Genomic DNA, 54,326 nt, shown 5'->3' on the forward strand with positions numbered 1-54,326 from the left:
GAGAGTCCGAGGGGCTCGTGGACGCCCGTGGTGGGATTCCACAGTTCGGGATCGACGTGCGCTTCGGGAAGCTGCTCGACCTCGACGCCGAAGGCAGACGAGAGGTTGGCCTCCGTCTGCGCGAGGGCGTCGTGCGTGCGGGTGAGCTCGTCACGCGCCTGGGTGACGGCGCTGTAGTCATCGATGGTGAGGAGGGAGGCGATGGAGTCCACGGGAACCTTGCCGTGGTGCCCATCGAGAATCGATGCCACCGCCGCGAGGTCATCGAGTCGCACAAGGTTGAGCGCATCAGCGAGTTCACGGCTGAACTCCGAAATAGACGACAGCCGGTCAAGTGAGGTCTTCGCACGCGAGAGACGAACCTCCAGCGAAGTTCGATCCGTGGCGTCTCGCCACAGGAAGGATGAGCCTTCCTTCACCGGCCGCCAGGACCGAGACAACTTGCTCAGCAGTCCCGGAAGCTTGACGAGCTGCTCGAATGAAAGCTGCCGCGGGGGCGTGCTGGGAGACGGCGCAATGGGAGCACGAGAAAGAAGTGCGAGCTGCCCGATGACGTCGTGCAGCGACCGCCGGAACGGTTCGCGCGGTCTGTTCATCGCGGCTGCGTACTTGTTGAGTTGCGTGCGCTGTTCCTGTGCGTTGTCCAGCGTCACGCCATCCAAGCCCGCGCCCGGCTGGGCAACCGTGTTGAGCGCCGTGACCAACTGTGTGGCGACCTCGCGCCGGCTCGCTTTGTGGGAGTGAAGCTCGAGCAGGTAGGTGCCGAGGCCGACGTCGGTGAGTCGGTTGCGGACGACGTCGAGTGCCGCCATCTTCTCGGACACGAACAGGACGGTTTTGCCGGCGTGGAGGAGCGCGCCGATCATGTTCGCGATTGTCTGCGACTTTCCCGTGCCGGGCGGTCCGTCCATCACGAAGCTCTTGCCCGCGACTGCGGCGTGCACGGCTGAGCGCTGCGAAGAGTCAGCATCGAGGACGAGCGGAGTGGACTCCGGTGGTGCCACTCGGTCGATCTCGGCGGGGTCTGTGGCATCGAAGTGGAATGCGTCAGTCTGCTTGCGGGGGTCACTCGTTGCCAGCGCGCGGACGATTGGGTGGTCGAGGATCGCGGCTTCGTTGTCGAGCAGGTCCTTGTACATCGCCTCTTTGGAGAAGGAGAACGTCGAGATGTGGACCTCGGTTGACATCTCCCACTTCTTGGACGACAGGCTCGCCTCGAGCGCGTCGCGGATGCGACCGAGCACTGCCGTGATCGTGAACTCGACCCCATCGTCCAGCACCGGGAGCTCAACATTGAAGTCTCGCAGCCGAAGCGCAAGCGCCGGGTTGATGACGGCCTCTTCCTCAGATGACGCGATCCTTGGGGTGCCCTTCGGCCCGTCAGCAATCAGCGTGACAGGAACCAGCACAAGCGGACTCGTCATCGCCGTGCCATCAACGTCTTCCCAACGCAAGATTCCGAACGCGACGTAGAGAACGGACAGACCCTTGTCGATGTACTCCGTGTTCGCCCTGCGCATCAGGTTCCGAAGCACGCTCCCGACATCCTTGTGAGGACGGGCGACCCGGATCGAGTTGGCCGGCAGCACCGCGGGCACATCTGCAAAGGCTTCGTCTTCGTCAATGTCCGATGAATCGTCTTCGCCGAAGACGCGTACCGAGCGCGATGCCTCGATCATGGCGAGTATCGAGTCGGAATCGGGCTCGTCGAACCTTAGTGACGATGTGCGGGGAGCATTGAACTTGATGAGCCGATTCGCGCGCGTCAAGCCCACAAGCCCCTCGCGCCAAACCTTCAGCGAAGCTTGGATCTCGTCACCCTCGACGCTCATGCGGCAGCCCCCAGTCGCTCGCCCAGCCTCACGAATGGGCGAGGTCCCGATCCACGGCTCTGGCCCAAGCGTCGGCTTTATCTTGCGGTCACCCTATCGGCACCCAACGACATGAATGCGAAGGCGGCCGGCGAGCAAGCCGGATCAGATGTCACCAGTCAGTGCGGCAGACCCGGTATCCAGTGCTGTTGGAATTTGCTCACAATGAGGTTCGTTCGCTGCGACCAAGCGCGCTCGACGCGCCGTCGCTCCGCGCCCGGTTGGTCAGCCACGATTTGTTCGCATGCGGCACGGACCACACTGTCGGGCAGGTCTTCCTCCGGTACGCCTAGCGCGAAGTAGCGGTCGAAGTAGTCGCTGTTTGCGAGCCGAACCGCCGCGACATCCTTCGATGCTGTCGCATGAGGTGGTGTGCCCTGGGCTTGATGGACGCGAAATAGCCACGGGGGTACCGGGGTTGCGCGCACTACCCACTACACGCCCGGCTGCATCTCGCGCGGGAGCATCCACCACTCGACGAACTTCCTGGCACGGCCGTCGGACGCAAACCACACCTCCCACAGGTTGGTGTAATCCGCGTGGCCCGGGTAGCTCACGGTTCCCTTGATGATGCCGAGCTCGTCATTCTCGATGAGCACCGCGAGGTCGTGAACCGGCTCCGTGGGTTCGGGCTCGCGCCAGGACTCGATCATTGCGTCAATGCCGCGCACCGGCTCGGCGTCGTTGGGACGGAACCAGTATTCGGCGTCGTCGGTGAAGATCGCGCGGATATCCCCCTCCGCCTTGGTCTCCCACGCCCGCACATATGCCTCAAGCCACTCACTCGTTTGTGTCATGGCTCGTGTCTACGCCTCCGTGTCGCGCCTCGCCACCGCAGGCGCGGCGCTAGCGTGAGCGCAGGAGCGCCACGCACCGGGGCCGGCGCCCGCAATCGGGGGGACAGATGTATGAGAAGCGCTCGCTCACGGGTTCGGCAGACACCGTCGCCCGCCACCTCGACGAGGCCATCACACGGGGAAGCGTGTCCGCGACCATCGAGAACGCCGACGAGATCCGCCTGGGCGACTCCCGGCTCATCCTGCGCACCTATGAGCGCTACTCGATGACCGGAGGCAATCGCCTCACCCTGTCGGTCAGCATCCTCGCCGTGGGCAACCGCATGGAGGTGGCGTTGACCACGTCTGGTGGGAGCCAGGCGGTGTTCTGGAAGGTCAACACCTTCGGCGAGGAGGCGTTCATGACGCACGGGCTGCGCGCGGTTGAGGTTTTCGCCGACGAGCAGTGAGCGCCGGCGCCGTGCGCACCACAATTCCGCGGCCCGGCACCCCCACGCGGCCGCGCCCCCGCTCACCGGGGCACCGCGCGCCAAGAATTGTGGTGCGGACGACGGCACGCACGGGTGGACACGACCGCCCGACATAGGATGACTCGTCCCGCCTCACCCCAGGCCCGCCCCGAGGAGCCCGCATGCCCACGTTCACGATCGACGGCGTCAACATGTCGTTCCCGATCGTGCTCATCGCGATCGGCGCGGTCGTGACGGCCATCGCCTTCGCGCGCGGAGGCCGGGGCCGGCGCGTGGCGCTCTGGGGTGGGCTGGTCCTCAGCCTCGCGCTGATCGGCATGCTCACCCTCGCCTCCCTGGTGGGCGACGACTTCGACGGCGCACAGGGCGTCAACCTGGTTCCCTTCCAGGAGATCGAGCGGGGCTGGGGCAACCGCGGCTCCACGGCGTGGACCAACCTCGTGGGCAACGTGCTGCTGTTCATTCCGTTCGGAGCGGCCGTCGCGGGCATCACCTACGGCGGCCCGCTGCGCCGCGTGCTCTTCGGCACCGTGCTGGGCGGGCTGCTGTCGACCGGCATCGAGCTCACCCAGTACTGGGGCGGACGCGTGGCCGATATCGACGACATCATCCTCAACACCGCCGGCGCCTTCCTGGGGGCGCTCCTCGCGGCGACGATCGCCGGAATCGCCACCGTGGGCTCACGCAAGGGACCGGCGTAGTCTGAACGGATGACCGCCGCCTCGCAGGACACCACGCCGGACTCCTCCGGCTGGACCGACCCGCGCGAGCAGATCGAGTTCAGCGTCCTCATGGCTAACGGCCGCCTCGCCCCGCGGTCCTTCGCGAACGAGGAGGAGGCGCGCGCCTGGGCCCGGCCCGAGGACGGCGACGAGGTGGTCTCGTTCAACTACGTGTGCGCCTGCGACCGCTGACGCAGCACGCAGCACGCAGCACAGAGGCGCGCAGCACCAAGGGGTGAGCGCAGAGGCGTCAGCGCGCCTCGATCTCCTTGCCGCGCGCGTTCCACTTGGAGCGCAGCACCCAGAAGGCGATGGTGCCGACGAACAGCACGATGCCGATGAAGGCGAGCCACAGCGCAGCCTTGATGAGGAAGCCGAGGATGCCGAGCAGCACCGCGGCCACGAGCAGGGCAATCAGCAGATAGCGCATGGCCCGATCCTAGGCGCCCAGCTGCGCGGCGAGCCCGGCGCGGTCGATCTGAATCCAGTACTCGACGATGAACCCGTCCTCAACGCGATACACGGCAGACGCCACCTCGGTCACCGGCCGACCCGTCGGCTCGCGCCCGTCGGAGGCGTCCTGATCGGTCCCCACCTGCGTCCACCTGGCGTACACGCGGGCCCCGTCCGCGAGCAGCTCGTCGAGGCGGAACGAGAACCGGCCGTACGCGTCGAGCATCTCGCCCACGTGCGCGGCGTAGTTCGCGGGAGATCGCTCGACCGTCACGGGGGCCTCGGACACCACCTGGTGCGCGAGCACCACGGGCGCCATGAAGTCGACCGCCCGCTCGGGGAAGTCGCCCGAGCGCACCTCGAGGAGGAACCGTCTCACCAGGTCTTTGACATCGCTCACCCGACGAAGTCTGGCACGCGCGCCCATACTGGAAGACGCATCGGCCCTGCGAAGCCCCAAGGAGATCACCATGGCCCACGGCGACATCACCCACATCGATATCCCCGTCTCCGACATGGACCGCGCCAAGCACTTCTACAACCTGCTGTTCGGCTGGCAGATCGCCGCGCCGCCGGGCTTCGAGGACTACCCGATGTGGCAGGCGCCCAACAAGATCAGCGGCGGCGGCCTGGCGCCACGCAGCGAGGACTTCAGCCAGCCGCGCAGCTACGTCGAGGTCGACTCGATCGATGCCACCGTTTCCCTCGCCAAGAGCCAGGGCGCGACGGTGCTGATGGAGAAGTCGCCGATCACCGACACCAGCTGGTGGGCCGTGATCGAGGACTTCGACGGCAACGTGATCGGCCTGTACGAGGGCATCACCGAGGTCGAGGGAGAGCCGGTCCAGTAACGACCTGGCGCCACCTCTGCACCCGCTCTCAGCAAGTTCTCAGCATCGCGCGGTGTGATGGTCACATGAACATCACGCGACCGCTTCGTATGACGGCCGTCATCGCCGCCCTCGGTATCGTCGCGATTCTCACGGCCAGCACCGACGCGCCGGCCACCGAACTTGACGACGCCGCCCTTCCTTCCGGCGTCGCCACTACCGCCGTGCACCGCACGGACACCGCCGCGGTCGTGACCTCCGCAGCCGTGTCGGTCACGACGGACCTCGCATCGGCCACGTCTGCCTCTGAGGAGGCCGATGCTCCGGGCACCCCCACGGTGCCCACCGCCGGCAGCCAGGCGCGCCACTGCGCCGCCGCGTACCTCCCCGACCCCCTCCAGGTGAGGACGCAGGCGAACGTGCGAGAGCGCGAGGCCGCCTAGCCGCCGGCCCCAGCGACGGCCGGACCCGGATGGTACGGGCCCGGCCGTCGCGCTAGGGCACCGCGCCTAGGGTGCGGTCGTCGTCCCCGGCACCCCCGTATCCCGCAGGTGCGCAAAGTGGATCCCACGCACGTGCTCGTCGACCCACGAGCGGCCATCGTCGCTCATGTGCCACAACTGCATGGCGCAATCCCTGTCCGTGCACAGCAGGCTGGTGAGAGGAAATCCTCCTGCCACCGAACGGTCGTGCCACACTCCAAAGACGGCGTCGCCCTCGCGCACTCCCAGTCGTTCACCCTGGGGCCAGAAGAACGTCACCCCCCACGGTCCGGCGACGAGCGGCTGCCGTGCGACATTCACCACCGCTCGAAGCTCGGCCCTCCACCGGACCGCCCCTGGCCGAGGATCCCCGATCAGGTGAGTGCCGAGGGGGTCTGCCCCGGTGAGTTGTGGTGTAGTCGTCGTGGTCATCGAAGACCCCTTTCATCCGTCGTTCCCTCCACGTGTGTCGCGAGGGCGGATCTTCCTCCGGGGGCACCGCGACGGGACGCGGTTGCCAGGCGGCCTGCCGGAGGGCTTGCGGCCGCGCTTCTCGATCCACGTCTCACGCTAGCTGTCCCGGGTGACATCGGCCCACACGGACGCGGATACGCTGGCCCTACCGCGACCGCCAGGAGGCCTCATGCCCGACTCCCCCGCGCCCGCGGTCGCGACGACGGGACCGGCCAGGGCAACCCGCCGCGCCTGGATCGCCATGGCGATCGCCGCGCTCGTCTACTTCATGGCCGTGGTGCACCGCACGTCGTTCGGCATCGCCGGCATCGAGGCCTCGGAGCGGTTCGGCATCGAGGCCACCGCGCTGTCCGTCCTCGCGATGATCCAGATCGCCGTCTACGCGTCGATGCAGCTGCCTGCCGGCGCGCTGATCGACCGCCTCGGCTCCCGCACCGTCCTCGTGGTGGGCTCGCTCATCATGGCCGCTGGGCAGGTACTGCTCGCCTTCGCGCCCGGCCTCGGGTGGGCCGTCGCAGCGCGCGTCCTCATCGGCGCGGGAGACGCGCCCATCTTCATCGCCGGCAACCAGATTGCCGCACGCTTCTTCCCGCCGCGCCAGGTGCCGATCATCGTGCAGGGGCTGGGGCTCATCGGCCAGCTGGGCCAGGTCGCCTCGGCCATCCCCGTCGCCGTCCTCCTGCACCAGCAGGGCTGGTCCACCGCCTTCGCCACCCTCGCCGCGCTCGGCGTCGCTGCAGCGAGCGCGGCCTTCTTCGGCATCCGCCGCCCCCGGGTGACCGATGCCGCGGCGGCCGATTCCCCCGTCTCCCCCGAGCCTCGGGTCACCCTGCGCGAGGCGATCCGGCCCGCGGGAGTGCGGCTGGGTTTCTGGACCCACTGGCTGGGCCTCATCGGACCCAACACTGTCGCGCTGCTGTGGGGCGTGCCGTTCCTGGTCCAGGGCCAGGGGCTTGAGCCCACCACCGCATCGGCCCTCCTCACCGTCATGGTGGTCGCGAACATCGTCGCCGGGCCCGTGCTCGGCGTGCTGACGGGGCGTCACCCGCTGCGGCGCTCGTGGTTGGTCCTCGCCATCGCCGTGGTCGCCGCGCTGACGTGGGCGAGCGTCCTCCTCCCCACGACGCCGCGGCCGATGTGGCAGCTCGTGCTGTGGATGGCCGTCACCGGGGCGTGCGGCCCGGCCTCTCTCATCGGCCTCGACTTTGCGCGCACCCACGGGGTGCGAGGGAGGGCCGCATCCGCCGTGGGTTTCGCGAACATCGGCGGCTTCGCGGCGACCGTGGTGTCTGTGCTGCTGGTGGGCGCCACGCTGCAGCTCGTGTCGCCTGCCGGGGCGAGCGAGTACACGCTCGGCGAGTACCGCATTGCGCTCACCACGCTGGTGCTGCCGTGGGCGCTGGGGATCGTTGCCGTCGTCCATGCGCGGCGCCGCACCCGCCGCGAGATGGCCGCCGCCGGCGTCATCGTGCCGCCGTTGCGCGACGTGCTCGCGCGGCGTCGAGCCGTGCGCCGCGGCTAGCGAGGGCACGCGCTGACCCTGTCCACGCATCGGGCGTAGGTTGGAAGCCATGAGCATCCCCACCCGCACCCTCAACGACGGCCACGCCATCCCCTCGCTCGGGTTCGGCACCTACCCGATGAAGGACCAGGAGTGCGTCGACGGCGTGCGCTCCGCGCTTGAGACCGGCTACCGGCTCATCGACTCCGCCGTGAACTACGGCAACGAGGTCGCGGTGGGCCGCGGCATCCGCGAGTTCCTCGACGCCAGCGGCACCCCGCGCGAGGACGTGACCGTCCAGACCAAGCTGCCGGGACGCCACCACGACTTCGACGCCGCCGTCGCGTCCATCCAGGAGTCCTACGACCGCCTGCAGGTGGGCACCATCGACGTGGTCCTCATCCACTGGCCCAACCCCATCACCGGCAAGTACCGCCAGGCCTGGAAGGGACTCATCGAGGCCCGCGAGCGCGGCCTGGTGCGCTCCATCGGGGTGTCGAACTTCACCGCGCAGCACCTCGCGCACATCGTGGACGAGACGGGCGTCACCCCGGTGATCAACCAGATCGAGCTCCACCCGTACTTCAACCAGGAGGACATGCGCGCGGTGCATTCCGAGCGTGGAATCCTCACCCAGTCGTGGAGCCCGCTGGGCAAGCGTCAGGCGCCGTACGCGGAGCCCGCGGTGGCAGATGCAGCCGCCGCCCACGGCGTCACGCCCGCCCAGGTGATCCTGCGCTGGCAGGTGCAGCTGGGGAACGTTCCCCTCCCCAAGTCCGCGACCCCGTCGCGCCAGGCGGAGAACCTCGACGTGTTCGGCTTCGAGCTGACGAGCGACGAGATGACCGCGATCTCCTCCCTCACGAAGGCGGACGGCCGCCTGTTCGGCGGCGACCCCGACACCCACGAGGAGATGTAGCGGCTACCCGAAGGTGAACGAGTAGGCCTCGACCCCGCTCGAGAGCTCGACGTCGAGGACGTGCTGGCCGTCGCCCACGCCCTCGGCGACGGCGTACGACCGCGGAGTGCCGTCGACCTCGATCTCGCGGGTGTCCCCGCCGTCGAGTGTCACGGTGACGGTGCCCTCGCCGGCGAGCACCATCCGCACCTGCGTCGCGTGGAAGTCGAGCCGGAGCGACGCGGGACCGGCTCCTGACGGCGTCGCGTACTGGGTCTCGAGCCGCCAGTCGCCGTCGAGCGCGAAGGAGTCCGCGGGCTGCTCGTCGGGGAAGGCGTAGGTGCCGTCCCCCGGCGCGTAGCGGTCCGTGCCGGCGTAGTTGACGTCCTTCGACGTGCCCAGGAAGGTCTCTCGCGTGGTCGAGCCGACCTCGGGGGTGGCGTCGTCGACATCGGTCTCGCCGGGGAGGTCGACGTCGGGGTTCGCGTCCACCAGCAACTCCCGGATCATCTTCTCCGTCGCCTCGTAGTTGCCCTCGCCAAACGAGATGTGGCGCACGGTGCCGTCGGCGTCGATCAGGTAGTGCGCCGGCCAGTAGCGGTTGCGGTAGTTGGTCCAGGTCGCCAGGTCGTTGTCCAGGGCCACCGGATACGTGATGCCGAAGTCCTCGGCTCCGGCGCGAACGTTTCCCTCGTCCTTCTCGAACGAATACTCGGGCGAGTGGATGCCGATGACGTTGAGCCCCAGGTCGCCGTAGGTGTCGTCCCACGCCACCGAGTGAGGGATGGAGCGCTGACAGTTGATGCACGAGTAGGCCCAGAAGTCGATGAGGACCACCTCGCCGCGCAGGTCCTCGAGGGCGATCGGCTGCTCGTCGGGGGTGTTGAACCACGCCTCGATCCCCTTGATGGAGGGCGCGGTGCCGCAGCTCTCAAGCTCCTCGGCCCCGTTGGTGCACTTGTCGAGGTCCTTGTTCTCCTCGTTGACCAGGCCGCCGAGCGCCAGCGCGTCCTGGGCTGCCTCGTTGTCGGTCAGCCCCTCCTGGATCCCCGCCGTGTAGTCGGGAAGGGCACGCTGCAGAGCGGCGGGGAGGTTGAAGGCGAGCCCCACCGCCAGCAGGATCATCGCGACGCCGGCGGCGATCCTGAGGCCCCGCTCGCGCCTGCGGAACGCCTTGACCCGCTCCGTGAGGCCGCGCCCCGCGAGGGCGAAGGCGAGCAGCGGCACGGCGACGCCGACGGCGAACGAGACGGTCAGCAGGACGGTGCCCGCGCCGATGTTGCCGGTGGAGCCCGCGACGATGATCGCCGCGAGCACGGGTCCGGCGCACGGCACGAACACCGCGCCGAGAGCGAGACCCACCCCGAACCCGTTGCGCTGGTGGTCGACGCGGCGGCGGGGAAGGAAGTCGAAGGGCCGCTCCAGCAGGTGCGCGAACCGCGGCACGATGAGCGAGACACCGATGGCCACCAGCACCACCATCGCCACCCATCGGATGATGTCCTGCGGCAGGTTCAGCGCCCCCAGCACGAGCGATCCCACCAGGGTCACGAGCGTGAAGCTCGTGACGAGCCCGGCGATCACGAGGTAGGGCCGCCACCGCGACACCTCGGGCGCCGCGGGCGCGGCGGTGGCCACGGTCGCCGTTCCGGCGGCCGATGCCGTGGCCGGCCGGGCAGCCGACGCGGCGCCTCCCATGGTGCCGAGCGCGTCGTAGCGGGGAATCCGTGCCGACTGCGCCCCGCCGGTCAGGAAGATGACCGGAAGGACGGGCAGGATGCACGGCGAGATGCCGGTGATGAGGCCGCCCAGCAGCCCGATGATGACGAGTTCCATGAGGGGCATTCGCCGCCGAACGCTCGGCGGATGGGGCGGCCCTACCCGGCGCCCCGCCTCCGTGCGACTCTCACGGGCTCAGAAAAAACTTTCGCGACTTTCCCATCCGGTCGGCCGCGCGCCCCGAATGCCTCGTGACGCCGTCACCACGGCGGGCGCCCTCGTCGAGGGCGCTCACACCAGGGCATTTCCGTGCCCGGAGACTGGAGGAATCATGCTCAACGGCACCAAGAAGTACTCCGCAGGACTCGCCCTCGCCGTCGCGGGGGTCTTCACTCTCGCCGCCTGCAGCACCGACGCAGACGAGGAGGCGATGGAGTCCACCACCCCCGCCATGTCGCAGGAGGCGATGCCGGAGGAGTCCATGTCGGACGACGCGATGACCGACGACTCGATGGACGACGAGGCCATGGAGGTCGACCCTGCCGCCAACCTGGTGGGTCCCGGCTGCGCGGCCTACGCCGAGGAGGTCCCCGACGGGGCCGGCTCCATTCAGGGAATGTCCCAGGACCCGGTGGCCGTCGCCGCCTCGAATAACCCCATGCTCACCACGCTCGTGTCCGCGGTGAGCGGCGAGCTCAACCCCGACGTCGACCTCGTGGACACCCTCAACGGCGACGAGTTCACGGTGTTCGCTCCCGTCGACGACGCCTTCGCGGCCATCGACCAGGAGACTATCGACACCCTGTCCACGGACGCCGACCTGCTGACCCAGATCCTCACCTACCACGTGGTTCCCGGGCAGATCGAGCCCGCGGACATCGCCGGCACCCACACCACCGTCGAGGGCACCGACCTCGAGGTGACGGGTGAGGGCGACGAGCTGATGGTCGACGGCGCCAACGTCATCTGCGGCGGCGTGCAGACCGCCAACGCGACCGTCTACCTCATCGACGGCGTGCTGATGCCGTAACGCTCAGCCACAGACGGGCGGCCGTCGGGGCGGGGAATCCCGCGTCGGCGGCCGTCGTCGCGTCCGGGCCAGGGCGCCGGCGACAGGGGTCAGCCCTCCTCGGACTCCCGCATCATCTGCCACATCCGCACGATCATGTCCTCGTCGATCTCGGCAGGCTCGTCCGGCTGGTCGGCGCGGTGCTCGCCGTGCACCTCACGGTGCAGGTCCTCCATGCGGCGGTCCAGCTGCTCGGCGATCATGGCGGCGTCCGACAGGCTCTCGGCGAGGTGGTCGGGCACGTCGCCATCGAACTTGTAGTGAATCTTGTGCTCGAGCGAGGCCCAGAAATCCATGGCGATGGTGCGGATCTGAATCTCGACCACCACTGGCACCGCGCCGGTCGACAGGAACACGGGGACCTCGACGATCGCGTGGATTGACTTGTAGCCGTTGGGCTTGGGCTCCTTGATGTAGTCCTTGACCTTGATGACCCGCACGTCGTCCTGGCTGACCAGCGCCTTGAGCACACGGTAGGTGTCCTCGATGAAGCTGCAGGTAATGCGCACCCCCGCGATGTCGGTGACGTGCTCACGGATCGCGTCCACGCTGGGTGCGACGTTGCGTCGCACCATCTTGCGCACCAGACTCTCGGGCGACTTCACGCGGCTCGTGACGTGCTCGATGGGGTTGTACCTGCGCAGATGAAGGAACTCCTCGCGAAGGATCGTCACCTTGGTGAGGACCTCGTCCACGCCGAACTGGTGCTCCATCAGAAGCCGCGACAGGTCGGCGCGGGTGCGCCGAGCGAACTCCATGACCTCGGGATCCGGCTGCGCCGCGCTCGCCCTCCTGTCGCGCCTGCGGGCAGGCGGATGGGGCGCGCGGTCGTCGGTCAGGGGAAGGTCATCGTGGGACACACGTGAGGAACGGTTGCCGTGGCGCCGTGGTTCCGTCACGGCGGCCGATGCCGGGGTTGACTTTACCTAGAACTGCTATGCATCATGGCGCTAGGTAAAGATCACGTCGAGGAGACGACATGGACATCCCCAAGGACCTGGTGGCCGCGAGCGCGGCCCCCATGGTGCTCAGCATCCTCGCGGAGGGCGATTCGTACGGGTACGCCATCCTTGGCCGCGTGCGCGACCTCTCCGCCGGCGAGCTCGACTGGACCGAGGGCCTCCTCTATCCGCTCCTGCACCGACTCGAGCGTCAGGGCCACATCGAGGCCACCTGGGGGACGTCCGAGACCGGCCGACGCCGCAAGTACTACGCGCTGACCGGGGACGGGAGGGCGGCGCTCGCCACCCACGTGAGCCAGTGGCGCACGGTTGCCGCGGCCCTCGAGAACGCGTGGGGCCGCATGGACTTCGGCGGGCAGGTGAGCCTCGCATGAGCGACACCCTGGAGACCCAGATCGACCTGTGGCGCGTCCACCTGGAGCGGCGAGCGGGCGTCGCCGCCGACGACGTGGACGAGCTCGAGGATCACCTGCGCGGCCACATCGAGACGCTATCCGCTGCCGGCCTCACCGACGACGAGGCTTTCCTGGTGGCGGTCAAGCGCCTGGGGAGCCAGCAGGAGATCGCCCGCGAGTTCGCGCGCGAGAACTCCAAGCGCCTGTGGAAGCAGCTGGTCCTGGGCGACGAGACCGCCGCCCGCCCGGGTGCGCGCGAGAGCGTCTGGGCCGCCATCGTCTTCGGCGTCGTCGGCGGGCTGATCGTCCGCCTCCCCGTGTGGCTGGCGCCGGACACGGTGGACACCTCGTACTTCCTCCACCTGGGCCCGCTACTGTTCACCGCGGTCGTGGGCTACCTGCTGTGGAGGCACCGCCCCTCCACCGCGGTGACGGTGGCGTCGCTCGCGCTCGTCGCGGCGAGCGCGGCGCTCGCGCATCTGTATCCGCTCGACGTCGATGGCGACGCGTTCGTCACCACCGCGCTTCACCTGCCCATCCTCGCGTGGCTCGCCGTCATGCTCGCCTATACGGGCGACCGCTGGCGCGACACCGACGGCCGCATGGACGCGGTGCGCTTTACCGGCGAGTACGCGATCTACCTGGTGCTCCTCGGTCTCGGCGGCGGGGTCCTGATGGGCATCGTGGGCCTGGCATGCGGCGCCGCGGGACTCGACCCCGAGGCGTTCCTCGTCGAGTGGATGCTGCCGCTGGGCGCCGGCGGCGCGGCGGTGATCGCCGCGTGGCTGGTGGAGGCCAAGCAGTCCGTCATCGAGAACATGGCGCCGGTGCTCGCGAAGGTCTTCACGCCGCTGTTCGCCCTCGCGTTCGCGATCCTTCTCGTCGTGGTGCTCGCCTCGGGTGAGATCGCGGGGATCGAGCGCGAGCTGCTGCTGGTGTGCAACGCGATCCTCGTCATCGCCATCGGCCTGGTGCTGTACAGCCTCACCGCACGCGGGGCCGATGCCACCCCCACCTGGTTCGACCGGCTGCAGCTCGCGCTCGTGGCCGGCGCCCTGGCGCTCGACGCGCTCGCGCTGGTCAACGTCGCCATCCGCATCGGCGACGGAGGCTGGACCCTCAACCGCGTGGTGATCCTGGGGCTGAACCTGCTGTTGCTTGCCAACCTTGCCGTCACGGCCTGGCTGCTCGTGCGGATCAACCGCGCGGCGCCCGGGTCGGCACACCGGCTGGAACGCTGGCAGACGGGGCTGCTCCCCGCCTACGGGGCGTGGGCGCTCGTGGTGGTCGCGGTGCTTCCCGCGGTGTTCGGGACGGCCTGAGGCTCAGGCGTCCTGCTCGGCCTCCATCTGGGCCACGAACTCGCGCTTGGACGACTGCCAGCCGTCCTCGTTCATGCCGGTGCGCCAGTACCCGGAGATCGACACGTTCTCGCGGGGCACGCCCAGCACGTTGAAGAGGTGGTGGCGCAGCGGCTTGATCATGTCGGCGTTGCCGTGCACGAAGGCCTCGACGTCACCCTGGGGCAGGGTCGCCGTCTCGACCGCGTAGGTGAGCGCCTCGCCGTAGCCCATGCCGTGCTCGTCGCGGTGGATCCAGTGCACGGCGACGTCGTCGGTGAGGGTGAGGGACTGACGGTCGGCGGCCGTGCCCACCTCGAGGAACACCTCGGCGCGCGCGCCGGCGGGAAGCACATCGAGCGCGGCGGCGACCGCGGGAAGCGCGGATTCGTCTCCCACCAGCAGGTGGATGTCGGCACCCGCGCGGGGCGCCCAGCCGCCGCCGGGGCCCATGAAAGAGATCTCCTCGCCCGGCTGCACCCGCGCTGCCCAGGGACCCGCGAGTCCCTCGTCGCCGTGGATGACGAAGTCGAGCGCCATCTCACCCGCCTCGGCGTCGAACCAGCGGACCGTGTACGTGCGCGTCACGTCGCCGAACTTGATCTTGATGTAGTGGTCCGTGAGTGCCAGGGGGCCGATGTCCTTGAGCGCCTCCGAGCCGACGATGACACGCACCATCGACGGGCTGAGTCGCTCGGTGCGGAGCACGGTCGCGGTGCGGACGGGGCGCGGGGGACGGTTCTGAGGCTTCATCGCTCGTCAGTATATGCACACGCAGTGTTGCGTAAATACCCTCGGCCGATGCGGGAGCCGACTACTCGCCGAGGGTCGCCATCGCCACGATCACCAGGGCGCCTCCCACCAACGGCGGGAGGGACATCAGCGCGGCGAAGCGCGCTCCCCCCGGGCCGTCCGCCACCAGCCTTGCCGCCGCGAGCCCGACCACTCCGACGAGCGCGAACACCATGCCCCCAATCCACAGAGCGCCCATATAAATAGCGGGAGGCGCGGGCTGCGACGCGAGGAACCACGCGAAGGCGAAGGCCGGCACATGCGCCAGAGGCGCGGCCGCGAGCCGCCAGCGGTACGCATGGAGCCCCTCGCGCCACCCGCCTTTCCCGGCACTCGCGAACGCCACCGCGGCCGCGCCGGCGTAGAGCACAGCACTCGCGACCACGATGCCGGCGACGAGCGCCGCGAGCGCCTGATCACTCAACGGTGCTCACCCGGCGCCACGAGCGTCTCGACCCGCACGGCGAGCGTCGCGTCGCGCGGGCCCAGGTCCGCGAGCGCCTCGACGCTCACGTGATGGGCGTTGGGGCCCATCGCGAGCACGTCGCGCGCCGCCTCCGCGGTGAGCGCCAGGGGCGCGACCACGTCCTCGCGCGCCACCCGCTCCCAGGCGGGGAACTGGGCGGCAAGGCGTTCCGACTTTCCCTCGTGCACGTGCACGCCGTCGACCGCCTCGACCAGCTCGGACAAGTGTTCGGGAAGGGGCGTCACCACCACGAGCACCCCGCCGGGGGCCACGATGCGGGAGATCTCGGACGGCACTCGCGGGCCGAACACCGACAGCACCACGTCCACGGCGCCGTCAACGATCGGCAGGGGCCGCAGCGCGTCGCCCCCGATCGCCACGCAGCGCTCGTGCGCCCGCGCGGCGCGCTTCAGCGCCGGAGTGGACAGGTCGAGGCACACCCCGTCCCAGCCGGGCAGGGCGTCGAGCGCGGCCGCGGCGTAGTAGCCAGTGCCGCCGGCGAGGTCGAGGAACAGGCCGTCGTCGGCGGCGACGGCACTCACGGCGGCCGCCGCGGCATCGGCCACCGGGGCGTACCAACCCGCGGACTGAAGCCGCTCGCGGGCGGCGACCATGTCGACGGTGTCGGCGTTGAGCGAGCGCCCGTGCCCCGCGCGCAGCGTGACGTACCCCTGGCGCGCGCGGTCGAACGTGTGGCCCGCGCCGCAGCGCAGGCCCGATGCCACCTGGGCGACCGAGGCGGCGCACACGGGGCAGCGCAGGGCGGCGAGGGTGCGGGCGGGCCAGTCCATGCGCACGAGCCTAGGTGCGACCGGCCCCCAGCAGGGCATCGGCCGTCGCCGCCCACTCCGCGAGCAGGTCGAACCCGTCCGGGTCGCGCAGGTAATGCAGCTGGAGCCCGTCCATCGCGGCGAACACGCGCCGCGCGAGCCCCGCCGCATCGGGCCCGGGGAGCATCGCGGCGAGTCCGTGCGTGAGGCGGTCCGCGCGCTCGCGGAAGTACAGGTGGCCCGGGTGAGCGGGGTCAAGCGCGTCGGCCTCGACCGCGGCGAACAACAGCGCCGCGCGAGGCCGGGCGACGATGTTCGCGACCGTCGCGTCCAGCAGCGCGCGCACGTGCGCGGGCCCCGCACCCCCCCAGTCCAGGCCTGCGTCGTCGCGCTCGTCGCGGCGCTGGACCAGCGCCACCAGCAGCGTGGGCATGTCGGGGAAGTAATGGAGCAGGCCCGGGGTCGACATCTCGCAGCGGCGCGCGAGCTCCGCCATGGTGAGCCCGCGGTGCCCCTCGGCGTCGGTGATCGCCATCGCGGTGTCGAGGATGCGCGCACGGCGCTCCTCGGGCGCGAGTCTCGTCGCCATCACCGCCCCTTTCCTCTCCCGGCAGAACCTTGCTAGCATCTTATCTAAGTCGCTTAGATAACGCGCGGGCATCGTCGCCCACGCGCCAGGACGCGCTAGGAGATCCCATGACCGACCTCGCCCCCGGTGTCACGCAGCAGGCGCTCGACATCGCCTCCCGCCTCACGCGCGCCGAGAAGGTCCGCCTCACGTCCGGCAGCGACTTCTGGCACTCCGAGCCGCTGGAGCGCGAGGGAGTCACCGCCTTCATGCTCACCGACGGCCCCCACGGCCTGCGCAAGCAGACCGGCGAGACCGACCACGTGGGCCTCAACTCGTCGGTGCCCGCCACGTGCTTCCCCACCGCATCGGCCCTGGGCGCCACCTGGGACACCGAACTCCTCGAGGAGGTGGGCCACGCGCTGGGCCGCGAGTGCCGCGCCGAAGAGGTGGGCGTCCTGCTAGGCCCCGGCCTCAACATCAAGCGCCACCCCGGCGGCGGCCGCTCCTTCGAGTACTTCTCCGAGGACCCGCTCGTGTCGGGCAAGGCGGCCGCGGCGCTCGTGCGCGGCATCCAGGCCGAGGGCGTGGGCGCGTGCCTCAAGCACTTCGCGGCTAACAACCAGGAGTCCAACCGCATGCGCGTCGACACCATCGTCGACGAGCGCACGCTGCGCGAGATCTACCTCACGGGCTTCGAGATCGCCGTGACCGAGGCACAGCCGTGGACGGTCATGTGCGCCTACAACCTGGTGAACGGCGTGCACGCGGGCGAGCACCGCGAGCTGCTAACCACCATCCTGCGCGACGAGTGGGGCTTCGACGGCCTGGTCATGACCGACTGGATCGCCACCCACGATCGCGCCGCGGGCATCCACGCCGGGCTCGACCTCGAGATGCCGTCGAGCCACGGCGCCTGGGACAAGGCGGTGGACGATGCGGTGGATGCCGGCACCCTGTCCGGCACCGACCTCGACGTGGCCTGCGCCCGCGTCATCACCCTGGCGCTCAAGGTCGCGGCCGAGCGCGCCTCGTGCACCGCTGTGGACGTCGAGGCGGCCCACGACGCCCACCACGCGCTCGCACGCCGCGTTGCCGCCGCCGGCGCGACGCTGCTCACCAACGACGGCACGCTCCCCCTGGCCCCGGCGGGACGCCTCGCGCTCATCGGCGCGTTCGCCGAGACCCCGCGCTTCCAGGGCGGCGGCTCCGCGCTCGTCAACCCCACGCGCCTCGACACTGTCCTCGAGACCCTCACCGCGCGGCTGGGCAACGGCGGCGAGGTCGCCTACTCCCCCGGCTACGACGCCGCGACCGGTGAGGCGACCGACGCCCAGCTCGCCGAGGCGCTCGCCACCGCCGAGGGCGCCGACGCGGTCGTCCTGATGGTGGGCCTGCCGCTGTCCTACGAGTCCGAGGGCTACGACCGCGATCACCTGCAGATCCCCCCGGCCCACACGCGCCTCATCCAGGCGCTCACCGCTCGCCACGACCGCGTGGTGGTGGTGAACGTGGGCGGCGCTCCGGTCGAGATGCCGTGGGCGGGGGCCCCGAACGCCATCCTCCAGGCCTACCTGGGCGGTCAGGCCGGCGGCGGCGCGATCACCGACATCCTGGTGGGCGACGCCGAGCCCGGCGGACGCCTTGCCGAGTCCTTCCCCGTCTCCGTCACCGACCTCGCGAGCCACGCGAACTTCGCCTCGCACCCCACGCAGGTCCAGTACCGCGAGACGCTCTACGTGGGCTACCGCTTCCACGACACCTTCTCCGTGCCCGCCCGCTTCTCCTTCGGCCACGGCCTGTCGTACACGTCGTTCGAGGTGGGCGAGGCCAAGGTCACCGGCCGCGGCCACGACCGTAAGGTCACCGTGCCGGTCACCAACACCGGCGAGCGCGCCGGATCGACGGTGGTGCAGGTCTACGTCCACGACGTCGAGTCGACACTTCACCGCCCCGAGCAGGAGCTGCGCGGCTTCGTGAAGGTCCGCCTCGAGCCCGGACAGACGGCCGATGCGGTGGTCGCCCTGGGCGAGCGCGCCTGGGCGGTGTGGGACACCGCCGCGCATGGCTGGGTGGTCGAGCCCGGTGAGTTCGAGATCCGCGTGGGGCTGTCGTCCACCGACATCCGCTCGCGTACCACGGTGCGACTGGCCAAGGGCGGCGAGGTGACCGCCACGGTGTCCCCAGCATCGGCCCTCGCCACGGACACCGAGTTCGCGGCGCTGCTGGGCCGCGCCCTCCCCGAGCCGCGCCCCCTGTTCCCCTTCCACTACGACTCGACCATCGCCGACCTGTCGCAGACCGCCGGCGGGCGCCTGCTGGAGAAGATCCTGGTGGGCCAGGTCATGAAGGCCTTCGGCGGCAACGATGAGGACACCGCCGAGACCCGCCAGATGATGGAGGCCTTCATGCGTCACATGCCGCTGCGCGCGCTCGCGATGTCCTCGGAGGGCAAGGTGTCGCTCGCGAACCTCGACCGGCTGATCGCGGTCCTCAACGCGACGGCGCTGAAGGCGAGGCGGTCCGCTCGCGGCTGACCTCGGGAATGCGCGGCGGCATCCCGGCGTCGTGACAGGCATGACTCGCGCGGACGCCTCATGACGGCCCTCACACGGCGCCTCGGCGCGCACGGCACCGACGAGGACCACCGCGTCACCACGATGGAGCTGCTGTTCGACGTGGTCTACGTGTTCGCGTTCGTGCAGGTCACGACGTGGATCGCACAGGAGCACACGTGGCGGGCCACCGGCGAGGGGCTGCTCATCCTCGCAGTGCTGTGGTGGGTGTGGGTGGTGTGGGGCTGGCTCGGCAACGTCGTGCGCGCCGACCGCGGGCTGCCGCTGTTCGGGTTCATCGTCGCGCTCGTGTCCGTGTTCGGCATCGCCATGACCATCGACGGCATCTGGGAGGCGGAGGGCGGGGCGCTCGAGCCGCTCGCCTTCTCGATCCTCTATCTCGTGATCCGCGTGGTGCACTCGGCGGTTTACCTGTGGGCCGCGCGCGGGGACGCGCGCCTCACCCGCCAGATCTGGCTCAGCACCGCCGCCTGGATCCCCGCCGCCATGCTGCTCGTCGCAGGCGCCCTCCTTCCCCCCGAGCAGCGCCTGTGGTGGTGGGCAGGCACCGTCGCGCTCGAGGCCCTCGCCACCTGGGTGCTATCCGTGCGCGGGCCCGGCTGGCGGGTCCAGTCGGGTTCCCACTTTTCCGAGCGCTTCGACCTCGTCATGATCCTGGCGCTGGGCGAGTCAGTCCTGTCGCTGGGGATCACGGTCGCCAAGCTCGACCTCACCGCGGAGATCCTCGCCGTGGGGCTCCTGGGCGTGCTCGTGTCCATCTCCCTGTGGTGGCCGTACTTCAAGGGAGTGGGCCCCGCCGTCGAGCAGGCGTTGCACGACGCCGACGACGACCGCAAGCCAGACATCGCGCGCGACGCCTACACGTACATGCACCTGCCGCTCGTGGCGGGGATCATCCTCGTGGCCGCCGGGCTCGAGGAGGGAGTGATGGCGCGGGCAGGCGAGGACGTGTCGGAGGAGTCGGCGGTGTTCATCGCCGGCGGCGCCGCGCTCTTCGCCCTGGGCGCCGCGGTCATCATGCGCCTCGTGGGAGGCGCATGGGGGTGGCTCGCGGTCTCGGCCGTCTTCTTCGCGGCGGCCGCCTTCTGGCTGCCGCTGCTGGACCCCACGGTGGCGATCGTCGCGGCGATCGTGGTCCTCGCGTTCGTCGCCTGGCGCACCCCCGCCGCCAGGTTCGGCGACACCGTCGTCGTGGAGGGCAACGGGGACTGAGACACGGCATCGGCCCCCTAGCATGAGCCGCATGACGACGACCGTCCGCGCCTGGCGCGTGGCCATGCCGCTCGCAACGGCCATCGCCATCGCGAGCCTCGTGATCGACGGGGTCTCCCACGGCGACTTCGTGTTCTGGGACTTCTTCGGCTACTTCACCATCCAGAGCAACATCATCGGCATCGCCGCGCTGCTCATCGCGCTGCCCTTCACCGGCCGCGAGCGCCCCTCCTGGGTGGAGTGGGTGAGGGTGAGCGCCGCGACCTACATGGTGATCGTGGTGGTGTTCTTCTGGTGGCTGCTGTTCCCCACCATGGAGGGCGGGCCGTCGTGGGAGGACCTGGTGCTTCACCTCGCCTCCGGCATCGTCCTGGTGGCCGACTGGCTCGTGGAGGGTCCGCGCCGTCGCCTCCCGATGCGTCACCTCGGACTGTGCATGATCTACCCCGCCGTGTGGCTCACCGTGGTGTTGGTGCGGGGCGCGACCGACGGCTGGGTGCCGTACTTCTTCCTCGATCCCGACGACGGCTACGGGCCAGTGGCGACGATGATCGCTGTCATCGTGGCGGCCGGGCTCGGCATCTGCGCGGCCCTCATCGGGCTCGCTTCTTGGCGCGTCGCGACGCCATCACACGACGTATCGGGCGCAGTGGACTAATTTGGGCCTCAGATAAGGAGGCAGCCGCATCGGCCAACCCCCGATGCGGCGGACACCATGAGCGAGTCCGCACCCCCGGCGCCCGCCGACGTCGAGCCCAAGGCGCCGATGTCCCGTAAGGCGCTAGCCACCTGGGTCTTCTACCCCTCGGCCATCCTCATCCTCGGATTCGTGGCGTTCGCGATCATCGCGCCCGGCGTTGCCGAGGATCTGTTTGCCGCGATCCAGGACACCATCATCAACGCGTTCGGCTGGTACTACGTGCTGATCGCCGCGGTCTTCGTGGCGTTCGCCCTGGTCATCGGCTTCTCCCGGTTCGGCAACATCGTGCTGGGCAAGGACTCCGACAAGCCGCAGTTCTCGATGTTCTCCTGGTTCGCGCTGCTGTTCGCGGCCGGCATGGGCATCGGCCTTGTGTTCTACGGCGTCTCCGAGCCCCTCACCCACTTCGCGACGCCGCGACCCGGCGTCAGCGGCACCTCCGAGCAGCTCGCGCAGCAGGCGATGAGCCAGACGTTCCTTCACTGGGGAATCCACGCGTGGGCCATCTACATCGTGGTGGGACTCGGCATCGCCTACGCCGTCCACCGCCGCGGCCGTCCGGTGTCCATCAGGTACGCCCTCGAGCCGCTGCTGGGCAAGCACATCAAGGGCGGCTGGGGTAACGCGATCGACGTCACCGCCGTGGTCGGCACGCTGTTCGGCGTCGCGACCTCGCTGGGACTTGGCGTCCTGCAGATCTCCTCCGGCCTCGAGTCCGTGGGCATCGCGGAGCCGTCCACCACCACGCAGATCGTGCTGATCGTCATCATCACGATCATCACGATCTTCTCGCTCGTCACGGGCCTCCAGCGCGGCATGAAGTGGCTGTCCAACACCAACCTGGCGCTCGCCCTGGTGCTGCTGGTGTTCGTGCTGTTCGCCGGCCCCACCGAGTTCCTCATGCGCGAGTTCGTGCAGGACATCGGCGCCTACATCCAGAACTTCATCGGCCTCAGCTTCAACGTGTCCGCCTTCCAGGGCGAGGCAGGCGAGGAGTGGCAGGCGGCCTGGACCACGTTCTACTGGGGCTGGTGGATCTCCTGGGCACCGTTCGTGGGCGTCTTCATCGCGCGCGTCTCGAAGGGCCGCACTGTCCGCGAGTTCATCTGGGGCGTGCTGCTGGTCCCGTCCCTCGTGACGTTCTTCTGGTTCGCCGTCATGGGCGGCACCGCGCTGTACGAGGAGCTTTACGAGGGCGGCGGGCTGGTGGGCCCCAACGGCGAGGTGGACCTCAACGGGTCCCTGTTCGCCATGTTGGACACCCTCCCCGGCGGCACCGTGCTGACCATCGGCGCCATGATCCTCATCGCGGTGTTCTTCGTCACCAGTTCCGACTCCGGATCGCTGGTGCTGTCGATGCTCACCACGGGCGGCGACGAGTCCCCCAAGCGCTGGATCCGCGTGTTCTGGGCCTGCACCACCGCGCTCGTCGCCATCGCGCTGCTGCTGTCCGGCGGCCTGTCGGCGCTGCAGACCGCGGCGATCATCACCGCGCTACCGTTCTCGGTCGTCATGATCGGCATCGCGATGTCCACGGTCAGGGCGTTCAGGCGGGAGCACGCGCTCTACCTGGCCGCCAACCGCAGCGAGTTCATGGACCACATCCGCGACACCATCTCCGGCGAATACGGGCTGGAGCCCACCGAGGCGGATATCGACACCGAGGCGGCGCGCACGCGCCTTCCCGGCCTGCGCCGGTGGACCCTCGGCGGGCCCACGCCCAAGCGCCACAAGGCGGCCGATGCCGGGGCCGCCGGTGCGGCGACAGGTACCGCCGTCGTGGCGACGGCATCGGCCACCGACGGGGCCGCGGATACCGCCGCCGCCGCTCCCCCCGGTGCCGAGCCGCACCCGGGAGAGGCGGTGCTGCCGGGGTCGGGCACGGCGCCCACCGCGCAGTCAGCTCCCGCGACGGGCTCGGGTGAGGACTCTGACGCGGGTGACGACGAGGCCCCGGCCTTCGAGAAGCACCCGACCGATCAGATCATCATGCCGATCGACCACCTGCCCGAGGACCACGACAAGCAGTAGTCCTCGCCCGCCTGCAAGGAGGCTGGTGCTGGTTTCGCGACGAAACCCAGCACCAGCCTCCTTCGTGCGTGTGGCCTAGGAGGCGAGGCCGGTGATCATCGCGACGAGCTCGTTGTGGGTGGTGTCCGCGACGGCCCTCGTGCCCACCTGGGTGCCGCGCCTCAGCACCGTGACGCGGTCGGCGATGCGGAACACCTGCTCCATGTTGTGACTCACGATGAGGACGGCGGCGCCTCGCTCCTTGAGGCGCAGGATGGTCTCCTCGACCTTGGCGGTCTCGGCGACGCCGAGCGCGGCCGTCGGCTCGTCCATGAGCACCAGGCCGCTCGCCCAGTGCGTCGCCCTGGCGATCGCGATGCCCTGACGCTGACCGCCGGACAGGTCGGACAGCTGCGCCTTGGCGGAGGGGATCCTGATGTCGAGGTCGTCGACGAGGGCCTGGGTCTCACGCGCCATCCGCGCACGGTCGAGAACCTTGAGCGGGCCCCGCGTGAGCTCGCGCCCCAGGAACAGGTTCATGTACACCGGCTGCAGGTCGACGAGCGCGAGGTCCTGGTAGACCACCTCGACGCCCTTGTCGCGCGCATCCGACGGGTCGGAGAACTCGGCCCGCTCGCCGCTCAGCCAGATCTCCCCCTCGGTGGGCTGGTAGACCCCCGAGATGATCTTGACGAGCGTCGACTTTCCCGCGCCGTTGTCGCCCACCAGCGCGACGATCTCGCCTGGCGCCACCTCGAGGTCGAATCGCTGGATGGCGGTCACGGCGCCGAAGCGCTTGGAGATCCCCTCGAGCCGCAGGGGGCTGGTCACGGCGGGCGCGGCGGTCATCGCGCACCTCCCGCAAGGACGTCGGCGACGGTGAGGGGGGCCGAGCCGTCTGCCGACCACACCCCTTCCACGCGCGGCGCTCCCGTGCCGATGCCGGACACGGCGGCCGTGAGGCCACGCGTCACGAACACCTGCGGGCGGAAGCCGAACACGACAGTGTCGCCCGATGCGACCGGCCCCTGGTCGGCGCGCAGGGTCGCGTAGTAGTCGATGGCGGTCGCGGCCGGCATGTCGACGTCGCGGGGCACTGCCGTGGCCGGATCGTCTCCGTCACCCACGACGAGCGCGCGCGTGGGCACGTCGCCGAGCACCGGGTCCACGTACAGGCCGCCGCCGAAGACGTAGGCGTCCGGCCCCCACAGGTGGGACACCTCGCTCACGTAAACGATCGCCGGTTCCTCGATAAGGTCGGTCACCGCGTGGAGCGGAGTGGTGCCGGTCAGCCCGTGACCGGGCTCGACCTGCGTGGCGCCGGCGGCGGCGAGCGTGGAAAGGATCGACGTCGAGGTGGTGCCGGGGGCGTTGAGCTCGACGTGATCCCGGCCCGCTGCCAGGAGCGCCGCCTTCGCGCGCGTGAGGGTCGCCAGGTTGGGTGTCGAGACCGCGGTTCCCGACGCGGCATCGAACAGCGTCGCGGGGAAGCTCGTGACACCCGCGAAGCGGACGCCGTCGATCGCGTCGATCCGGTCGGCGACCTCGACGATGCTGGCGGCATCGAAGCCGCCCTCGTGGCCCCGGTAGAAGCGGTCGCCCTCCGCGTGGATGCGTGCGAGCACCGGCTGCTCGCGGCCCGCCGCGCGCGAGGCCGCTCCGGCCTCGCGCGCCTTGTCGAGCGAGAACACTGTCCAGAAGGACGGCTCTAGCGCGGCGGCGGCGGCCGCGGCGTGACGCGGGATCTGCACCAGGTGACCGAGGTGGCCGGTGGCGAGCCCCCCGGCCCTCGCGGCGATAGCGCACTCGAGGTCCACGCCCACGGCGTGGGTAATGCCGTGGCGCACGAGCGCCGCCGACACGTCGGGGTTGCGGCCGATCTGCTTGGTCATGGCGAACGGCGTGAGCCCGTGCGCCGCTGCCTCGGCGACGAACGCATCGGCGTTGCGCCCCACCGCGTCGAGGTCGATCACGGAGGTGTTGGGAGGAATGAGGCCCGCCCGGTGAAGGGCGACGGCGTCGCGGATCAGCGCCGGGTTCCGGCGACGGGTGAGTTCAAGGAACACGGAGGCCTCCTACTGGGACTTCCTGGCGCGCAGCGACAGGGAGACGGCGATGAGGATGATCGCGCCACGCACGATCATCTGCTGGGACACGGACAGGCCCGCGAGGATGAGGCCGTTATTGATCATGGACATGAGCAGGGAGCCCACGAGGGCGCCGGCGATGGAGGCCTTGCCTCCGGTCAGGGCCGTGCCGCCGACAATGACGGCGGCGAGCACCGTCATCAGGTCGGCCTCGCCCAGCGTGTACCTGGCGCCTCCCAGGCGGCCGTCGTAGAGGATTCCCGCGAGCGCCGCGGTCATGCCGGAGGCGACGAACACCGCCATCTTGACGCGGCCCACGCGGATGCCCGCCACCTGCGCCGCGCGCTCGTTGTTGCCCACGGCGAGGACGTGAGCGCCGAAGCGACGCTGGCGCACCACGTGCCACCCTGCGAGCACCGCGGCGCCCGTCCACCACACCAGGATGGGGATCCCGAGCAGCGACCCCGAGCCGAACAGCCACACAAAGGTCTCGTCGAGCACGGGCACCGACTGGAGGTCGGTGAGCTGGCGCGCGAGGCCGGCCACCAGACCCATGCTCGCGAGCGTCACGAGGAAGGAGGGGAGCCGCACCACCGTGACGAAGAATCCGTTCACGGCACCCACCGCGGCGCCGACGGCGAGCCCCACGAGGGCGCCGACCCACCACAGCCCGCTTGCCTCGAGCGCGACCGCAGCGCTGAGCGCCCCGAGCGCCACCGTGGAGCCGATCGACAGGTCGATCGCGCCGATCCCCAGGACGAGCACGGCCCCGATGGCCATCACGGTGATGGGGGCGGACTGCACGACGACGTTGGACAGGTTGGTCCAGGTCAGGAAGTACTCGCCCTGGGTCACCGCGAAGAAGACGAAGACGAGCACGAAGCCGATGTAGACGACGTAGCGCGACCAGGGGAAGGCGCGGACCCGTTGGGCGAGGTCGGGGGACGCCTGCGCGTCCACGGTGGTGGCGGTCATGCGGGGACTCCTTGCGGGTGGGTGGCCTCGAGCGCGAGGTGGACGGCCCCGGCGAGGGGAGCGCGGTCGCCGAGGGCCGAGGTGACGACGGGAACCTGGGAGTGGCCGATGCGGGCGAGCCAGGTCTGGACGCGCGGCAGGAGCTCGGGCCTCAGCCCGATGCCTCCCCCGAGCACGATGCGTCCGGGGTCGACGACAGCGATGACGGCGCCGAGCGCGGCGGCGACCCAGCGGGCGTAGCCGTCGACGACGGCGGCGGCGCAGTCGTCGCCGCGCGCCGCGCGGGAGAACACCTGACGCGTCGAGGCTGCCGTCCCGGTGAGGTCCTCGTAGCGCTGGGCGATGGTCTCTCCCGCGACCATCTCCTCGAGCGCCCCGCGGCGATGGTTGTCGGGGTCGAGGGGGTCGGCCCCGAGCGGGAGGTAGCCGATCTCGCCCGCAGCTCCGCGGGCGCCGCGGATGAGGCGGCCCCCGAGGACGAGGCCCATGCCGATCCCGGTTCCCAGGGACACGAACGCGAAGTCGTCGCCCGCGTCCCCCGCGTGAAGCTCGCCGAGAGCGGCGACGTTCACGTCGTTCTCCAGGACCACCGCGTGACCCAGCGCCTCCTCGAGCGCGCCGCGGACGTCGGTGCCATCGAGGTGGGCGAGGTTCGGGGCGAGAGTGAACCCGTCGGCGCTAGCCACGCCGGCACCGCCCACCGCGGTGGCGCGCACGGCGGCGGGGTCGACGCCGGCCGCCGCCGCCAGCCTGCCCAGCAGTGCGGCGAGTTGACGGTCCAGGCCGGCCCCGGCATCGGCCGTCGGGGCCTCGTCGATCGCGAGCAGCGCACCGCTCGCGTCGCCGAGCGCGGCGCGCACCTTGGTGCCGCCCAGGTCGACGCCCATGACGAGCGGGCCCGCGGTCATCGTGCGTCTCCGTTTCCCAGGAGGCGCAAAGGGTTGTCGCGGAGCAGGACGTCGGCTGCCGAGGCGGGAAGGCCGAGCGACACCGCGAGCGGCAAGAAGACCTCGGGGAGGTAGGCGTAACCCCACCGGCCGTGCGTCGTGGGGTTGAGGTAGACCTCGGCGCCGGTCAGATCCTGAGCGAGGAGGATCTGTTCGCCGTAGCCGCGGCCCCACAGCTCCACGAGGGCCCGCGCGCGCGACTCGTCGGAGCGGTAGTAGGCGCGCTTGGCGAGCTCACCGTCGGCGGCGGGAGTGGCGGGAGGCTCGAGGAAGAAGTCCCAGTGCTGCTTGCCGATGGTGTCGAAGGCCACGCACGCGCCGGTGTCGAGCACCTCAGCAACCGCGTCGACGTCCGGGTGGATGTCCATGTGGCCGATGACCACGCGGGACAGGTCCACGCCCTCCTCGCTCAGCAGCTGGGTCTGCTCGAGCGCCATGGTGCCGTGAGTCGTGTGGGTCATGAGGGCGACGCCCGTGTGTACCTGTGCCCGCGCGGCGGCGCGCAGGCACTTCTCCTCATGGTCGGTGATCTCGTCGAGACCCGTGGCCTGCTCGCCGAGCACGCCGGCGCGCACTCCCGAGGCGCCGATGCCGTCCTCGAGGTCCGCCATGAGCCGCGCTGTCATGGTGTCGAGGTCCGCGGCGACGGTCCACTCGGGGCTGAAGGCCTCGAGGTAGACGGAGGTGCCCGCGACGAGGTGAAGGCCGCTGCGGCGCGAGATTTCCGCCAAGGCAGCGGTGTTATCGCCGTGCTCGTCTCGACCCACCACTCCGTACGGGCTGAGGTCGACGACCATCTCGATCCCATGGCGGCGCAGCGGGGCGAGGGCCTCCGCGGCGACGGCAATAGCCTCGTCGCCGGCCTCGGTGGGTCCGCCCGTGAGCCACGGCCCGGGGATGAGCGAGAGCGGGTGCTCGTGGATCATCACCCGGCCGAGCCCGGCCGTCTCGACGGGGCCCAGGACTGTCTGCACGGTTGCCATGGGGAGAGATCTCCTTTGATGCGGGGGGGGGAGGGCGCCGGGCGCCCTCCCCCACGGTGATGGTGTCAGCCTGCCTGAACGCTTGCCGGGGGCTCGACGCCGTAGTCGGCGAGCCACCCCTCGGCCAGGTTGTCGGCGGTGACCTTGACGGGAGGCGACGCCACCAGGGCGGGCGCTTCCGTATCGAGCAGCCCGTACGCGCCAGCGATCGCGAGTCCGCGGCCGATGTCGAGCGAGCCGTTGCCCACGAGGCCCGCGATGTTCCCGCCGGCGGCCATGTCGGCAGCCAGCGTGGTGTCGAGGTCGTTGGTGACGATCGCGACGTCGGTACGTCCGGCGGCCTTGACCGCGGCGAGGACTCCCTGAGCCGCGGTGGCCCACGGCACGTAGATGCCGGTGATGTCGGGGTTCTTCAGCAGCAGTGCCGCGGCGATCTCCTCGGTGCGCGCCTCATCGGTGAAGCCCTCCTCGGCCACGATCTCCATGTCGGGGTACGAGTGACCGAGCCAGTCCTTGAAGGCCTCGTCGCGCTGGTTGGTGAACCAGAAGTCGGCGTCGTGGAACAAGTAAGCGACCTTGCCCTCGCCGCCCAGCGCGTCGCCCAGCAGCTCCGCGTTGGCGCGGCCAGCATCCGTCAGGGACTCCGTCACGATCGAGACGAACTGATCTCCGGCGGTGTAGCCGGCGGGCGGAGTGGTCATGATGACGAGCTGCTTTCCCGCATCCACGATGGGCTGGAATGACTGGGCGGCGGAGGTGGGGTCGGCCGCGATGCCGATGACGATGTCGGGGTCGAGCGCCATCACGGACTCGACGTTGTTGGCCTGGGTCGCGGCGTCGAAGGCGGCCTCGGTGGAGGCGACCACCTCGATGCCAAGGTCGGCGAGCTGCTCCGTGGCGCCCTTCTCCACGGCATCGACGAACTCCGAGGACGTGTGCCACACGAACGCGGCGGTGTAGCCACCGTCCGCGACCGTTGCGGCCTCTTCGTCCGTGAGCGTGAGCTCGTCGAGCGTGCCGGGGACCTCCCCGTTGGGGCCGGCAAACTCGAGGCTGGGCTCCTCGACGGACTGGGCGACCGACGAGGACTCGGCGCCGGATGATCCCGAGGCGCCGGCGGCGGGCTCCTCGGCATCGGTGCTGCATCCGGCGACGGTGAGGGACAGGGCGAGGGCGCCGGCGATCACGGCTCCTGCGCGGCGAACGGTGGTGTGCTGCATGGGGGACCTCGGATCTGGAGGAGGGACGCTGACGACGGGGGTGCCGTCGTGAAAGTTAGTTTGCTTTCACGACGCAATCAATGTCAATGGATCGAATGTCACGTTCTTGTAAACTCTCACCAGGGTGTTGCGCGGAGGCGCCGCGCCCGCCGGGAGCTTTAGTTTCATGACGAACCTGTGAGGGGGGCCGATGCGGGAGTCGACCAAGGGCCAGGTACTGGCAGCCCTGCTGCGGCGGCGCCCGGCGAGCCGCAAGCAGCTCGCTGAGGCGACCGGCATCTCCCCCGCCACGGTCTCCCGCACTATCGACCAACTCATCGCGGACGACCTCGTCGTCGAGGGCGAGTCGCTTGTCGAGGAGCGCCGCGGGCGTCGCCAGGTGCTCCTCGACATCGTCGCCGCCGACCGCCTCGCCCTGGGCATCGACCTGGGAGGATCGCGGACCCGGTGCGTCCTCGTCGACCTCGCGGGAGCGCCGCTCGCCAGCCTCGAGCAGCCCACCCCTGTCCAGCTCCCCGCCGTGGACCTCGCCCGCTGGATCGCGGGCCTCGCACGCCAGAGCGCGGGAGACCGCTGGGCGGCGGTGCGTGCCGTCGGCATCGGCCTCCCGGGCGCCGTGGGCGAGGACCCCCGCACCGTCTCCAACGCCCCCAACCTCCCCCAGATCGAGGACCCCGCGTTCCTGCGCACCTGCGTCGAGGCGGTGGGGCGCCCCCTCGTCGTCGACAACGACGCCAACGACGCGCTGCTGGGCGAGCAGCGCTTCGGCGCCGCGGCCGGGCACGGGAGCGCCGCCATGGTCACCCTGGGTGCCGGACTCGGCGTGGGTCTCGCCGTGGACGGCCGCGTCGTGCGCGGCCGGCGTGGCCTGGTGGGCGAGTTCGGCCAGCTCCCCTTCGGTCCCTCCGGCGAGCGGCTCGAGACTCGCGTGACGGGGCCCGCCATCTCGGCGCGGGGCCGCGAGGCGGGAATCGACCTCGACGACCCCGCCGCGCTCTTTCGCGCCGGCGCATCAGACGCCGTCGCGGACGTCCGCCGCGGCTTCGACGACGCGCTCGTCACCGCGCTCGCCGCCGTCGCGGTGGCCTGCGATCCCGACACCATCGTGCTGGGCGGCGGTATCGCCAAGTCACTGCGCGACGACCTCCCGCTGTACCAGGAGCGCCTCACGTCGACGCTGCACGTGGCGCCCACGCTCGTGCATACGGCGCTCGGCGACTTCGCCGGAGCGGCCGGCGCCGCTGTCGGGGCGCTCCACGTCGCCTACGGCGAACTCGATATCCCCGAGGGTGAACTCGTCGACCTGCCGGCGGCGGGAGCCCTCACTCGTGAGGCCCTCGACGCGACGCTGCGCTGACGCCGCTCTGACGCCGCGCTACCGCGAGGCGACCAGGCGCACCCGCTGACCGGGCCGCACCTGCGCGGCCGCCGCGAGGGAGGCGCTGTCGAGCACGCCGATGACGGGGTAGCCGCCCGTGGTCGGGTGGTCCGCGAGGAAGACGACGGGCTCGCCCGAGGGCGGCAGCTGGACGGCGCCGGGGACCATCCCTTCGCTGGCGAGTTCGCCCTCCCGGGCGCGCGGGATCGCGTCGCCGGCGAGCCGTAGCCCCACGCGGTTGGAGCGATCCGACGCGACAAATGACCGATGCGCCAGGTCCGCGATCGCCGCCGGGTCGGCCCAGTCCGCGCGCGGCCCGGCGAGCATCCTGAGGGTGACGGCCTCGTCCGTTCCAGGAAGGGCCGGCCCGGTCGGAGCACCCGCGGCGAACAGCTCCTGGCCGGGATCGGCCGCGGCCCCCACGCGGAGCCTGTCCCCCGCGGCAAGAGGCGCCGGCCCCAGCCCCGAGAGCACATCGGTGGAGCGGGAGCCGAGAACGGCGGGCACGTCGATGCCGCCACGCACGGCGATGTAGGTGCGCGCCCCCGCCGTCGCCTCACCCGCGTCGAGCACCTGACCCGCGGCCAGGCGCATCGGCCGTCCGAGCGGCGCGGGAACGTCGCCCACGAACACTGGCGCCTCTGCCCCCGCCACCCCGACCACCATCGGCGCGAGAGCCCGCAGCACGGCGCCGGTCAGCGTCGCCTCGAGCGCCGCGGCGCCGGGGGCGTTGCCGACGAGCGTGTTGGCGCGCCTCAGCGACCGGACGTCGGCGGCACCCGAGCGCGGGACGCCCAGGTGGGCGAGGCCGGCACGCCCCAGATCCTGGACGGTCAGCAGCGCCCCGGCGGAGATCACCTCGATCATGCGAGGAACCTCACCCGGGTGCCGGGCGTAAGCAGCGCCGGCGGCGTGCGGTCCACGTCCCACAGCGGTTCACCGAAGGCGGTGCCGACGATCTGCCAGCCGCCGGGCGACGAGCGGGGATAGACGCCCGCATACGGCCCGGCGAGAGCGACCGCCCTGGCGGGGACGGCCGTGCGGGGCTCGGCTCGGCGGGGCACCTCGCGCTCCGCAGGAAGCCCCGTCAGGTACGCGAAGCCGGGCGCGAACCCGCAGAAGGCCACGGTGAACTCGGTGGACGCGATCAGGGCCACGGCCTGGTCGGGGGTCAGCGCCCAGCCGGCGGCGACATCGGCGAGGTCAGGGCCGTCAAAGGCGACGGGGATCTCCACCAGCGGGCCATCGGCCGCGTCCCACTCCGAGGGTTCCCATCCGGCGACAAGGTCCTCGAGCACCGCGCGATCCACCCGCGACAGGCCGCTCACCAGGACGGTGGTCGCGGCGGGGACCACGTCGCGCGTGGCGATCTCCCCCGCCTCCCGTGCGGCGACGATCGCGGCAGCGAGGGCCGGCACCTGGACCGCGTCGTCGAGCTCGAGCAGCACCGCGCCCGCCCCCATGGGCAGGATCCTGACGCCGCTCACGCTCACGCCGCCACGAACGGGGTGAGGGTGACGCCGGCCTCCTCGAGCGCGGCGCGCACGCTCCGCGCCAGGTCGACGGCGCCGGGGGTGTCGCCGTGGAGGCACAGCGAACGGGCGCTCACGGCGAGCGGCGCCCCCGAGGCATCGGCCACCCCCACGCCCGTGGCGATCGCGACGGACCTCGCGACCACGGCATCGGCGTCCGTGATGACGGCCCCGGGCGAGGAGCGCGGCACCAGGGTCCCCGCAGACGTGTAGGCGCGGTCGGCGAAGGCCTCCTCGACAGCGACGAGGCCCGCCTCACGCGCGCACTCCAGCAGCGCCGACCCCGGCAGGCCCAGGACGGGGAGGCCTCCCCCGAGGATCGCGCCGGAGACGATGGCGCGCGCCTGGTCCTCGTCGTGGACGGCGCGGTTGTACAGGGCGCCGTGCGGCTTCACGTAGGCGACGCGCGTGCCGGCAGCGCGAGCGAAGACGTCGAGCGCGCCCACCTGGTAGGCGACCTCTGCGGCGAGCTCGTGCGAGGGGACGTCCATCGCGCGGCGCCCGAATCCGGCGAGGTCGCGGTACGACACCTGGGCTCCGATGACCACGCCGCGCTCGGCGGCCAGGTCACACACGCGGCGCATGGTCGCCGGGTCTCCTGCGTGGAAGCCGCACGCTACGTTGGCGCTCGTCACGACGTCAAGCAGGCCGGCATCGTCCGTCAGCTCCCAGCGGCCGAAGCCCTCCCCCAGGTCCGCATTCAGATCGATGTCCCACCCCATGGCCCCAACCTAGTGCCGCCGCCCGCTCCTGGACTGGTTGATTCTGGTCAATGAACGCGCCACGATTGACCAGAATCCACCAGTCGGAGGCGTTACAGGCATGTCCGGTCACCATCACGGCCCCGCGCAGCACGCGGGCGGCAGGCACCGCTGGCGCCTCGCCGTCGCATTCGGGATGGTCGCCGCGTTCTTCGTGGTGGAGCTCGTCACGGCGCTGACCTCCGGCTCCCTCGCTCTGCTGACCGATGCCGGACACATGGCCGCCGACGTTGTCGCGCTCGGCGCCGCGCTGGTCGCGACGCGCATGGCCACCAGGCCCGACCGCACCGGCGAGCGCACCTACGGCTCGTACCGGGCCGAGGTCTTCGCGTCCGGCATCGCGGTCCTCGTCATGCTGGGCGTCTCGGCGTACGTGGTGATCGAGGCGATCGGGAGGATCGGCGCGGAGGCCGAGGTCGCATCCGGAACCATGCTCGTGGTCGGCGTCATCGGCCTCGCCGTCAACGTGGCCTCGCTGGTGCTGCTGCGCTCGGGCTCGAAGGAGTCCCTCAACGTCAAGGGCGCCTACCTCGAGGTGATGGCCGATGCCCTGGGCTCGGTCGCCGTGATTGTCGCCGCGATCCTGGTGGCCGCCACCGGGGCCGCCTGGTGGGACACGGTGGTGGCGCTCGGCATCGGCGCGTTCGTCGCGGTGCGCGCCGTCATGCTGGGCCGCGAGGTGGTGCGCGTGCTCGCCCAGCACGCGCCGCAGGACGTCTCGGCTGGCGAAGTCGCGGCGTCGCTCGCCGCGGTGCCGGGGGTGGCCGATGTCCACGACCTTCACGTGTGGACGCTCACCTCCGGGATGGATGTGGCGACGGCACACCTGGTGACGACGGACGATGCCGAGGCACAGGCGGTGTTGGCGTCCGCCAGGGCCGTGCTCACCGAGCGCCATGGGCTCGCCCACGCGACGCTGCAGGTGGAGGCGGCGCGCACGCGCGAGTGCCACGAGGCCGACTGGTGAGTCAGATCACACGTCCCTAGGGCCTCGGAAGGCAAACCTCGGACGATGGTCCCTGGTATTCGGGCACTGCGTTTCCTACCGTGGAAGCAGATTCTTTTCCACGCCTATCCCCGGGGGAACTCATGGAGACGCTTGCGCTCGCGCGCCCGTACGTCGATCCCGTCGCCGTACCCGAGCGGCTCCCGTCGGAGCGCGACATCCGGTTCGCGCAGACCCTCGCCGCGCATCTTCAGGACACCGTCGCTGGGCTCATCTCCGTGGTGCGCAACGCCAGGATTCATCACGAGGTGCGGGCCATGGCGCACCGGCTGGGCCGAGCGCTCGCGTCGTACTCGTCGCCGCTCGTGGACCGCCTGCGCGAGCTCGGCGCTGACCAACGCGAGAACCGGTGGCTGCGCCCGTGGACGCTGCGCGACTGCCTGCAGATCGGCGACCCCTGCCCCGGCAGGACGGGGCGCTGCGGCCCTAGCGCGCTGGACTACTGGGACACGCACCTGCGCGACGCGCTCGCCCTGTGCCTGGAGCAGGCCAACGCCCGCCCGGGCGGCGAGGCGGGCCGGTTCGCGCATCGGCTCTCGCGGGAACTGAGCCGCCAGCTCGACGAGGTCAGGACCCTGCGCGGCTCGTTCTGAGCGCCGCGCGTCAGTCGCGCAGCTTCAGGCAGATCTCGACAGGCCCCTCGGGGCCATCCGCGCCCTGGGTCGGCGGCGCCGGGTACCACTCGTACCAGGACTCCCACGTGTCGCCGTCTCCCTGACCGCCCTCGCGACCGACCTCGAGGGCGTAGTCGACCCCCTGGCCGTCTCCCCACGTCATCGCTCGCGAGGTGAGCGCGCCGATGCTCGCGTACGGGGCATCCTGTCGGGCCACCACGTACCGTCCCGCGGGCAGCCAGTCGGCCACGTAGGGGTGGTCGATCCAGGGGATCTTGTCGACGACCAGGCCGATCTGCAGGGTGAACGGCGCGGTCATCATGACGCGCCGGTAGCGCAGGATGGACGGGCCCAGCGGGACGATGCCACGGACATCGAGGTAGCGCACCAGGCCCTCGAAGGCGGGGTCCACCCGCGCGGGGATGGAGTCCATCGTCACGTCGACCGAGAGGCCCACGTAGGCGATCGCCTGGCGGGTCTCGATGGCGAACGGGGGCATGGTCTCAACCTAACCCGGGCGAGGCGCACGCGCCCGGGGGCGACGGCATCGGCCGTCCTAGGCGTCCACCACGCGCGCGGTCGTGGCGGCGTGGGCCTCCCACGCGTTCTTCTCGCGGTTGAGCAGCATGAGGGTCACCCCCCACAGGCCGAGGTCGTCGACAAGGCCGACGAGGGGGAAGATCAGCTCGGGGATGAGGTCGATGGGCGAGATCGTGTAGACCAGCGCGGCGGCCGCCGTGAACCAGGTCATGCCGCCGATCTTGTGCTCGCCGCGGCGCACCGCCTGGAAAAACTTCCACCACGTCATGTCGCTCGCCTCCCCTGGCGTCCATACGGCGGGCCGATGCGCCCGTCACCACGGTAACGCCGCGCACCCGCGCGGCGCTTCCCGTGGCGTGCGTGCGGCGGCTAGACGACCTCGCGCAGCAGTCCGGTGTGGACGTCGAAGACGAAGCCGCGGACCTGCTCGGTCTCGACCAGGAAGGGCGAGCGGCGCAGGCGCTCCATCGACTGGCGGAGGTCGGCGTCGAGGTCCTTGAAGGACTCGGGGCTCCACGCGGGCTTGAGGCCCGTCTCGTCGAGCAGCTGGTTGCGCAGCTCGTCGTCCGTAAACGTGAGGGCGCCGCAGTCGGTGTGGTGGATGAGGATGATCTCGCGCGTGCCGAGCTTGCGCTGCGAGATGACAAGCGAGCGGATCATGTCGTCGGTGATGACTCCGCCGGCGTTACGCATGACGTGGGCGTCGCCGACCTCGAGGCCGAGGAGGGCGAAGATGTCCAGGCGCGAGTCCATGCAGGCGACCACGGCGAGCTGACGGCGAGGGGGAAGCGGGCGGTCCGCCACGTACGTCTCGGCGTACTCGGCGTTGTTCGCGATGAGCTCGTCAGCGATGGGCATGGGGACCTCCATGGGGGACGTAGGGACCGATGCGTTCACCCTACCGGCGGGGTACCGTGGCCTTGGCCGAGGTCGTACCTCTCTGGGCGTTGTGTGCCGTTCCGGTGGAGTGCGACCTCGGTCGTCGCGTACGCGGCCCGGCCACGGCATCGGCCGCTTGCAAGCCCCACTCCCACCCCACCCCACCCCGGTGCCGCAAATGGCTACATTTGCGGCACGTCACTGTCTTTCGAGACGCAAATGCGGCCATGTGCGCCGGTGGAGGCGGGGGGAGGCTGGAGCGTTCCGCGACATCACCGCCCAGACATGACGACGGCCGCTCATCCCCCCTCCGGATGAGCGGCCGTCGAGCCTGTCAGAGTGCGACGCGCTTAGCGGGCACCCGCGCGGCGCTTGTTCCAGACGTCGAAGGCGACCGCGAGCAGCAGCACGAGGCCCTTCACGACCTGCTGGATCGACTGGTCGACGCCCATGAGCTGCATGCCGTTGGACATGACGGCCATGATCAGACCACCGACGATGGCGCCGGTCACGCGACCCACACCACCCGTGACAGCCGCACCACCGATGAACGATGCAGCGATCGCGTCGAGCTCGAACATGTTGCCGGCGCCGGGCTGGGCACCGTTGGAGCGGGCCGAGTACAGCACTCCCGCCACACCGGCGAGGAGGCCCATGTTGAGCATGATGCCGAAGTTGACCCACTTGACCTTGACGCCGGACAGCGTCGCGGCGGTCAGGTTGCCACCGATCGCGTAGACGTGGCGGCCGAACACGGTGCGGGTCGTCACGAGGGTGTAGACGATGACCAGCACGGCCAGGATGATCAGCACGTTCGGCAGGCCACGGTAGTTGGCGAGCTGCCACGCGAACCACATGACGACGGCGCCCACGACGACGAGCTTCGTGATGAACAGGGGCGTGGCGCCCACGGTCTGCTTGTAGGCAATCGCCGCACGACGCTTGCGGATCTCCTGGACGACGTAGCCCGCGACGGCGATGCCGAAGATCACCAGGGTGAAGACGTCGTAGCCGTTGCCGCCGAACAGGCCGTTCTGGAAGCCGGTGGCGATCTTGGCGTAGGACTGCGGGACGGGCGACAGCGAGATGTTGTCGAGGACCTCGTAGGTGAGGCCGCGGAACAGCAACATGCCGGCCAGGGTGGTGATGAATGCCGGGATGCCGACAAAGGCCACCCAGAATCCCTGCCAGGCACCGGCCACGAGGCCCACGAGGAGCGCGGCGAGCACACCGACCCACCACGGCTGGCCCTGCTTGATCATGAGCACGGCCGCTACGGCGCCCGAGAACGCCACCACGGAGCCCACCGAGAGGTCGATGTGGCCGCCGATGATGACGATCACCATGCCGGTCGCCAGCACCAGGATGTACGAGTACTGGAGAATGACGTTGGTGAGGTTGGTGGGGCTGAGCAGGGTGCCGTCCGTGAGGATGGCGAACAGGGCGATGATCGCCACGAAGGCGATGTAGATACCGCTGGTGCGCATGTTGCGCGTCAGCAGCTCACGCACGTTGGCGATGCCGGTCATGAGTGGGTCTCCTCAGCGTCCGAGCCCGCGGTGGCCGGAGCGTTTCGTTCTTGGGTCATCAGGGTCATCAGGGATTCGGGAGTCGCATCGGCCACATCGAGGCAGCCGGTCATGCGCCCGAAGGCGAGGGTGTAGATGCGGTCACACGTGCCGAGCAGCTCGGGCAGCTCCGACGAGATGATCACCACTGCCTTGCCCTGAGCGGCAAGCTTGTTGATGATCGTGTAGATCTCGTACTTGGCGCCCACGTCGATGCCGCGGGTCGGCTCGTCGAGGATCAGCACGTCGGCGTCGGTGTACATCCACTTGGACAGCACGACCTTCTGCTGGTTGCCGCCGGAAAGGTTTCCGGCGAGCTGCAGCACGGACGGCGTCTTGATGTTCATCGACGCGCGGTACTCCTCCGCGACGGCAAGCTCCTCGTTGCCGTTGACGAAACCTGCCTTGGTGAGCTTGCCGAGGGCCGCCGCCGAGATGTTGCGGCGGATGTCCTCGATGAGGTTCAGCCCATACTTCTTGCGGTCCTCGGTCGCGTACGCGATGCCGTGCGAAATGGCTTCCGACACCGTCTTGGTGCGAATGCGCTCGCCGTTCTTGTAGACCTCGCCGGAGATGTCGCGCCCGTAGGTGCCGCCGAAGATGCTCATCGCGAGCTCGGTGCGTCCCGCGCCCATGAGGCCGGCGATGCCAACAACCTCACCCGCGCGCACGTTGAAGCTCGCGCCGTCCACGACCACGCGGTCGGGCTGGGTGGGGTGGTGGACCGTCCAGTTCTCGACCCGGAACAGTTCCTCGCCGATGCTGTGGTCGATGCGCGCCGGGTAGCGGTGCTCGAGGTCGCGTCCCACCATGCCGCGAATGATGCGGTCCTGGGTCGACTCCGGCTCCGACATGTCGATCGTCTCGATCGTCTGGCCGTCACGGATGATCGTGGTGGTATCGGCGATGTCCTCAATCTCACCCAGCTTGTGGGAAATCATGATCGAGGTGATGCCGCGTTCCTTAAGGTCGCGCAGCAACTGCAGCAGGTGCTCGGAGTCCGAGTCGTTGAGCGCCGCGGTCGGCTCGTCGAGGATGAGCAGGCGCACGTCCTTCGAGAGTGCCTTGGCGATCTCGATGAGCTGCTGCTTGCCCACGCCCAGCTGGCCGACGGGGGTCACGGGGTTCTCGTGGAGCCCCACCTGCGCCATCAGATCCGCAGCGCGGTGGTTGGCGGCGTTCCAGTCGATGAGTCCCAGGCGTCCCTTGGTCTCGTTGCCGAGGAAGATGTTCTCCGCGACAGTGAGGTGGGGAACCAGGGCGAGCTCCTGGTGAATGATGACGATTCCCGCGTCCTCCGAGTCGTTAATGGACCCGAAGCGCGCCTCCTCGCCGTCGTAGATGATGTCGCCCGTGTACGTGCCGTGCGGGTAGACCCCGGAGAGCACCTTCATGAGCGTGGACTTGCCTGCGCCGTTCTCGCCGCAGATCGCGTGGATTTCACCCTCGCGGACGTGGAGCTCCACGTCCGACAGGGCCTTCACGCCGGGGAATTCTTTGGAGATGCTGCGCATCTCCAGGATGTTGCCTGCCATCGTTCCTCTCCAAAGGATGACGGGGGGTGCCTCGCGGTGCCGGCCCCGGCGTGGAGCCGGCACCGCGAGGCGTGAAAGCGGGGTGAAGCCGAGTTACTCGGCGACGCCCGAGGCGACCTCTTCGGCCGTCCAGTAGCCCGAGTCAACGAGGAGCGACTCGATGTTGTCCGAGTAGACGATGTCCGACTCGAGCAGGAACGACGGCACAACCTTCACGCCGTTGTCGTAGTCCTCGGTGTTGTTCGCCTCCGGCTCGCCACCCTCGAGGTACGCCTCGGTGGCGGTGATGGCCTGAGCCGCGAGCTTGCGGGTGTCCTTGAAGATGGTCGCGAACTGAACGTCGTCCGCGATCAGCTTCACCGACGCGATCTCCGCGTCCTGGCCCGAGATGGCGGGGAAGCCGTCGGCGACGGTGCCCGAGTAGCCGTTGTTCTGCAGGGCGGTGATGATGCCGCGCGAGAGGCCGTCGTAGGGCGACAGCACGCCGTCGACCTGCAGGTCGGTGCCCACGTACGTGGAGGTCAGGATGTCCTCCATGCGCTTCTGGGCGGTCTCCTGCTGCCAGCGCAGGATGGCGGCCTGGTCGAAGTCGGTCTGGCCCGAGGGAACCGTGAGCACGCCCGAGTCGATGTACGGCTGCAGCGTGTCCATCGCGCCGTTCCAGAAGAACGTGGCGTTGTTGTCGTCGGGCGAACCGGCGAAGAGCTCCACGTTGAACGGGCCGGCCTCGCCGGTCTCCGCGCCGTCCTTGTCGAGGACGCCGAGGCCCACGAGCAGCGACGTCGCCTGCTGCACGCCCACCTGGTAGTTGTCGAACGTGACGTAGAAGTCGACGTTCTCCGAGTCGCGGATGAGGCGGTCGTACGAGATGACGGGGATGCCCGCCGCGGCAGCCGCGTCCAGCTGCGAGGCAAGCGCCGTGCCGTCGATCGCGGCGATGATCAGCGCCTCGGCGCCGTTGGTGATCATCTGGTCGATCTGCTGCGACTGCGTGGGGATGTCGTCGTTGGCGAACTGAAGCTCGACCTCGTAGCCGGCGTCCTGCAGGCCCTTCTCGACGGCCTCGCCGTCGGCGATCCAGCGCTCGGAGGTCTGGGTCGGCATCGCGACGCCGACCAGGCCGCCCTCAGCAACCTCACCCGAGTCGGTCGAGCCGGTGGCACCGCTGGTGGGCTCCTCCTCGGAGCCGGCGCCGGAACCGCTGCACGCTGCGAGCGAGATGGCCAGTGCGGCTCCCGCGGCAGCGGCAAAATACTTCTTTGCCTTCATGAGTTCTCCTCCTTGAGATGTGGCCTTGCGTCGTCGCGTGGCCGTCGTGCAGGAGCAAGTATGTTCACGTTCACACCGGCGCGTCAATTTCCGTACGGTCACGATTCCGTGATGTTTCGTACACGATCGAAACGATCATGATCCTGACCGGTATCAGGGAATTCGGCCACTGCCAGGACTGGGAGCGGTCACAGGGGCGATGCCAATGCCGGGCTCGCACATGCGGCGCCGCGCGGGGTGAGCGGAAGGTCTTAGGAGCGCGGGGCGGCGGTCGTGTACCGCGCCACAAACTCGGGCTCGAGGATCTGCACTGCCGGGGCGACACCCCTGCCGAGCTGAGCCGCGAGGAGGTCCACCGCGAGCTGACCCACCGCCGCGAAATCCTGACGGACCGTCGTCAGCGGCGGCACCGAATGGCGGGCCTCGCCCGTGTCGTCGAACCCCACGAGCGACATGTCCCGCGGCACCACGATGCCCTTCTCGGTGAGGTGGTGCAGCAGCCCAAACGCCATCTGATCGTTGCCGCAGAAGACTGCCGTCGCGTCGGCGACCAGTGCATCGGCCGCGTGGAAGCCCGAGTCCGCCGTCCAGTCGCCCTCGACGATCGGCAGCGACTCGAGGCCTCGCTCGGCCATGATCTGGCGGTAGGCATCGGCCCTCAGCCGCGCCTCCGTGTACGACTGGGGACCCGCGACGTGCTGGATGCGCGTGTGGCCCAGGTCCAGCAGATGCTGCATGGCAAGCCTCGCGCCCTCAACCTGGTCGATGGACGCGCTCGCGCCCGCGGGCGTGCCCCCGGTGAGCAGGTGGACCACCGGGATGCCCGGGTCGAGGTCCTCGACGGCGGCGATGATCTCGCGGTGCTGCGCGGCCAGGGCAAGCGCGTCGATGCCGCGCCCCAGCAAGAACTCGAGCGCCTGCCGGACGGCGGCGGGCTCGGGTTCGGTGCTCGTCATCATGGTGTGCAGGCCCACCGCGCGCGCCGAGCGCTCCAGCGCATGCAGCGTGGACAGCGGGCCGATGTCGGGGACGACCGGGCCGATCATGCCGATGGTCTGCGTCTGACCGGTCACGAGCGCCCTGGCGGCGAGGTTGCGGCGGTATCCGAGTTCCTCGATGGCGGCGAGCACCCGCTCGCGCGTCTCGGGCCGGATGCCCTCGAAGTCGTTGAGGACGCGCGAGACCGTCTGGTGTGACACTCCCGCGAGCGCGGCGACATCGTGCATGCTCGGTCCGCGAGTACCCCGTGCCACCTGTGCCTCCTTGCGCGCCACTGTAGCGCCGCGTCGCGCCACGGGGTGAACGTTAACGCAAGCCCCGTCGGCCACATCCCGCGGCACGTCCGCGGACCCCAAAGTCAGGGCGTCATCACCACCCACAATGTTAGGCTGGGACCGGTCCCAGCCGGTGCATGCGCCCCGGCCGCACGCCCGCATGGAACGATGGGTGGCGGCGACGCAGGACGCGGCGCCCACCCGCACGAGGGTCGGCTCGACGCCGACGAGATTTGGAGTCATCGATGACCGACATCCGCGCCGCCTTCGAGGCCGCCTACGGACGCGTAGCCGACGGTGTGTGGTCCGCGCCCGGACGCGTGAACCTCATCGGTGAGCACACCGACTACAACAACGGCTTCGTGCTCCCGTTCGGCATCGACCGCCGCACCTGGGCCGCCGTGGCGGTGCGCGAGGACCGTGAGATCCACCTACGCTCCACCTTCGCCGAGGGCGAGGTCGTGGGCGACCTGGACGCTCTGACCCTCGACACGATGTCGGGCTGGTCCGCCTACGTGCTCGGCGTGGCCTGGGCGATGGCCGACGCCGGCATCGACCTGTCCGCCGCGACGGGTCTCGACATCCTCATCGACTCCGACGTCCCCGTGGGCGCCGGGCTGTCCTCCTCGGCCGCGCTCGAGTGCGCCGCGGGCGCCGCGTTCAACGAGCTGTGGGGACTGAACCTGGGCAAGATCGAGATGGCACGGTTCGGCCGCGTCGCCGAGAACAAGGCCGTGGGTGCCCCCACCGGCTTGCTCGACCAGGCCGCCTCGATGCTTGCCGAGGACGACCACGTGGTGTTCCTCGACTGCGACACCGAGGAGGCCCGCCCGGTGGCCCTGCACCTCAAGGACAAGGGCCTGGGCATCCTCGTCGTCAACTCCAACGTCGACCACGAGCACGCCACCGGCGGCTACGGCGACCGCTTCGCCTCGTGCGCCAAGGGCGCCAAGGCGCTCGGCGTCACCACCCTTCGCGAGATCGACGCCGACGACCTCCCGCGCGCCCAGGAGCTCCTCGACGAGGAGACCTACCGCCGCGTACGCCACGTCGTCACCGAGAACCAGCGCGTCCTCGACACCGTGCGTGTGCTGGGCGAGGACGGCCCCACCGCCATCGGTGCGCTGCTCGACGCTTCACAGGCCTCGATGCGCGACGACTTCGAGATCACCGTGCCCGAGATCGACCTCGCGTGCGACACTGCCGTGGCCCACGGCGCCATCGGCGCGCGCATGACCGGCGGCGGCTTCGGTGGCTCCTCCATCGCCCTGGTGCCTCTCGACAAGGCCGAGGCCATCGCATCGGCCATCCAGGCAGCCCTTGCCGAGGCTGGCATGCGCGAGGCCACGATCTTCCAGGTGACGCCCTCGCAGGGCGCGCGCCGCGACCACTGATACCCAAGGAGAGTTCACATGAGCTGGATGGTTACCGGCGGTGCCGGCTACATCGGATCGCACGTGGTGCGAGCCCTCACCGACGGCGGGATCGACGCCGTGGTGCTCGACGACCTTTCGAGCGGCTTCGAGGCCTTCATCCCCGAGGGCGTGCCGTTCGTCAAGGCATCGATCCTCGAGACGGAGAAGGTCCGCGCCGCGCTCACGGAGCACGGCGTCCAGGGCGTCATCCACTGCGCCGGCTACAAGTACGCCGGCGAGTCGGTAAAGCTGCCCATCCACACCTACCGCCAGAACGTCGAGGGCACCGCGTGCCTGCTCGAGGCAATGGCCGATGCCGGGGTCACCCAGCTCGTCTTCTCCTCCTCCGCGGGCGTCTACGGCACCCCCGACGTCGAGGTGGTCAACGAGTCCACCCGCACCACCCCTGAGTCGCCCTACGGCGAGTCCAAGCTGATCGGCGAATGGCTGATCCGCGACCAGGTCAAGGCGACCGCCGAGTCCGACGCGCCGCTGCGGGCCACGAGCCTGCGCTACTTCAACGTGGTCGGCTCGGGCACCACCGAGGTGTACGACGCCTCGCCCCACAACCTGTTCCCCAAGGTCATCCGCGCCATCAAGGCCGGGCAGGCGCCGCTGATCTTCGGCGACGACTACGACACCCCCGACGGCACCTGCGTGCGCGACTACGTCCACGTGCAGGACCTGGCTCACTCGCACGTCGCCGCGGCGCGGATGCTGGACGCTGGCCGCCCGCTGGCGCCCGTGTACAACCTCGGCTCCGGCGACGGCACCTCGGTGCGCGAGATCGTCGGCTCGCTGCTGGAGGCCGCGGGCAGCGACCTCGAGCCCGTCGTGAAGGACCGCCGGCCCGGCGACCCCGCCAGAATCGTCGCCCGCGGCGAACTCGCGGCCGACGACATCGAGTGGAAGATGGCGCACACCATCGAGGAGATGGCGTCCTCGGCGTGGGAGGCGGCGCCCGACGAGGCGTAATCCCCGCCAGACGCCAAGGTCCCGGACACCGTGAGGTGTCCGGGACCTTGGCGTCTGGCGGGGGCCGCGCTACGGCTGCTCGATCACCGCATCGGCCTGGAACTCGACAAGGTACTTGGGGTCAGCGAGACGCGACACCTCCACGATGGTCGCGGCCGGGCGGATGTCCTGGAACACCTCGCGGTGCGCCGCGGCGATCTTCTCCATGTCACGGATGTCCGTGACGAACGCGACGGTGCGCACCACGTCGCCCAGCTGCGCACCCGCCTCGGCGAGCGTGCGACCGATGGTGTGGAGCGCGTCGAGGGCCTGCGCGTAGGCGTCGGGGACCACCGCATCGTCCCTGGCACACGTGCCGGACACGGACACGTGGTTGCCGACGCGCACGGCGCGCGAGTAGCCGTACATGTCCTCAAAGGGTCCGCCGGAGGAGAAGGTCTGTCTCATGCGCTCAACCTACGCCCGTCAGCCCCAGCCGAGCGCGTGGAGCCGGTCGTCGTCGATCCCGAAGTGGTGGGCGATCTCGTGCACCACGGTGATCGCGACCTCCTCGCGCACGTGGTCCGCGTCGTCGCAGAAGCGCAGCGTGGGGCCCCGATAGATGAAGATGCGATCGGGCAGGTCCACCATCCCCCACTCCGAGCCGCGCTCCGTGAGCGCGACGCCGTCGTAGAGGCCCAGCAGGTCCTTGTCCTCGCCCTCGGGCTCGTCCTCGATCAGGATCACGACGTTGTCGACGAGGTTCAGCAGTTCCTCGGGGATCGCGTCGATCGCGTCGTCGACCGCGGACTCGAACTCCTCGGGGCTCATTTCCACCATGACGCCCATTCTTGCCGACGTGCATCGAGACTCCGTGCGACCCCCTAGAATGGTCACGTCCACGAGGGCGCTTCGGCGGCCTCAGGACGGCGCCCTCATCGTCTAGCGGCCTAGGACGCCGCCCTTTCACGGCGGTAGCACGGGTTCGAATCCCGTTGGGGGTACAACGTAGGTCGAAATATGGTCTACACTATTCCTCGGCCCTCCTCGCGGAGAGCCGAACAGCAAGGCCCTGTGGCGCAGTTGGTTAGCGCGCCGCCCTGTCACGGCGGAGGTCGCGGGTTCAAGTCCCGTCAGGGTCGCGGTGCGAATGCCCCTTCATACGGAGGGGCTTTCGCGCAAGCAAGGGGTTCGCCCCGCGCGACCAGGCTCTGTAGCTCAGTTGGTAGAGCGTTCGACTGAAAATCGAAAGGTCACCGGATCGACGCCGGTCGGAGCCACATCGGAAGGGCCCTCGGGAAACCGGGGGCCTTTCGCTTTGCCCCCGCGCACGCCCTCGCCCGGTGCCGCGCCGCGAAGAAGCGTTTGCGCTGGCAGGGCAACAGACGGTTCACTAGGAGGAACGTCGTCCCTCAAGGAGATCTCATGGCCAGCCTCGGCAAGACCGTCCTCAACACCCTGCTCGGAGCCATCGCCGGTCAGTGGATCGCGACGATCCGCGCCGAGAGCGAGGTCATCAAGGTCGAGCTGAAGGTCAAGGGCCGCCAGCTGGGCATCGGCATCGGCCTCATGGCCGCCGCGGCCGCACTGGGCTTCTTCCTGTTCTTCGTCCTCATCGTCGCTGCCATCGCCGGCCTGTCCGTGGTGTGGCCCGTGTGGCTGTCCGCGCTCGTGGTCGCCGGCGCCATGCTGCTGATCATGCTGATCTTCATTGGCATCGGCGCCCGCAAGATCAAGAAGAACAAGGACCTCTACCCCGCCGCCTCGATCGAGCGCATCAAGAACTCGATCCTCTAAGCGGGAGAGCCCTTCAGCTCCTGCATGACCTCGGGCCGCGGCCTGGGCTTGCGCTGGGCGAGCCACACCCCGGCGAACACCACCGCCGCCCCCGCGACCTCGTACCAGGCGAGCTCCTCGCCCAGTACGACGATGCCCAGGAAGGTCGCCACAACAGGCACGCAGTACGTCACCGACGCGGCCGTGGTCGCCCCCGCCGCCTTCACGATCTTCCAGAACCACACGTAGGCGAACGACGTCCCCGTCACGCCCAGTGCAAAAATCGCCCACAGCGACGCCGAATCGAGCGCGAGCCCTCCCGGTGCGGGTGCGGGCGCCGCGAGCGCGAACGGGGCAAGCATGAGCGCGGAGACCGTGATTTGCATGCACGACAGCGCCGTGGGTGAGTCCTGGACGCGGCTGAGCATCACGCGCGACAGCGTGGAGCCGATGCCGTAACAGGCGGTGGCGCCCAGCATCAGTGCCGCACCCACCACCGGGAAGTCGTCGACGTTCCACGCGCCCAGCAGGATCGCGATGCCGACGGCGCCGATGACGAGGCCCGTGAGTTGCGCGCGGCTGACCCGCTCGGCCGGGATTAGGAGCGCCACGAACAGCGCCGTCCACAGCGGCGTGGTGGCGTTCAGCAGGCTCGCGAGGATGGACGAGATGTGCTCCTGAGCCGCGGGAATCAGCACGAGTGGGATTCCCGACATGAAGGCCGCCACCGCGGTGATGGCGCCGACCTTGCGCCAGGTGAGGCGCGGCACGGAGCGGGTCACGAGGACCAACACGATGAGAGTGATGGCGCCGAACAGCACGCGGCCGAACGCCACCTGCGTGGGCGCGAACGCGCGCAGGCCCACGGAGATGAAGAGGAAGCTCGCGCCCCACGCGGCCGAGACCCCCAGGAAGTACGGCAGCCACGCGCGCAGCGGCGCGTTGGCGACGCTCACGAGGCGCGCTCGATCAGGCGCGCGGACGGGGTCGCATCGGACACCTTCACTCCCTCGTGCCGCAGCAGCGCGGCCTTGTTCTCGATCCCGCCGAAGCCGTAGGACCCGAGCCTGCCGCCCGCCTGGACCACCCGGTGGCACGGGACAAAGAGCGCGACCGAGTTGGACGCGCACGCCGTGCCCACGGCGCGCGAGGCGCGCGGGCGCCCCGCCATCTCGGCGAGCTCCCCATACGAGACCGCGCGTCCGGCGGGCACAGTGCGCATCTGCGCCCAGACCTCCTGAAAGAACGGCCCACCGTCCTGCTCGACCGCGACCGTCATGAGCGCGTCGTCGTCGCCCTCGAGCCAGGCCGCCACGGCATCGGCCGCCTGGGGGATGACCCCCTCGACCCAGCCGCGCGAGGCATGCGCCTGTCCCACCTGGCGTGCCACCTGGGCGACCGGGCGAAAGTCCGCCGCCCTGATCACGCCGCCGTCGGATTCGGCCACCACGGCGAGATCGCCGAAGGGCGTCGCGTACGACGCCGCGAGGAGGGGACTCGTCATGCGCGCAAGGCTACGCCCGGCCACCGACAGTGGCGGCCGGGCGCGCTACCCCCGTTACGCGCCCTGCTGCTGCGCCTTCAGGAGCAGCTGGTGCACCTCGGCCTCGCGGAAGCGACGGTGTCCCCCCAGCGTGCGGATCGAGGAGAGCTTGCCCACCTTCGCCCACCGCGTGACCGTCTTGGGGTCGACGCGGAAGATCGCGGCCACCTCGCTCGGCGTGAGCAGCTTCTCCTGGTCCTTGACGATGTCAGTCATCATTCGGATTCCCTCAGTCTCGATTGATGCGCCCCCTCGTTGGGGCCCTGTGCCTCGTGAGAGGGCTGACGTTCTCGATTATGACGACACTTTTGGCCGCAACTTCCGATTTTTTTGGAGCGCCTGCCCTACGGAGGTTGGCGCAACTCACACGGGAGGAGGTCGCATTCACCATGCCGCGCGTTGTAAAGTTCTACTCAGCACTCATCACGCAGGGCCCGCGAAATCCGCGCGCCCGCGACGAGCGGAAGGGGCGGCGACATGGGGCGCGGCCGTCAGAAGGCTAAGGACGCGAAGATTGCGCGTCAGCTCAAGTACTCCAACCACGGTAGCGACATTCGCGACCTCGAGCGCGAGCTTGTGGGCCACTCTGCCGAGGAGCCCGATGAGGCCGACGACAAGTACGACCGCTGGGCGGACGACGACGAGCGTTAACCGCTCGCCCGCTCTCCCCCGCGCAGTCTTCGCTCAGGCGCGCTGGCCTCACGGTCGGCGCGCTTTCGGCGTGTCATGGCGCCCTGCTCGGTGCGCGAGGAGTCACTGAGTGCGGGTCTTCTGCTGAAACCCCGCACTCAGCGACTCGCGGGAAGCACTCCCGTGCGTTAGGCCCGGTACGCGCCGCTGAGGTGCACAGCACCACCGTCGACGCCCTTGGCGCCACGGATGGTGTCGGGCGAGGCCACGCGGCCGTCGTCCTCGGTGATGTCTCCGAGCACCCACGCGTCCACGCCGGCCACGCGCGAGGCCGCCATGAGCGCGTCGGCGTCCTCGGGGGCCACCACGGCGACCATGCCGACGCCCATGTTCAGCGTCGACTCCAGGTCGTTCCACGGCACGTTTCCAGCGGCCTGCACCACCGAGAACACTGCGGGAAGGTCCCAGGCGTCGCGCGCCACGTTGGCGGCGAGACCCTGCGGAAGCACGCGCGCCACGTTGGCGGCGAGCCCGCCGCCCGTGACGTGCGAGAAGGCGCGCAGGCCGGGCACGGAGGCAGCGAGCGAGACGCACAGCTGCGAGTAGATGCGGGTGGGCTCGAGGAGCTCCTCGCCCACGGTGCGGCCCAGCTCGTCAAGGCGCGTCTCGAGCGACCAGCCGGCGTGGGAGACCACGCGACGCACGAGCGAGTAGCCATTCGAGTGGAGGCCGGACGATGCCATGGCGACCACCACGTCGCCGGACCTGACGCGCTCGGCGCCCAGGACATCGGCTGCCTCCACGACGCCGACGGCCGCGCCGGCCACGTCGTAGTCGTCCTCGTCCATGACGCCGGGGTGCTCGGCGGTCTCGCCGCCCACGAGCGCCACGCCGGCCATCTCGCAGCCCTCGGCGATGCCGCGGACGATGTCGGCGATGCGCTCTGGCACCACCTTGCCGCAGGCGATGTAGTCGGTCATGACGAGGGGCTTGGCGCCGCACACCACGATGTCGTCGACCACCATCGCGACCAGGTCCTGGCCGATGGTGTCGTGGACGTCGAGCGCGCGGGCGATCACGATCTTGGTGCCCACGCCGTCGGTCGAGGACGCGAGCAGCGGGCGATCGTACGCCTTCAGCGCGGAGGCGTCGAAGAGGCCGGCGAACGCACCCACTCCCCCGAGCACCTCAGGGCCATGGGTGCGCGCCACGGCGGACTTCATCAGCTCGACGGCCTTGTCGCCCGCCTCGGTGTCGACGCCGGCGCCGGCATAGGTGATGGGCTCGGTCACGAGGAGACCTCCACGGCCTGGTTGAGGAGCAGGTGACGGGCGTTCACGGGCGGCTCGATGGGGTACTCGCCGGTGAAGCAGGCGGTGCACAGGCGCTCGCGCGGCTGCTCGGTGGCGGCAATCATGCCCTCCACGGAGATGTAGCCGAGCGAGTCGGCGCCCAGGTGCTCGCGGACGTCGTCCACGCCGTGGCCCACCGCGATGAGCTCGTCGCGCGTGGCGAAGTCGATGCCGTAGAAGCACGGCCATTCGATGGGCGGCGAGGAGATGCGCAGGTGCACCTCGGCAGCGCCAGCCTCGCGCAGCATGGCGACGACGGCGCGCTGCGTGTTGCCGCGCACGATCGAGTCGTCGACGACGACGAGGCGCTTGCCCTCGATCTGCTCGCGCAGCGGGTTGAGCTTGAGGCGGATGCCCAACTGGCGCAGGGTCTGCGACGGCTGAATGAAGGTGCGGCCCACGTAGGCGTTCTTCACGAGGCCAAGGCCGAACGGGATGCCGGACTCCTGCGCGAAGCCGACGGCCGCGGGGGTGCCGGACTCGGGGGTCGGCATCACCATGTCCGCCTCGACGGGGTACTCGCGCGCCAGCTGGCGGCCCATCTCGACTCGGCTCGCGTGCACGGAGCGGCCGGCGATCTTGGTGTCGGGCCTCGCCAGGTACACGTACTCGAAGACGCAGCCCTTGGGAGCGGCCGGGGCGAAGCGCTGGGAGTGGACGCCGTCGGCATTGATGGTGAGGAACTCGCCGGGCTCGACCTCGCGCTCCTGCACCGCGCCGACGATGTCGAGCGCGGCGGTCTCGGAGGCGACGACCCAGCCGCCGGAGGGCATGCGGCCCAGCACCAGCGGGCGCACGCCCTGCGGGTCACGCGCCGCGTACAGCGTGTCCTCGTCCATGAAGACCAGGGAGAACGCGCCCTCGACGTGGGGAAGCAGCTCGATCGCGGTCTCGGTGATGGTGTCGTGCTCGTCCCAGCCGAGCAGCGCGGTGAGGATCGCGGTGTCGGTGCAGCCGCCGCCGTGCATCTCCTCGCGACGCTCGTGGCCCAGGCGCTCCGCGACCAGCTCGAGGAGCCGATGCGTGTTGGTCAGGTTGCCGTTGTGGCCGAGCGCGACGGTGCCGTTCTTGGTGGGGCCGAGCGTGGGCTGCGCGTTGGCCCACGTGGACGCGCCGGCAGTCGAGTAGCGCGCGTGACCCACGGCCATGTGGCCGGTCAGTGCCTCGAGCGCGGCCTCGTCGAACACCTGGGATACGAGTCCCATGTCCTTGTAGACGAGGATCTTGTCGCCGTCGGAGGTCGCGATGCCCGCGGACTCCTGGCCGCGGTGCTGCAGCGCGTAGAGGCCGAAGTAGGTGAGCTTCGCCACCTCTTCACCGGGGGCGTAGACGCCGAAGACGCCACAGGCGTCCTGCGGCCCCTTTTCGCCGGGGAGCAGGTCGTGAGAGAGTCGGCCATCGCCGCGGGCCATCAGCAGTCCTCCTGGGGGCGGGAGATCACCGGATAAGTGTCCCACATGGCCGATGCCCGCTTGCCCGGGTCAGGACCCCTGCGGCTCGCCGTCCGCGGCCCGGCGCTCCTCGGCCTCCTTCATGGCCTTCAGTTCGCGCGGGGTGCTGCGGTCGAGCAGGACGGCGGTGACGCCGCCGATGACCACTCCGAGCACCGCGAAGCCGCTCGCCACGAGCAGCGCGACGGTGCCGCGGCCCACTCCCGTCGAGTTGGGAAGCAGGAAGCCGCACAGCAGCCCGGCCACCGCGCCGACGATCACGCCGGTGGTGATGAACGCCGCGAACTTGGGAGCCCGGCGCACCGAGGCGGGGATGACCTGACGGTCGGCCGCGTCGAAGTCTGCCGGCTCGGCGGGTTCGGGGGAAGGCTGCTGCTCGCTCACGCGGACCAGTGTAGGCGGGGCCGATGCGGGGGCCGGGCTTCGTACGAGGCCCGGCCGCCGCATCGGCCGCCTGCTATCCCTTGGTCGAGCCGGCCAGGAGGCCGCGCACGAAGTAGCGCTGCAGCGAGAAGAACACGATGAGCGGGATGATCATCGAGATGAACGCCGCCGGCGGCACCAGGTACGCGTACTGGCCGTAGTCGCCCGCGAGGTTGGAGATGGGGTACGTCAGCGGGTACGTGTTGGCGGAGCCGAAGACCGCCGAGACCAGCAGGTCGTTCCACACCCACAGGAACTGGAAGATCGCGAGGGACGCGACCGCCGGCAGCGACAGCGGGATGATGATGCGGAAGAACATCTGCGTGTGGCTCGCGCCGTCCACGCGCGCGGCCTCGAGGACCTCACGCGGGATATGGCTGACGAAGTTGTGCAGCAGGAACACCGACAGCGGCAGCGCGAAGATGGTGTGCGCGATCCACACGCCGGAGAACTCCCCCGCCAGCCCCAGGTTCTCGGGTCCCAGGATGCGCAGCAGCGGGATGAGGGCCAGCTGCAGCGGCACCACCTGGAGGGCGAAGATCAGCACGAACAGGAAGTTCGAGCCCTTGAAGGGGATCCACGCGAACGCGTAGGCGGCCATGAGGCCGAGCACCACGGGGAACACCACCGCGGGGACGGTGACGACGATCGAGTTGAAGACGTACTCGAGTAGCGGCGGGGCCGTCGAGTTGTCGCCGAACGAGTCGAACAGCACCTGGTTGAAGTTGGCGAAGGTGAGGCCACCGTCAGCCAGCACCGTCCACCAGGCGTCGGTGCGGTAGCGGTCGCCGGGGATCAGCGACGTCATGAACAGCGCGACGGTGGGGATGGTCCACACGACGGCGATGATGATGGCCGCGGCGGTGGCCCAGGGGCTGGACAGCCGCTCCTTGGCCTTGGCGGCGCGGTCCTTGCTCCTGGCCGCGGGAGTGGTCTCGTCCTTGACCGGCAGGTCGGCGGGCTCGGTGAGGCTCATCAGTGGGTCTCCTTCACCTTGTTGAGCGATCGCACGTTGTAGATCACGACCGGGATGACGAAGATGAACAGGATCACGGCGAGCGCGGCGCCTAGCGCCTCGCGGCCCTCGACGAAGCTCAGCACGTACATGCGGTTGGCGACCACGTCGGTGGCGTCGCGTCCCTGCGTGACGGTGCGGACGATGTCGTAGACCTTGAGCGCCATGATCGTGATCGTGGTGAGCACCACGACGATCGTGGAGCGGATCGACGGGATGGTGATCTTCCAGAACTGCTGCCAGGCGTTGGCGCCGTCGAGCGAGGCTGCCTCGTTCATCTCCTGCGGCACGCCCTTGATGGCGGCGGACAGGATGACCATGGCGAATCCTGTCTGGATCCACACCAGGATGATGATCAGCCAGAACGTGTTCCACGGGTTGTCGCGCAGGAAGTTGTAGGGGTCCATGCCGAACAGCTCGCGCAGGGCGTTGAGCATTCCCGTCTGGGTGCCCACTTGGTTGTAGTCGTACATGATGTTTCCCCAGATGACCGAGGCACCCACGAGCGAGATCGCCATGGGCATGAACACCAGCGACTTGAGGACCTTCTCGCCCTTGGCCTTGTCGATGAAGACGGCGTAGGCGAGGCCGAACCCGGTGGACAACAGCGGCACCAGGATCATCCACACGAAGGTGTTGAGGATGGTGCGCAGGGTGCCGGGGTCGGAGAACGCAAAGCGGTAGTTGTCGAGCCCCACGAAGGACATCGCCGTGGTGTAGATGCCGGTGTCGGGGTCGGGCTCATTGCTGATCTCGTTGAACGACAGCCATGCGGTGTCGACCGCGGGGTAGACGAGGCCCACGCCCAGCAGGATCAGCACGGGCGCGATCAGCACCACCAGCTGAACCTTGTCCTTCGCCTTGCCCTTGATGAGATCGGCGCCGAACATGACGAGCGCGACGATCGCGATGAACGCGACGATCGCGATGGCACCGAAGAGCAGGTTCTTGCCCTGGGAGGCCCAGAAGTCGGCCCCCAGGTCAGCGGCGGGAAGCCTCAGCCCCGCCGCGATCACATCCGTCGACCCCATCGTCGACTCCTTCCGTCGGGTGGACGAACCCGGTGGGGACCCGCGGTCAGCGGGCCCCCACCGGGCGTGTCAGCGATTACGGCCAGGCGTTGTCGATGTCGGTGAGCACCGAGTCGAGCGACGAGCCGCCCACGTAGTCGTTCATCCCCGTCCAGAAGGCGGACGAGCCGACCTCGGCCGGCATGAGGTCGGAGGCGTCGAAGCGGAACGTGGTGTCCTCGCCCTGCAGGATCTCGATCGACGCCTGTCCGATGGGGCTGGAGGCGTTGGCGGGGTCGAGGCCCTTGTTGGCCGAGATCACGCCGCCGATGGAGACGCGCTCGTTGGCCCAGGTGTCCGAGGACAGGAAGGCCTGGAGCGCCTGCGTCTCCTCCTTGTCGTTGAACGCGGCGACGAACTCGCCACCACCGGTGACGGCGGCGCCGTCGTCGGCGTTCACGTTCGGCGTGAGGAAGGCCCAGATGTCGCCGTCCTCGGCCACCGTGGTGCCCTCGGGCCACTGCGCCTCGTAGAAGGAGGCCTGGTGGTGCAGCGAGCAGTTGCCCTCGAGGATCTGGAGTCCGGCCTCCTGGAAGGCAGTGTCCACGATCGAGGCCGCGTCACCGAGACCACCGTTGATGTAGTCAGGGTTGGTGGCGATGGCGCCGAAGGACTCGAACGCCTCCTTGATTTCCGGGTCGGAGAACTTCACGTCGCCGGCGACCCACTGGTCGTAGACGTCGGGGCCCTGCTGGCGCAGGACCAGGTCCTCGATCCAGTCGGTGCCGGGCCAGCCGGTGGCGGTGCCGGACTCGAAGCCGATGCACCACGGCTTGTACGCGTCACCCGAGCCGCCGTTGTCGGCCATGGTCTGGGTGAGGGTCATGAGCTCGTCCCACGTGGTGGGGACCTCGTAGCCGTTGTCCGAGAACTCGGTGGGCGAGTACCAGACCCAGCCCTTCACCGAGGCCATGAGCGGGGCGGCGTAGAACGTGGTGCCGACGGTGCCGTAGTTCTTCCAGTCCTCCGACCAGAACTCGTCGACGTTGGCCTCCACTGCCTCCGGGGCAGCGACGACGGCGCCGGTGCCGACCACGCGCTGGAGCAGGCCC

Annotated in this window: 58 protein-coding genes, 3 tRNA genes and 1 riboswitch (2 of these 62 cut by a window edge); of the genes, 24 read left to right on the plus strand and 37 right to left on the minus strand. The window is 69.9% G+C overall.

The features are described 5' to 3' along the window. Positions 1-1,832, minus strand: the 5' end (the start) of a protein-coding gene (locus B7K26_RS11030; RefSeq protein ID WP_084079264.1) for a DUF4011 domain-containing protein. 3,616 nt of this gene lie to the left of the window's left edge; the window shows 1,832 of its 5,448 coding nt (coding positions 1-1,832); its start codon is at positions 1,830-1,832; the stop codon falls past the left edge of the window. Between the two features lie 473 nt (positions 1,833-2,305). Continuing rightward, on the minus strand, positions 2,306-2,668 hold the full coding sequence (locus B7K26_RS11035; RefSeq protein WP_143340685.1) for a nuclear transport factor 2 family protein: 363 nt from the start codon (positions 2,666-2,668) through the stop codon (positions 2,306-2,308). Positions 2,669-2,775: 107 nt separating this feature from the next. Here B7K26_RS11035 and B7K26_RS11040 point away from each other — a divergent pair, with 107 nt between their 5' ends. From B7K26_RS11040 to B7K26_RS11050, 3 genes are all read left to right on the plus strand, one after another. Continuing rightward, entirely contained in the window at positions 2,776-3,117 is a 342-nt protein-coding gene (locus B7K26_RS11040; protein ID WP_084079266.1) for a DUF6054 family protein, read from the plus strand. A gap of 182 nt (positions 3,118-3,299) precedes the next feature. Beyond that, on the plus strand, positions 3,300-3,839 hold the full coding sequence (locus B7K26_RS11045) for a VanZ family protein (RefSeq protein WP_084079267.1): 540 nt from the start codon (positions 3,300-3,302) through the stop codon (positions 3,837-3,839). 9 nt (positions 3,840-3,848) lie between these two features. Continuing rightward, the gene (locus B7K26_RS11050; protein WP_084079268.1) at positions 3,849-4,052 is read left to right on the plus strand and encodes a hypothetical protein; all 204 of its coding nucleotides are present in this window, start codon (positions 3,849-3,851) and stop codon (positions 4,050-4,052) included. A gap of 58 nt (positions 4,053-4,110) precedes the next feature. Here the strand turns inward: B7K26_RS11050 and B7K26_RS11055 are convergent, their stop codons facing one another. Both B7K26_RS11055 and B7K26_RS11060 read right to left on the minus strand, forming a co-directional pair. Continuing rightward, the gene (locus B7K26_RS11055; RefSeq protein WP_084079269.1) at positions 4,111-4,290 is read right to left on the minus strand and encodes a hypothetical protein; all 180 of its coding nucleotides are present in this window, start codon (positions 4,288-4,290) and stop codon (positions 4,111-4,113) included. A 9-nt stretch (positions 4,291-4,299) separates the two neighbouring features. Then, positions 4,300-4,713, minus strand: coding sequence for an ester cyclase (locus B7K26_RS11060; RefSeq protein WP_200811102.1), 414 nt, complete (start codon positions 4,711-4,713; stop codon positions 4,300-4,302). A 70-nt stretch (positions 4,714-4,783) separates the two neighbouring features. Here B7K26_RS11060 and B7K26_RS11065 point away from each other — a divergent pair, with 70 nt between their 5' ends. The 4 genes from B7K26_RS11065 (at position 4,784) to B7K26_RS11085 (ending at position 8,519) form a co-directional block, all read left to right on the plus strand. Beyond that, entirely contained in the window at positions 4,784-5,164 is a 381-nt protein-coding gene (locus B7K26_RS11065) for a VOC family protein (protein WP_084079271.1), read from the plus strand. Positions 5,165-5,229: 65 nt separating this feature from the next. Continuing rightward, on the plus strand, positions 5,230-5,586 hold the full coding sequence (locus B7K26_RS11070) for a hypothetical protein (RefSeq protein WP_143340686.1): 357 nt from the start codon (positions 5,230-5,232) through the stop codon (positions 5,584-5,586). Positions 5,587-6,070: 484 nt separating this feature from the next. Next, positions 6,071-6,184: riboswitch (SAM riboswitch) on the minus strand. Between the two features lie 84 nt (positions 6,185-6,268). Continuing rightward, entirely contained in the window at positions 6,269-7,621 is a 1,353-nt protein-coding gene (locus tag B7K26_RS11080; RefSeq protein ID WP_084079274.1) for a nitrate/nitrite transporter, read from the plus strand. 49 nt (positions 7,622-7,670) lie between these two features. Next, a complete protein-coding gene (locus B7K26_RS11085) occupies positions 7,671-8,519 on the plus strand; it encodes an aldo/keto reductase (protein WP_084079275.1) in 849 nt (282 codons plus the stop codon). A 3-nt stretch (positions 8,520-8,522) separates the two neighbouring features. On the opposite strand, the gene B7K26_RS11090 is transcribed toward B7K26_RS11085, so the two are convergent. Further along, positions 8,523-10,334, minus strand: coding sequence for a cytochrome c biogenesis protein CcdA (locus B7K26_RS11090; RefSeq protein WP_084079276.1), 1,812 nt, complete (start codon positions 10,332-10,334; stop codon positions 8,523-8,525). 214 nt (positions 10,335-10,548) lie between these two features. On the opposite strand from B7K26_RS11090, the gene B7K26_RS11095 reads away from it, so the two are divergent. Beyond that, positions 10,549-11,247: a fasciclin domain-containing protein gene (locus B7K26_RS11095; protein ID WP_084079277.1), complete on the plus strand. Its 699-nt coding sequence runs from the start codon at positions 10,549-10,551 to the stop codon at positions 11,245-11,247. 89 nt (positions 11,248-11,336) lie between these two features. On the opposite strand, the gene B7K26_RS11100 is transcribed toward B7K26_RS11095, so the two are convergent. Beyond that, a complete protein-coding gene (locus B7K26_RS11100) occupies positions 11,337-12,044 on the minus strand; it encodes a GTP pyrophosphokinase family protein (protein ID WP_084079278.1) in 708 nt (235 codons plus the stop codon). A gap of 221 nt (positions 12,045-12,265) precedes the next feature. Here B7K26_RS11100 and B7K26_RS11105 point away from each other — a divergent pair, with 221 nt between their 5' ends. Further along, on the plus strand, positions 12,266-12,622 hold the full coding sequence (locus B7K26_RS11105; RefSeq protein WP_084079279.1) for a PadR family transcriptional regulator: 357 nt from the start codon (positions 12,266-12,268) through the stop codon (positions 12,620-12,622). Next, complete coding sequence (locus B7K26_RS11110) at positions 12,619-13,965, plus strand: permease prefix domain 1-containing protein (protein WP_084079280.1); 1,347 nt, start codon at positions 12,619-12,621, stop codon at positions 13,963-13,965. Before B7K26_RS11105 ends, B7K26_RS11110 begins: the two co-directional genes overlap by 4 nt. Positions 13,966-13,968: 3 nt before the next feature. Here B7K26_RS11110 and B7K26_RS11115 read toward each other — a convergent pair whose 3' ends face one another. From B7K26_RS11115 to B7K26_RS11130, 4 genes are all read right to left on the minus strand, one after another. Beyond that, positions 13,969-14,736, minus strand: coding sequence for a siderophore-interacting protein (locus B7K26_RS11115; RefSeq protein ID WP_084079281.1), 768 nt, complete (start codon positions 14,734-14,736; stop codon positions 13,969-13,971). 61 nt (positions 14,737-14,797) lie between these two features. Continuing rightward, a complete protein-coding gene (locus B7K26_RS11120; protein ID WP_084079282.1) occupies positions 14,798-15,199 on the minus strand; it encodes a hypothetical protein in 402 nt (133 codons plus the stop codon). Beyond that, positions 15,196-16,032 (minus strand): putative RNA methyltransferase, encoded by an 837-nt coding sequence (locus B7K26_RS11125; RefSeq protein ID WP_084079283.1) that lies wholly within the window; start codon positions 16,030-16,032, stop codon positions 15,196-15,198. Before B7K26_RS11125 ends, B7K26_RS11120 begins: the two co-directional genes overlap by 4 nt. Before the next feature lie 10 nt (positions 16,033-16,042). Next, positions 16,043-16,600: a TetR/AcrR family transcriptional regulator gene (locus B7K26_RS11130; protein WP_159449683.1), complete on the minus strand. Its 558-nt coding sequence runs from the start codon at positions 16,598-16,600 to the stop codon at positions 16,043-16,045. Positions 16,601-16,707: 107 nt separating this feature from the next. Between B7K26_RS11130 and B7K26_RS11135 the strand changes: the two genes are divergently transcribed. Genes B7K26_RS11135 through B7K26_RS11150 form a run of 4 tightly spaced genes read left to right on the plus strand, consistent with a single transcriptional unit; the run spans position 16,708 to position 23,098 of the window. Beyond that, positions 16,708-19,116 (plus strand): glycoside hydrolase family 3 C-terminal domain-containing protein, encoded by a 2,409-nt coding sequence (locus tag B7K26_RS11135; RefSeq protein WP_084079285.1) that lies wholly within the window; start codon positions 16,708-16,710, stop codon positions 19,114-19,116. Positions 19,117-19,176: 60 nt separating this feature from the next. Further along, positions 19,177-20,367, plus strand: a complete 1,191-nt coding sequence (locus B7K26_RS11140; protein WP_084079286.1) for a low temperature requirement protein A — start codon at positions 19,177-19,179, stop codon at positions 20,365-20,367. A gap of 31 nt (positions 20,368-20,398) precedes the next feature. Then, positions 20,399-21,025 carry a Pr6Pr family membrane protein gene (locus B7K26_RS11145; RefSeq protein ID WP_084079287.1) on the plus strand — a complete coding sequence of 209 codons (627 nt, stop codon included), beginning with the start codon at positions 20,399-20,401 and terminating at the stop codon, positions 21,023-21,025. Positions 21,026-21,082: 57 nt separating this feature from the next. Continuing rightward, complete coding sequence (locus tag B7K26_RS11150) at positions 21,083-23,098, plus strand: BCCT family transporter (protein ID WP_084079288.1); 2,016 nt, start codon at positions 21,083-21,085, stop codon at positions 23,096-23,098. 75 nt (positions 23,099-23,173) lie between these two features. On the opposite strand, the gene B7K26_RS11155 is transcribed toward B7K26_RS11150, so the two are convergent. From B7K26_RS11155 to B7K26_RS11180, 6 genes are all read right to left on the minus strand, one after another. Then, complete coding sequence (locus B7K26_RS11155) at positions 23,174-23,926, minus strand: ATP-binding cassette domain-containing protein (RefSeq protein ID WP_084079289.1); 753 nt, start codon at positions 23,924-23,926, stop codon at positions 23,174-23,176. Next, positions 23,923-25,143, minus strand: coding sequence for an alanine racemase (locus tag B7K26_RS11160; protein WP_084079290.1), 1,221 nt, complete (start codon positions 25,141-25,143; stop codon positions 23,923-23,925). Before B7K26_RS11160 ends, B7K26_RS11155 begins: the two co-directional genes overlap by 4 nt. A 9-nt stretch (positions 25,144-25,152) precedes the next feature. Beyond that, positions 25,153-26,139, minus strand: a complete 987-nt coding sequence (locus B7K26_RS11165) for an ABC transporter permease (RefSeq protein ID WP_084079291.1) — start codon at positions 26,137-26,139, stop codon at positions 25,153-25,155. Then, positions 26,136-27,047: an ROK family protein gene (locus B7K26_RS11170; RefSeq protein ID WP_084079292.1), complete on the minus strand. Its 912-nt coding sequence runs from the start codon at positions 27,045-27,047 to the stop codon at positions 26,136-26,138. The genes B7K26_RS11165 and B7K26_RS11170 overlap by 4 nt, the downstream gene beginning before the upstream one ends. Continuing rightward, a complete protein-coding gene (locus B7K26_RS11175) occupies positions 27,044-28,069 on the minus strand; it encodes a phosphotriesterase (protein ID WP_084079293.1) in 1,026 nt (341 codons plus the stop codon). Before B7K26_RS11175 ends, B7K26_RS11170 begins: the two co-directional genes overlap by 4 nt. Before the next feature lie 65 nt (positions 28,070-28,134). Then, complete coding sequence (locus B7K26_RS11180; RefSeq protein ID WP_084079294.1) at positions 28,135-29,289, minus strand: substrate-binding domain-containing protein; 1,155 nt, start codon at positions 29,287-29,289, stop codon at positions 28,135-28,137. Positions 29,290-29,479: 190 nt separating this feature from the next. On the opposite strand from B7K26_RS11180, the gene B7K26_RS11185 reads away from it, so the two are divergent. Beyond that, complete coding sequence (locus B7K26_RS11185) at positions 29,480-30,646, plus strand: ROK family transcriptional regulator (protein WP_084079295.1); 1,167 nt, start codon at positions 29,480-29,482, stop codon at positions 30,644-30,646. A gap of 18 nt (positions 30,647-30,664) precedes the next feature. Here B7K26_RS11185 and B7K26_RS11190 read toward each other — a convergent pair whose 3' ends face one another. The 3 genes from B7K26_RS11190 to B7K26_RS11200 are packed head-to-tail and all read right to left on the minus strand — an operon-like array spanning position 30,665 to position 32,921. Further along, positions 30,665-31,534 carry a biotin-dependent carboxyltransferase family protein gene (locus B7K26_RS11190; RefSeq protein ID WP_084079296.1) on the minus strand — a complete coding sequence of 290 codons (870 nt, stop codon included), beginning with the start codon at positions 31,532-31,534 and terminating at the stop codon, positions 30,665-30,667. Beyond that, positions 31,531-32,154: an allophanate hydrolase subunit 1 gene (locus tag B7K26_RS11195; RefSeq protein WP_234998799.1), complete on the minus strand. Its 624-nt coding sequence runs from the start codon at positions 32,152-32,154 to the stop codon at positions 31,531-31,533. The genes B7K26_RS11190 and B7K26_RS11195 overlap by 4 nt, the downstream gene beginning before the upstream one ends. Before the next feature lie 2 nt (positions 32,155-32,156). Then, on the minus strand, positions 32,157-32,921 hold the full coding sequence (locus B7K26_RS11200) for a LamB/YcsF family protein (protein WP_084079297.1): 765 nt from the start codon (positions 32,919-32,921) through the stop codon (positions 32,157-32,159). Between the two features lie 100 nt (positions 32,922-33,021). Here B7K26_RS11200 and B7K26_RS11205 point away from each other — a divergent pair, with 100 nt between their 5' ends. Beyond that, the gene (locus B7K26_RS11205; protein WP_084079298.1) at positions 33,022-33,927 is read left to right on the plus strand and encodes a cation diffusion facilitator family transporter; all 906 of its coding nucleotides are present in this window, start codon (positions 33,022-33,024) and stop codon (positions 33,925-33,927) included. Positions 33,928-34,049: 122 nt separating this feature from the next. After that, positions 34,050-34,559, plus strand: coding sequence for a hypothetical protein (locus tag B7K26_RS11210; protein WP_084079299.1), 510 nt, complete (start codon positions 34,050-34,052; stop codon positions 34,557-34,559). 10 nt (positions 34,560-34,569) lie between these two features. On the opposite strand, the gene B7K26_RS11215 is transcribed toward B7K26_RS11210, so the two are convergent. The 7 genes from B7K26_RS11215 to B7K26_RS11245 form a co-directional block, all read right to left on the minus strand. Further along, positions 34,570-35,079 (minus strand): hypothetical protein, encoded by a 510-nt coding sequence (locus tag B7K26_RS11215; protein WP_084079300.1) that lies wholly within the window; start codon positions 35,077-35,079, stop codon positions 34,570-34,572. A gap of 57 nt (positions 35,080-35,136) precedes the next feature. Next, complete coding sequence (locus tag B7K26_RS11220) at positions 35,137-35,388, minus strand: YkvA family protein (RefSeq protein ID WP_084079301.1); 252 nt, start codon at positions 35,386-35,388, stop codon at positions 35,137-35,139. 101 nt (positions 35,389-35,489) lie between these two features. Then, the gene (locus B7K26_RS11225) at positions 35,490-35,978 is read right to left on the minus strand and encodes a carbonic anhydrase (protein ID WP_084079302.1); all 489 of its coding nucleotides are present in this window, start codon (positions 35,976-35,978) and stop codon (positions 35,490-35,492) included. Positions 35,979-36,349: 371 nt separating this feature from the next. Next, on the minus strand, positions 36,350-37,528 hold the full coding sequence (gene mmsB / locus B7K26_RS11230; RefSeq protein WP_084079303.1) for a multiple monosaccharide ABC transporter permease: 1,179 nt from the start codon (positions 37,526-37,528) through the stop codon (positions 36,350-36,352). Then, positions 37,525-39,102 carry a multiple monosaccharide ABC transporter ATP-binding protein gene (mmsA, locus tag B7K26_RS11235; RefSeq protein WP_084079304.1) on the minus strand — a complete coding sequence of 526 codons (1,578 nt, stop codon included), beginning with the start codon at positions 39,100-39,102 and terminating at the stop codon, positions 37,525-37,527. The genes mmsB and mmsA overlap by 4 nt, the downstream gene beginning before the upstream one ends. Positions 39,103-39,195: 93 nt before the next feature. Next, positions 39,196-40,371: a multiple monosaccharide ABC transporter substrate-binding protein gene (gene chvE, locus B7K26_RS11240; RefSeq protein ID WP_084079305.1), complete on the minus strand. Its 1,176-nt coding sequence runs from the start codon at positions 40,369-40,371 to the stop codon at positions 39,196-39,198. Positions 40,372-40,622: 251 nt separating this feature from the next. Further along, complete coding sequence (locus tag B7K26_RS11245; RefSeq protein WP_159449684.1) at positions 40,623-41,597, minus strand: LacI family DNA-binding transcriptional regulator; 975 nt, start codon at positions 41,595-41,597, stop codon at positions 40,623-40,625. Positions 41,598-41,890: 293 nt separating this feature from the next. Here B7K26_RS11245 and galK point away from each other — a divergent pair, with 293 nt between their 5' ends. After that, positions 41,891-43,039, plus strand: a complete 1,149-nt coding sequence (gene galK / locus B7K26_RS11250) for a galactokinase (protein ID WP_084079307.1) — start codon at positions 41,891-41,893, stop codon at positions 43,037-43,039. Positions 43,040-43,057: 18 nt separating this feature from the next. Further along, positions 43,058-44,035 (plus strand): UDP-glucose 4-epimerase GalE, encoded by a 978-nt coding sequence (galE, locus tag B7K26_RS11255; protein WP_084079308.1) that lies wholly within the window; start codon positions 43,058-43,060, stop codon positions 44,033-44,035. Positions 44,036-44,104: 69 nt separating this feature from the next. Here the strand turns inward: galE and B7K26_RS11260 are convergent, their stop codons facing one another. Both B7K26_RS11260 and B7K26_RS11265 read right to left on the minus strand, forming a co-directional pair. Next, the gene (locus tag B7K26_RS11260; RefSeq protein WP_084079309.1) at positions 44,105-44,482 is read right to left on the minus strand and encodes a RidA family protein; all 378 of its coding nucleotides are present in this window, start codon (positions 44,480-44,482) and stop codon (positions 44,105-44,107) included. Between the two features lie 18 nt (positions 44,483-44,500). Continuing rightward, positions 44,501-44,854 (minus strand): metallopeptidase family protein, encoded by a 354-nt coding sequence (locus B7K26_RS11265; RefSeq protein ID WP_084079574.1) that lies wholly within the window; start codon positions 44,852-44,854, stop codon positions 44,501-44,503. A gap of 91 nt (positions 44,855-44,945) precedes the next feature. On the opposite strand from B7K26_RS11265, the gene B7K26_RS11270 reads away from it, so the two are divergent. The 4 genes from B7K26_RS11270 (at position 44,946) to B7K26_RS11285 (ending at position 45,811) form a co-directional block, all read left to right on the plus strand. Next, a tRNA-Glu gene (locus B7K26_RS11270) sits at positions 44,946-45,018 on the plus strand. Between the two features lie 64 nt (positions 45,019-45,082). Beyond that, positions 45,083-45,156 (plus strand) — tRNA-Asp (locus tag B7K26_RS11275). Between the two features lie 65 nt (positions 45,157-45,221). After that, positions 45,222-45,294 (plus strand) — tRNA-Phe (locus tag B7K26_RS11280). Positions 45,295-45,439: 145 nt separating this feature from the next. Further along, on the plus strand, positions 45,440-45,811 hold the full coding sequence (locus tag B7K26_RS11285; protein ID WP_084079310.1) for a phage holin family protein: 372 nt from the start codon (positions 45,440-45,442) through the stop codon (positions 45,809-45,811). Here B7K26_RS11285 and B7K26_RS11290 read toward each other — a convergent pair. From B7K26_RS11290 to B7K26_RS11300, 3 genes are read right to left on the minus strand one after another with little or no spacing between them, the layout of a single operon-like run. Continuing rightward, positions 45,808-46,746, minus strand: coding sequence for a DMT family transporter (locus B7K26_RS11290; RefSeq protein WP_159449685.1), 939 nt, complete (start codon positions 46,744-46,746; stop codon positions 45,808-45,810). The two genes, B7K26_RS11285 and B7K26_RS11290, sit on opposite strands and share 4 nt — an antisense overlap. Then, on the minus strand, positions 46,743-47,294 hold the full coding sequence (locus B7K26_RS11295) for a methylated-DNA--[protein]-cysteine S-methyltransferase (protein ID WP_084079312.1): 552 nt from the start codon (positions 47,292-47,294) through the stop codon (positions 46,743-46,745). Before B7K26_RS11295 ends, B7K26_RS11290 begins: the two co-directional genes overlap by 4 nt. Positions 47,295-47,348: 54 nt before the next feature. Further along, on the minus strand, positions 47,349-47,549 hold the full coding sequence (locus B7K26_RS11300; RefSeq protein ID WP_084079575.1) for a BldC family transcriptional regulator: 201 nt from the start codon (positions 47,547-47,549) through the stop codon (positions 47,349-47,351). A gap of 261 nt (positions 47,550-47,810) precedes the next feature. On the opposite strand from B7K26_RS11300, the gene B7K26_RS11305 reads away from it, so the two are divergent. Then, on the plus strand, positions 47,811-47,984 hold the full coding sequence (locus B7K26_RS11305; RefSeq protein WP_084079313.1) for a DUF3073 family protein: 174 nt from the start codon (positions 47,811-47,813) through the stop codon (positions 47,982-47,984). A 167-nt stretch (positions 47,985-48,151) separates the two neighbouring features. Here the strand turns inward: B7K26_RS11305 and purM are convergent, their stop codons facing one another. From purM to B7K26_RS11335, 6 genes are all read right to left on the minus strand, one after another. Continuing rightward, on the minus strand, positions 48,152-49,255 hold the full coding sequence (gene purM, locus B7K26_RS11310) for a phosphoribosylformylglycinamidine cyclo-ligase (RefSeq protein ID WP_084079314.1): 1,104 nt from the start codon (positions 49,253-49,255) through the stop codon (positions 48,152-48,154). Next, positions 49,252-50,727 (minus strand): amidophosphoribosyltransferase, encoded by a 1,476-nt coding sequence (gene purF / locus B7K26_RS11315; protein ID WP_084079315.1) that lies wholly within the window; start codon positions 50,725-50,727, stop codon positions 49,252-49,254. Before purF ends, purM begins: the two co-directional genes overlap by 4 nt. A gap of 69 nt (positions 50,728-50,796) precedes the next feature. After that, positions 50,797-51,150, minus strand: a complete 354-nt coding sequence (locus tag B7K26_RS11320; RefSeq protein WP_084079316.1) for a hypothetical protein — start codon at positions 51,148-51,150, stop codon at positions 50,797-50,799. Positions 51,151-51,223: 73 nt separating this feature from the next. After that, a complete protein-coding gene (locus B7K26_RS11325; RefSeq protein WP_084079317.1) occupies positions 51,224-52,165 on the minus strand; it encodes a carbohydrate ABC transporter permease in 942 nt (313 codons plus the stop codon). Continuing rightward, entirely contained in the window at positions 52,165-53,235 is a 1,071-nt protein-coding gene (locus B7K26_RS11330) for a carbohydrate ABC transporter permease (protein WP_084079318.1), read from the minus strand. Before B7K26_RS11330 ends, B7K26_RS11325 begins: the two co-directional genes overlap by 1 nt. Positions 53,236-53,311: 76 nt before the next feature. Beyond that, positions 53,312-54,326 carry the 3' portion of an ABC transporter substrate-binding protein gene (locus B7K26_RS11335; protein WP_084079319.1) on the minus strand. 359 nt of this gene lie beyond the right edge of the window, so the window shows 1,015 of its 1,374 coding nt (coding positions 360-1,374); the start codon falls outside the window, past its right edge — the gene reads right to left on this strand; the stop codon is at positions 53,312-53,314.

It is taken from the genome of Demequina sp. NBRC 110057 (assembly GCF_002090175.1).
In the GTDB taxonomy this organism is placed as follows: domain Bacteria; phylum Actinomycetota; class Actinomycetes; order Actinomycetales; family Demequinaceae; genus Demequina.

Bases quoted from the DNA above. Each gene is read 5' to 3' on its own strand.
- B7K26_RS11105 (WP_084079279.1), top strand. From the start codon at position 12,266: ATGGACATCCCCAAGGACCTGGTGGCCGCGAGCGCGGCCCCCATGGTG.
- B7K26_RS11265 (WP_084079574.1), bottom strand. From the start codon at position 44,854: ATGGTGGAAATGAGCCCCGAGGAGTTCGAGTCCGCGGTCGACGACGCG.
- B7K26_RS11200 (WP_084079297.1), bottom strand. From the start codon at position 32,921: ATGGGGTGGGACATCGATCTGAATGCGGACCTGGGGGAGGGCTTCGGC.
- B7K26_RS11245 (WP_159449684.1), bottom strand. From the start codon at position 41,597: ATGCACGATGTCGCCGCGCTCGCGGGAGTGTCACACCAGACGGTCTCG.
- B7K26_RS11220 (WP_084079301.1), bottom strand. From the start codon at position 35,388: ATGACGTGGTGGAAGTTTTTCCAGGCGGTGCGCCGCGGCGAGCACAAG.
- purF (WP_084079315.1), bottom strand. From the start codon at position 50,727: ATGGCCCGCGGCGATGGCCGACTCTCTCACGACCTGCTCCCCGGCGAA.
- B7K26_RS11045 (WP_084079267.1), top strand. From the start codon at position 3,300: ATGCCCACGTTCACGATCGACGGCGTCAACATGTCGTTCCCGATCGTG.
- B7K26_RS11295 (WP_084079312.1), bottom strand. From the start codon at position 47,294: ATGACGAGTCCCCTCCTCGCGGCGTCGTACGCGACGCCCTTCGGCGAT.
- B7K26_RS11040 (WP_084079266.1), top strand. From the start codon at position 2,776: ATGTATGAGAAGCGCTCGCTCACGGGTTCGGCAGACACCGTCGCCCGC.
- B7K26_RS11185 (WP_084079295.1), top strand. From the start codon at position 29,480: ATGCGGGAGTCGACCAAGGGCCAGGTACTGGCAGCCCTGCTGCGGCGG.
- B7K26_RS11330 (WP_084079318.1), bottom strand. From the start codon at position 53,235: ATGGGGTCGACGGATGTGATCGCGGCGGGGCTGAGGCTTCCCGCCGCT.
- B7K26_RS11110 (WP_084079280.1), top strand. From the start codon at position 12,619: ATGAGCGACACCCTGGAGACCCAGATCGACCTGTGGCGCGTCCACCTG.
- B7K26_RS11170 (WP_084079292.1), bottom strand. From the start codon at position 27,047: ATGACCGCGGGCCCGCTCGTCATGGGCGTCGACCTGGGCGGCACCAAG.
- B7K26_RS11150 (WP_084079288.1), top strand. From the start codon at position 21,083: ATGAGCGAGTCCGCACCCCCGGCGCCCGCCGACGTCGAGCCCAAGGCG.
- B7K26_RS11080 (WP_084079274.1), top strand. From the start codon at position 6,269: ATGCCCGACTCCCCCGCGCCCGCGGTCGCGACGACGGGACCGGCCAGG.
- B7K26_RS11155 (WP_084079289.1), bottom strand. From the start codon at position 23,926: ATGACCGCCGCGCCCGCCGTGACCAGCCCCCTGCGGCTCGAGGGGATC.
- B7K26_RS11165 (WP_084079291.1), bottom strand. From the start codon at position 26,139: ATGACCGCCACCACCGTGGACGCGCAGGCGTCCCCCGACCTCGCCCAA.
- B7K26_RS11300 (WP_084079575.1), bottom strand. From the start codon at position 47,549: ATGACTGACATCGTCAAGGACCAGGAGAAGCTGCTCACGCCGAGCGAG.
- B7K26_RS11205 (WP_084079298.1), top strand. From the start codon at position 33,022: ATGTCCGGTCACCATCACGGCCCCGCGCAGCACGCGGGCGGCAGGCAC.
- mmsB (WP_084079303.1), bottom strand. From the start codon at position 37,528: ATGACCGGCATCGCCAACGTGCGTGAGCTGCTGACGCGCAACATGCGC.
- B7K26_RS11065 (WP_084079271.1), top strand. From the start codon at position 4,784: ATGGCCCACGGCGACATCACCCACATCGATATCCCCGTCTCCGACATG.
- B7K26_RS11125 (WP_084079283.1), bottom strand. From the start codon at position 16,032: ATGGACTGGCCCGCCCGCACCCTCGCCGCCCTGCGCTGCCCCGTGTGC.
- B7K26_RS11190 (WP_084079296.1), bottom strand. From the start codon at position 31,534: ATGATCGAGGTGATCTCCGCCGGGGCGCTGCTGACCGTCCAGGATCTG.
- B7K26_RS11050 (WP_084079268.1), top strand. From the start codon at position 3,849: ATGACCGCCGCCTCGCAGGACACCACGCCGGACTCCTCCGGCTGGACC.
- B7K26_RS11210 (WP_084079299.1), top strand. From the start codon at position 34,050: ATGGAGACGCTTGCGCTCGCGCGCCCGTACGTCGATCCCGTCGCCGTA.
- galE (WP_084079308.1), top strand. From the start codon at position 43,058: ATGAGCTGGATGGTTACCGGCGGTGCCGGCTACATCGGATCGCACGTG.
- B7K26_RS11175 (WP_084079293.1), bottom strand. From the start codon at position 28,069: ATGGCAACCGTGCAGACAGTCCTGGGCCCCGTCGAGACGGCCGGGCTC.
- B7K26_RS11180 (WP_084079294.1), bottom strand. From the start codon at position 29,289: ATGCAGCACACCACCGTTCGCCGCGCAGGAGCCGTGATCGCCGGCGCC.
- B7K26_RS11130 (WP_159449683.1), bottom strand. From the start codon at position 16,600: ATGGCGACGAGACTCGCGCCCGAGGAGCGCCGTGCGCGCATCCTCGAC.
- B7K26_RS11225 (WP_084079302.1), bottom strand. From the start codon at position 35,978: ATGCCCATCGCTGACGAGCTCATCGCGAACAACGCCGAGTACGCCGAG.
- galK (WP_084079307.1), top strand. From the start codon at position 41,891: ATGACCGACATCCGCGCCGCCTTCGAGGCCGCCTACGGACGCGTAGCC.
- B7K26_RS11035 (WP_143340685.1), bottom strand. From the start codon at position 2,668: ATGACACAAACGAGTGAGTGGCTTGAGGCATATGTGCGGGCGTGGGAG.
- mmsA (WP_084079304.1), bottom strand. From the start codon at position 39,102: ATGGCAGGCAACATCCTGGAGATGCGCAGCATCTCCAAAGAATTCCCC.
- chvE (WP_084079305.1), bottom strand. From the start codon at position 40,371: ATGAAGGCAAAGAAGTATTTTGCCGCTGCCGCGGGAGCCGCACTGGCC.
- B7K26_RS11215 (WP_084079300.1), bottom strand. From the start codon at position 35,079: ATGCCCCCGTTCGCCATCGAGACCCGCCAGGCGATCGCCTACGTGGGC.
- B7K26_RS11285 (WP_084079310.1), top strand. From the start codon at position 45,440: ATGGCCAGCCTCGGCAAGACCGTCCTCAACACCCTGCTCGGAGCCATC.
- B7K26_RS11055 (WP_084079269.1), bottom strand. From the start codon at position 4,290: ATGCGCTATCTGCTGATTGCCCTGCTCGTGGCCGCGGTGCTGCTCGGC.
- B7K26_RS11090 (WP_084079276.1), bottom strand. From the start codon at position 10,334: ATGGAACTCGTCATCATCGGGCTGCTGGGCGGCCTCATCACCGGCATC.
- B7K26_RS11100 (WP_084079278.1), bottom strand. From the start codon at position 12,044: ATGGAGTTCGCTCGGCGCACCCGCGCCGACCTGTCGCGGCTTCTGATG.
- B7K26_RS11115 (WP_084079281.1), bottom strand. From the start codon at position 14,736: ATGAAGCCTCAGAACCGTCCCCCGCGCCCCGTCCGCACCGCGACCGTG.
- B7K26_RS11260 (WP_084079309.1), bottom strand. From the start codon at position 44,482: ATGAGACAGACCTTCTCCTCCGGCGGACCCTTTGAGGACATGTACGGC.
- B7K26_RS11095 (WP_084079277.1), top strand. From the start codon at position 10,549: ATGCTCAACGGCACCAAGAAGTACTCCGCAGGACTCGCCCTCGCCGTC.
- B7K26_RS11135 (WP_084079285.1), top strand. From the start codon at position 16,708: ATGACCGACCTCGCCCCCGGTGTCACGCAGCAGGCGCTCGACATCGCC.
- B7K26_RS11325 (WP_084079317.1), bottom strand. From the start codon at position 52,165: ATGAGCCTCACCGAGCCCGCCGACCTGCCGGTCAAGGACGAGACCACT.
- B7K26_RS11145 (WP_084079287.1), top strand. From the start codon at position 20,399: ATGACGACGACCGTCCGCGCCTGGCGCGTGGCCATGCCGCTCGCAACG.
- B7K26_RS11070 (WP_143340686.1), top strand. From the start codon at position 5,230: ATGAACATCACGCGACCGCTTCGTATGACGGCCGTCATCGCCGCCCTC.
- B7K26_RS11140 (WP_084079286.1), top strand. From the start codon at position 19,177: ATGACGGCCCTCACACGGCGCCTCGGCGCGCACGGCACCGACGAGGAC.
- B7K26_RS11085 (WP_084079275.1), top strand. From the start codon at position 7,671: ATGAGCATCCCCACCCGCACCCTCAACGACGGCCACGCCATCCCCTCG.
- B7K26_RS11305 (WP_084079313.1), top strand. From the start codon at position 47,811: ATGGGGCGCGGCCGTCAGAAGGCTAAGGACGCGAAGATTGCGCGTCAG.